At 38.3% G+C, this 57,671-nt stretch carries 53 protein-coding genes and 1 tRNA gene (1 of these 54 running past the window's edge); 26 read left to right on the top strand and 28 right to left on the bottom strand.

Features of this window, described 5'->3' with window-relative positions; translation table 11 throughout:
* A protein-coding gene (locus K8089_RS10780) for a metal-dependent hydrolase family protein (RefSeq protein WP_237603295.1) crosses the window boundary here: on the top strand, nt 1-60 show its end. 1,218 nt of this gene lie to the left of the window's left edge; the window shows 60 of its 1,278 coding nt (coding positions 1,219-1,278); the start codon falls outside the window, past its left edge; the stop codon is at nt 58-60.
* Between the two features lie 128 nt (nt 61-188).
* Complete coding sequence (locus tag K8089_RS10775; RefSeq protein ID WP_237603294.1) at nt 189-380, top strand: hypothetical protein; 192 nt, start codon at nt 189-191, stop codon at nt 378-380.
* A gap of 80 nt (nt 381-460) precedes the next feature.
* Here the strand turns inward: K8089_RS10775 and K8089_RS10770 are convergent, their stop codons facing one another.
* Nucleotides 461-937: a hemerythrin domain-containing protein gene (locus tag K8089_RS10770; RefSeq protein ID WP_237603293.1), complete on the bottom strand. Its 477-nt coding sequence runs from the start codon at nt 935-937 to the stop codon at nt 461-463.
* A 156-nt stretch (nt 938-1,093) separates the two neighbouring features.
* On the opposite strand from K8089_RS10770, the gene K8089_RS10765 reads away from it, so the two are divergent.
* The 3 genes from K8089_RS10765 (at nt 1,094) to K8089_RS10755 (ending at nt 3,659) form a co-directional block, all read left to right on the top strand.
* On the top strand, nt 1,094-1,438 hold the full coding sequence (locus tag K8089_RS10765) for a cupin domain-containing protein (RefSeq protein ID WP_237603292.1): 345 nt from the start codon (nt 1,094-1,096) through the stop codon (nt 1,436-1,438).
* 70 nt (nt 1,439-1,508) lie between these two features.
* Complete coding sequence (locus tag K8089_RS10760) at nt 1,509-2,843, top strand: D-serine ammonia-lyase (RefSeq protein WP_237603291.1); 1,335 nt, start codon at nt 1,509-1,511, stop codon at nt 2,841-2,843.
* 243 nt (nt 2,844-3,086) lie between these two features.
* The gene (locus tag K8089_RS10755) at nt 3,087-3,659 is read left to right on the top strand and encodes a hypothetical protein (RefSeq protein WP_237603290.1); all 573 of its coding nucleotides are present in this window, start codon (nt 3,087-3,089) and stop codon (nt 3,657-3,659) included.
* Nucleotides 3,660-3,743: 84 nt separating this feature from the next.
* On the opposite strand, the gene fabD is transcribed toward K8089_RS10755, so the two are convergent.
* From fabD to K8089_RS10730, 5 genes are all read right to left on the bottom strand, one after another.
* Nucleotides 3,744-4,625 (bottom strand): ACP S-malonyltransferase, encoded by an 882-nt coding sequence (gene fabD, locus K8089_RS10750; protein ID WP_237603289.1) that lies wholly within the window; start codon nt 4,623-4,625, stop codon nt 3,744-3,746.
* A gap of 18 nt (nt 4,626-4,643) precedes the next feature.
* Nucleotides 4,644-5,780, bottom strand: a complete 1,137-nt coding sequence (locus K8089_RS10745) for a DinB family protein (protein WP_237603288.1) — start codon at nt 5,778-5,780, stop codon at nt 4,644-4,646.
* Nucleotides 5,781-5,853: 73 nt separating this feature from the next.
* On the bottom strand, nt 5,854-6,699 hold the full coding sequence (locus K8089_RS10740) for a fructosamine kinase family protein (RefSeq protein WP_237603287.1): 846 nt from the start codon (nt 6,697-6,699) through the stop codon (nt 5,854-5,856).
* Nucleotides 6,700-6,748: 49 nt separating this feature from the next.
* Nucleotides 6,749-7,243 (bottom strand): dihydrofolate reductase, encoded by a 495-nt coding sequence (locus K8089_RS10735; RefSeq protein WP_237603286.1) that lies wholly within the window; start codon nt 7,241-7,243, stop codon nt 6,749-6,751.
* Nucleotides 7,240-7,677 (bottom strand): 2TM domain-containing protein, encoded by a 438-nt coding sequence (locus tag K8089_RS10730; protein ID WP_237603285.1) that lies wholly within the window; start codon nt 7,675-7,677, stop codon nt 7,240-7,242. Before K8089_RS10730 ends, K8089_RS10735 begins: the two co-directional genes overlap by 4 nt.
* A gap of 88 nt (nt 7,678-7,765) precedes the next feature.
* Between K8089_RS10730 and K8089_RS10725 the strand changes: the two genes are divergently transcribed.
* On the top strand, nt 7,766-8,842 hold the full coding sequence (locus K8089_RS10725) for an aminotransferase class V-fold PLP-dependent enzyme (RefSeq protein ID WP_237603284.1): 1,077 nt from the start codon (nt 7,766-7,768) through the stop codon (nt 8,840-8,842).
* Here K8089_RS10725 and K8089_RS10720 read toward each other — a convergent pair whose 3' ends face one another.
* The 10 genes from K8089_RS10720 to K8089_RS10675 form a co-directional block, all read right to left on the bottom strand.
* A complete protein-coding gene (locus K8089_RS10720) occupies nt 8,843-9,124 on the bottom strand; it encodes a DUF427 domain-containing protein (RefSeq protein ID WP_237603283.1) in 282 nt (93 codons plus the stop codon). It lies immediately after the preceding gene.
* Nucleotides 9,125-9,159: 35 nt separating this feature from the next.
* Nucleotides 9,160-10,131, bottom strand: coding sequence for an L-histidine N(alpha)-methyltransferase (locus K8089_RS10715; RefSeq protein ID WP_237603282.1), 972 nt, complete (start codon nt 10,129-10,131; stop codon nt 9,160-9,162).
* Between the two features lie 16 nt (nt 10,132-10,147).
* Nucleotides 10,148-11,332: an ergothioneine biosynthesis protein EgtB gene (gene egtB, locus K8089_RS10710; protein ID WP_237603281.1), complete on the bottom strand. Its 1,185-nt coding sequence runs from the start codon at nt 11,330-11,332 to the stop codon at nt 10,148-10,150.
* A 102-nt stretch (nt 11,333-11,434) separates the two neighbouring features.
* Nucleotides 11,435-11,944 carry an energy transducer TonB gene (locus K8089_RS10705; RefSeq protein WP_237603280.1) on the bottom strand — a complete coding sequence of 170 codons (510 nt, stop codon included), beginning with the start codon at nt 11,942-11,944 and terminating at the stop codon, nt 11,435-11,437.
* Between the two features lies 1 nt (nt 11,945).
* Nucleotides 11,946-12,380, bottom strand: a complete 435-nt coding sequence (locus K8089_RS10700) for an energy transducer TonB (RefSeq protein ID WP_237603279.1) — start codon at nt 12,378-12,380, stop codon at nt 11,946-11,948.
* A gap of 25 nt (nt 12,381-12,405) precedes the next feature.
* The gene (locus K8089_RS10695; RefSeq protein ID WP_237603278.1) at nt 12,406-13,230 is read right to left on the bottom strand and encodes a thymidylate synthase; all 825 of its coding nucleotides are present in this window, start codon (nt 13,228-13,230) and stop codon (nt 12,406-12,408) included.
* Nucleotides 13,231-13,388: 158 nt separating this feature from the next.
* Complete coding sequence (locus tag K8089_RS10690) at nt 13,389-15,098, bottom strand: NupC/NupG family nucleoside CNT transporter (protein WP_237603307.1); 1,710 nt, start codon at nt 15,096-15,098, stop codon at nt 13,389-13,391.
* A gap of 67 nt (nt 15,099-15,165) precedes the next feature.
* Nucleotides 15,166-15,789 (bottom strand): bifunctional nuclease family protein, encoded by a 624-nt coding sequence (locus K8089_RS10685; RefSeq protein ID WP_237603277.1) that lies wholly within the window; start codon nt 15,787-15,789, stop codon nt 15,166-15,168.
* A gap of 154 nt (nt 15,790-15,943) precedes the next feature.
* Nucleotides 15,944-16,912: an electron transfer flavoprotein subunit alpha/FixB family protein gene (locus K8089_RS10680; protein WP_237603276.1), complete on the bottom strand. Its 969-nt coding sequence runs from the start codon at nt 16,910-16,912 to the stop codon at nt 15,944-15,946.
* Between the two features lie 89 nt (nt 16,913-17,001).
* Nucleotides 17,002-17,742 carry an electron transfer flavoprotein subunit beta/FixA family protein gene (locus K8089_RS10675; protein WP_237603275.1) on the bottom strand — a complete coding sequence of 247 codons (741 nt, stop codon included), beginning with the start codon at nt 17,740-17,742 and terminating at the stop codon, nt 17,002-17,004.
* A gap of 319 nt (nt 17,743-18,061) precedes the next feature.
* Here K8089_RS10675 and K8089_RS10670 point away from each other — a divergent pair, with 319 nt between their 5' ends.
* Both K8089_RS10670 and K8089_RS10665 read left to right on the top strand, forming a co-directional pair.
* The gene (locus K8089_RS10670; protein ID WP_237603274.1) at nt 18,062-19,039 is read left to right on the top strand and encodes a pyruvate dehydrogenase complex E1 component subunit beta; all 978 of its coding nucleotides are present in this window, start codon (nt 18,062-18,064) and stop codon (nt 19,037-19,039) included.
* Between the two features lie 261 nt (nt 19,040-19,300).
* Nucleotides 19,301-21,793 (top strand): DUF5686 and carboxypeptidase-like regulatory domain-containing protein, encoded by a 2,493-nt coding sequence (locus tag K8089_RS10665; protein ID WP_237603272.1) that lies wholly within the window; start codon nt 19,301-19,303, stop codon nt 21,791-21,793.
* 581 nt (nt 21,794-22,374) lie between these two features.
* On the opposite strand, the gene K8089_RS10660 is transcribed toward K8089_RS10665, so the two are convergent.
* Genes K8089_RS10660 through K8089_RS10650 form a run of 3 tightly spaced genes read right to left on the bottom strand, consistent with a single transcriptional unit; the run spans nt 22,375 to nt 24,891 of the window.
* The gene (locus tag K8089_RS10660; protein ID WP_237603271.1) at nt 22,375-23,040 is read right to left on the bottom strand and encodes a response regulator transcription factor; all 666 of its coding nucleotides are present in this window, start codon (nt 23,038-23,040) and stop codon (nt 22,375-22,377) included.
* Nucleotides 23,041-23,043: 3 nt separating this feature from the next.
* Nucleotides 23,044-24,699: a tetratricopeptide repeat-containing sensor histidine kinase gene (locus K8089_RS10655; protein ID WP_237603270.1), complete on the bottom strand. Its 1,656-nt coding sequence runs from the start codon at nt 24,697-24,699 to the stop codon at nt 23,044-23,046.
* 30 nt (nt 24,700-24,729) lie between these two features.
* Nucleotides 24,730-24,891, bottom strand: a complete 162-nt coding sequence (locus K8089_RS10650; RefSeq protein WP_237603269.1) for a hypothetical protein — start codon at nt 24,889-24,891, stop codon at nt 24,730-24,732.
* Between the two features lie 353 nt (nt 24,892-25,244).
* Here K8089_RS10650 and K8089_RS10645 point away from each other — a divergent pair, with 353 nt between their 5' ends.
* Nucleotides 25,245-26,009 carry a hypothetical protein gene (locus K8089_RS10645; protein ID WP_237603268.1) on the top strand — a complete coding sequence of 255 codons (765 nt, stop codon included), beginning with the start codon at nt 25,245-25,247 and terminating at the stop codon, nt 26,007-26,009.
* A gap of 244 nt (nt 26,010-26,253) precedes the next feature.
* On the opposite strand, the gene K8089_RS10640 is transcribed toward K8089_RS10645, so the two are convergent.
* A complete protein-coding gene (locus K8089_RS10640) occupies nt 26,254-27,579 on the bottom strand; it encodes a hypothetical protein (protein WP_237603267.1) in 1,326 nt (441 codons plus the stop codon).
* A gap of 190 nt (nt 27,580-27,769) precedes the next feature.
* Between K8089_RS10640 and K8089_RS10635 the strand changes: the two genes are divergently transcribed.
* The 3 genes from K8089_RS10635 (at nt 27,770) to hemL (ending at nt 30,885) form a co-directional block, all read left to right on the top strand.
* A complete protein-coding gene (locus K8089_RS10635) occupies nt 27,770-28,693 on the top strand; it encodes a 1-aminocyclopropane-1-carboxylate deaminase/D-cysteine desulfhydrase (protein ID WP_237603266.1) in 924 nt (307 codons plus the stop codon).
* 1 nt (nt 28,694) lies between these two features.
* On the top strand, nt 28,695-29,531 hold the full coding sequence (locus tag K8089_RS10630) for a glucosaminidase domain-containing protein (protein WP_237603265.1): 837 nt from the start codon (nt 28,695-28,697) through the stop codon (nt 29,529-29,531).
* A 64-nt stretch (nt 29,532-29,595) separates the two neighbouring features.
* Nucleotides 29,596-30,885, top strand: coding sequence for a glutamate-1-semialdehyde 2,1-aminomutase (gene hemL, locus K8089_RS10625; RefSeq protein ID WP_237603264.1), 1,290 nt, complete (start codon nt 29,596-29,598; stop codon nt 30,883-30,885).
* Nucleotides 30,886-30,978: 93 nt separating this feature from the next.
* On the opposite strand, the gene K8089_RS10620 is transcribed toward hemL, so the two are convergent.
* The 4 genes from K8089_RS10620 to lysS form a co-directional block, all read right to left on the bottom strand.
* Nucleotides 30,979-31,326, bottom strand: coding sequence for a hypothetical protein (locus K8089_RS10620; RefSeq protein ID WP_237603263.1), 348 nt, complete (start codon nt 31,324-31,326; stop codon nt 30,979-30,981).
* A 92-nt stretch (nt 31,327-31,418) separates the two neighbouring features.
* Nucleotides 31,419-31,847 (bottom strand): hypothetical protein, encoded by a 429-nt coding sequence (locus K8089_RS10615; RefSeq protein WP_237603262.1) that lies wholly within the window; start codon nt 31,845-31,847, stop codon nt 31,419-31,421.
* 283 nt (nt 31,848-32,130) lie between these two features.
* A complete protein-coding gene (locus tag K8089_RS10610; RefSeq protein ID WP_237603261.1) occupies nt 32,131-34,248 on the bottom strand; it encodes a T9SS type A sorting domain-containing protein in 2,118 nt (705 codons plus the stop codon).
* Nucleotides 34,249-34,425: 177 nt separating this feature from the next.
* Nucleotides 34,426-36,117: a lysine--tRNA ligase gene (lysS, locus tag K8089_RS10605; RefSeq protein ID WP_237603260.1), complete on the bottom strand. Its 1,692-nt coding sequence runs from the start codon at nt 36,115-36,117 to the stop codon at nt 34,426-34,428.
* 189 nt (nt 36,118-36,306) lie between these two features.
* Here lysS and K8089_RS10600 point away from each other — a divergent pair, with 189 nt between their 5' ends.
* The 3 genes from K8089_RS10600 to K8089_RS10590 are packed head-to-tail and all read left to right on the top strand — an operon-like array spanning nt 36,307 to nt 37,804.
* Complete coding sequence (locus tag K8089_RS10600; protein WP_237603259.1) at nt 36,307-36,465, top strand: YqaE/Pmp3 family membrane protein; 159 nt, start codon at nt 36,307-36,309, stop codon at nt 36,463-36,465.
* A 4-nt stretch (nt 36,466-36,469) separates the two neighbouring features.
* Nucleotides 36,470-37,213: a hypothetical protein gene (locus K8089_RS10595; protein ID WP_237603258.1), complete on the top strand. Its 744-nt coding sequence runs from the start codon at nt 36,470-36,472 to the stop codon at nt 37,211-37,213.
* Nucleotides 37,214-37,267: 54 nt separating this feature from the next.
* Complete coding sequence (locus tag K8089_RS10590) at nt 37,268-37,804, top strand: hypothetical protein (protein WP_237603257.1); 537 nt, start codon at nt 37,268-37,270, stop codon at nt 37,802-37,804.
* A 142-nt stretch (nt 37,805-37,946) separates the two neighbouring features.
* Here K8089_RS10590 and K8089_RS10585 read toward each other — a convergent pair whose 3' ends face one another.
* Nucleotides 37,947-40,190 (bottom strand): zinc-dependent metalloprotease, encoded by a 2,244-nt coding sequence (locus K8089_RS10585; protein WP_237603256.1) that lies wholly within the window; start codon nt 40,188-40,190, stop codon nt 37,947-37,949.
* A gap of 169 nt (nt 40,191-40,359) precedes the next feature.
* On the opposite strand from K8089_RS10585, the gene lipB reads away from it, so the two are divergent.
* Nucleotides 40,360-41,085 carry a lipoyl(octanoyl) transferase LipB gene (lipB, locus tag K8089_RS10580; RefSeq protein WP_262913922.1) on the top strand — a complete coding sequence of 242 codons (726 nt, stop codon included), beginning with the start codon at nt 40,360-40,362 and terminating at the stop codon, nt 41,083-41,085.
* On the opposite strand, the gene K8089_RS10575 is transcribed toward lipB, so the two are convergent.
* Both K8089_RS10575 and K8089_RS10570 read right to left on the bottom strand, forming a co-directional pair.
* Entirely contained in the window at nt 41,082-43,529 is a 2,448-nt protein-coding gene (locus K8089_RS10575; protein WP_237603255.1) for a hypothetical protein, read from the bottom strand. The genes lipB and K8089_RS10575 overlap by 4 nt on opposite strands.
* 155 nt (nt 43,530-43,684) lie before the next feature.
* Entirely contained in the window at nt 43,685-44,266 is a 582-nt protein-coding gene (locus K8089_RS10570) for a ribonuclease HII (protein ID WP_237603254.1), read from the bottom strand.
* Between the two features lie 123 nt (nt 44,267-44,389).
* On the opposite strand from K8089_RS10570, the gene K8089_RS10565 reads away from it, so the two are divergent.
* Nucleotides 44,390-46,273 (top strand): putative porin, encoded by a 1,884-nt coding sequence (locus K8089_RS10565; protein ID WP_237603253.1) that lies wholly within the window; start codon nt 44,390-44,392, stop codon nt 46,271-46,273.
* Nucleotides 46,274-46,348: 75 nt separating this feature from the next.
* Here the strand turns inward: K8089_RS10565 and K8089_RS10560 are convergent, their stop codons facing one another.
* Nucleotides 46,349-47,491, bottom strand: coding sequence for an acyl-CoA dehydrogenase (locus K8089_RS10560; RefSeq protein ID WP_237603252.1), 1,143 nt, complete (start codon nt 47,489-47,491; stop codon nt 46,349-46,351).
* A gap of 227 nt (nt 47,492-47,718) precedes the next feature.
* On the opposite strand from K8089_RS10560, the gene K8089_RS10555 reads away from it, so the two are divergent.
* From K8089_RS10555 to K8089_RS10515, 9 genes are all read left to right on the top strand, one after another.
* A complete protein-coding gene (locus tag K8089_RS10555; RefSeq protein WP_237603251.1) occupies nt 47,719-48,780 on the top strand; it encodes an anhydro-N-acetylmuramic acid kinase in 1,062 nt (353 codons plus the stop codon).
* A gap of 128 nt (nt 48,781-48,908) precedes the next feature.
* A complete protein-coding gene (locus tag K8089_RS10550) occupies nt 48,909-50,135 on the top strand; it encodes a Glu/Leu/Phe/Val dehydrogenase dimerization domain-containing protein (RefSeq protein ID WP_237603250.1) in 1,227 nt (408 codons plus the stop codon).
* A 22-nt stretch (nt 50,136-50,157) separates the two neighbouring features.
* Nucleotides 50,158-51,537: a sodium:proton antiporter NhaD gene (nhaD, locus tag K8089_RS10545; protein WP_237603249.1), complete on the top strand. Its 1,380-nt coding sequence runs from the start codon at nt 50,158-50,160 to the stop codon at nt 51,535-51,537.
* Between the two features lie 48 nt (nt 51,538-51,585).
* Complete coding sequence (locus K8089_RS10540) at nt 51,586-52,284, top strand: MotA/TolQ/ExbB proton channel family protein (RefSeq protein WP_237603248.1); 699 nt, start codon at nt 51,586-51,588, stop codon at nt 52,282-52,284.
* Nucleotides 52,284-52,676 (top strand): ExbD/TolR family protein, encoded by a 393-nt coding sequence (locus K8089_RS10535; protein ID WP_237603247.1) that lies wholly within the window; start codon nt 52,284-52,286, stop codon nt 52,674-52,676. The genes K8089_RS10540 and K8089_RS10535 overlap by 1 nt, the downstream gene beginning before the upstream one ends.
* Nucleotides 52,677-52,788: 112 nt before the next feature.
* Nucleotides 52,789-53,571: an energy transducer TonB gene (locus tag K8089_RS10530; RefSeq protein WP_237603246.1), complete on the top strand. Its 783-nt coding sequence runs from the start codon at nt 52,789-52,791 to the stop codon at nt 53,569-53,571.
* Nucleotides 53,572-53,633: 62 nt separating this feature from the next.
* Nucleotides 53,634-56,135: a T9SS type A sorting domain-containing protein gene (locus K8089_RS10525; protein WP_237603245.1), complete on the top strand. Its 2,502-nt coding sequence runs from the start codon at nt 53,634-53,636 to the stop codon at nt 56,133-56,135.
* Between the two features lie 12 nt (nt 56,136-56,147).
* A complete protein-coding gene (locus K8089_RS10520) occupies nt 56,148-57,365 on the top strand; it encodes a bifunctional folylpolyglutamate synthase/dihydrofolate synthase (RefSeq protein ID WP_237603305.1) in 1,218 nt (405 codons plus the stop codon).
* A gap of 147 nt (nt 57,366-57,512) precedes the next feature.
* Nucleotides 57,513-57,590: transfer RNA gene (locus K8089_RS10515), tRNA-Val, on the top strand.
* Nucleotides 57,591-57,671: the final 81 nt, after the last annotated feature.

The following is a 57,671-nucleotide window of genomic DNA, read 5'->3' as shown; positions in this document are numbered from 1 at the left end:
ATTAAAACGCTCGAAAACGTAGTATTTGTAATGAAAAACGGTGTTATTGTTAAAGAATAATCATGGTTTAACCCATGTTTAACGATTATTTTTAGGAATTGGCAACGATCCTTTGTTTCTTTGCAGCTCAACAGCACTCTGTACTTTCGCTTTTAGTTTAAAGGCTAAAGGGAGTCAAAAAAACAAGGATGAAGTTAGTTTCAGTGAAACGACAAACAAAAACAGAAAAAAGATTTACAGAAAAAATGGGAATGTTCACCACGAGTGTGATTTACATCAAAAAAACATTTTTGAGCATTCCGTTTAAAACCTTACATAAATATCGCGAAACCTATTATGGGAAAACGAAAGATTGCGAAGATTGTAGGATAAGCGCTTAATTAAATTATGATTACAGAATAAAAAACACCGAATGAATCTAGGTTCATTCGGTGTTTTTTTATGGTATAAATTGAAGCTTTTAATTTAACGAACTAACCCAAAAGCGGTCTTTCCAAGCATCGTCAGTAAATGCTATTTCAGAGTCGATATTTTCAATTTCCTGCAATTGAAACTCACTGGCAACGGCTTGAATTTCTCTGTATAAAATACGTTCTTCAAAATGAATATAACTGCTCAACTCTTCTTCTATTTTGTGCAGCACCTTGTGCAGTTCAGCTGTTTCTTCAAATAAACGGTTCAAGCGTCTGTGATTTGCTAATGCCCTTTTCACGCGTACATTATTACTTCCCAAAATAGGGAAGATTTGCTTTTCCTCTATTTCAAAATGTGCATCTAAATAATTTGCTTTAAACCAATCAATGTATTTTTTAATTCGTTTGTTTTCAACTTTGTTTCGCAGGCCTTCTCGTATCCGTTCGCAAAGTAAAATAACTTCGTTGTGTTCTTCAATAATAGGGGTTAACGCTAAATTTTTTTTCTGGGTATGCTTTTTCATCTCTAAAATACTAATTGAAAAAACAAAATTCGGCAAAATGTTTCGTATTAATTATGAGTTTAATCATACGTAAAATTTCCAGTCAATTTTAAGGTTATGAAGTTATTATTTATTAATTTTGAATCATTCTAAATAAGAAATATTAATTCAATATATATGAAAGTAGCATCATTAGTAAACGGACTTCAATATCACGAAAGCCGCCCCACCATTCAAGTTTTAATGGAAACTGAAACCAGCAAGGAAATTAGAATTGCCTTTAAAGAAGGTCACGTTATGAAAGAACACAAAACCCCTTTTCCTATTGTGGTGGAAATTTTTGAAGGAGCCATAGATTTTGGGGTAAACGGCGTGCTTCATAAATTAGTAAAGGGTGATTTAGTAGCTCTTGAAGGGGGTGTGCCGCACGATTTAAAAGCTTTGGAAACAAGCACGGTTAGATTAAGTTTAAATAAAGCCGATTCTGCAAAACGCGTGAAAGATGTGGCTAAAAATTCGTAATGTGACAACGCGATCAGGAAAACTGTGCAATACGTAAAAGTTTGATTCGTCACATTTAAATTTAGAGGAAATGTATTCAAAAAATAAAATAGATTCATTTATAAAAGAATCGCCAATTTTAAAGGAAATTATAGATTTAAGTCCTGTTATATGGCTCAACCCAAATAGGAAAATAAAATCTGAAATGCCCGCTTTTCCTATTAAAAAGAAGGACATGGATGCAGCAGCGGAATTATGGGAACGGTTTGCGCCATTTTTTGTAAATGCCTTTCCTCAAACTGCTAAAACCAACGGTATTCTCGAATCACCATTAAAAGAACTCGAAAATATGAAGGCGCTTTTAAATCAAGAAAGCGCTAAAATTCAAGGACGATTCTTTTTGAAGTGCGACAATGCATTACCGATTGCCGGTTCAATAAAAGCACGCGGCGGTTTTTTTGAAGTTTTGCACTATGCCGAAGATTTAGCGCTTAATGCAGGTATTTTGAAAAAGTCTGATAGTTATGCCGCTTTTACTACTGATAAGTTTAAACAATTTTTTAGCAAGTATAAAATTGGAGTGGGCTCCACGGGAAACTTAGGGCTGAGCATCGGGATTATTAGTGCAAAATTGGGGTTTCAAGTAACGGTTTATGTTTCCGGAGATGCTAAAAAATGGAAGAAAGATTTATTGCGTGCAAATGGAGTGGAAGTAATTGAGTTTGCTGGCGATTTCAGTGAAGCTATTCTCGCTGGAAGACAAAAAACAAATGCCGATCCGATGGCGTATTTTGTAGATGATGAAAATTCGCACGAGTTATTTTTGGGCTACACTGTGGGCGCGCTCAGATTGGCAAAACAATTGGAGGAAGCCAATATCCGGGTTGATGCTGATAATCCCTTATTTGTATATTCTCCTTGTGGCGTTGGCGGCTCCCCGGGCGGTACTGCCTTTGGATTGAAACAAATCTACGGCGATAATGTGCATTGCTTTTTTGTGGAACCCACACATTCTCCAGCGGTTTTAGTGGGTTTGGTTACTGGCGAAATGAGCAATATTAGCGTGCAAGATATCGGGATAGACAATATAACCGAAGCTGATGGTTTGGCCGTTGGACGTCCTTCCAATTTTGCTACAAATGTAAGCGGACATTTGGTGAGCGGTATTTATACCATCGAGGATGATCGTCTTTTCACACTTTTAGTAAAACTAATGGACACCGAACAAATATTTTTGGAACCTTCAGCTACAGCCGGTTTGATTGGCCCACAAACGGTTGCAACAACAGATTACGCCACAAAAAACAACCTTAATATGGAAAATGCCACCCACGTTGTGTGGGCTACTGGTGGCGATTTAGTGCCAGATTTTGAGCGGAAGGAATTTTATGAACGCGGTAAAAATGAATTTGTTTCAATTAACTAGATTCAATAGTTCTTAAAATTTAATGCTTCGAATGATACCGTTTTATTCGGAGTTTCTTTTTATGAATTGATTGACTGATGTATATTAAATTTAATAAAGAGATTCGTAACTTAATATATTTTTAAGTGTGCATAATTTATTTAACAGACACGAGTTTATATAAGTAATAAAATTGCTAATATTGCCGCATTGTTGGAGAAGGAGATTCAACAAGAAGAAGTTAATCTAATACTTAAATTCGCTATGAAAAAAATATTGTTTTTAACGTTGATGGGAATCACCCTATCAGGCTTTTCTCAGGAATCAGAAAACTTTGAGGCTGGACCTCAGGGCAGACATGAATTACGACTAGACGCTTTTGAAGCTTTGGTTTTTAAAACCATCGAAATAAATTACGAATATGTAATTAGCAAGTACTCGGGAGCGGGGGCTGCTATTAATGTTAACTTAGATGATGAATCCATAGTGGATTACGGTGAAAAATTTGCTATTACTCCTTATTACAGACAGTATTTTTTAAATAAAAAGGAGTATGGAGCACGTGGACTTTTTGTTGAAGGAAATATGCAACTTGCCGGTGGGGAAAATGAAAATTATTTCTATAATTACAATCCAGAAACAGACTCATATATAGAAGGAACCACGAAAGATAGCTGGTTTGATGCAGGTCTTGGCTTGACCATTGGTCAAAAATGGGTGAGTAACAATGGTTTCACTTTTGAAATTAGCGCAGGAGGCGGAAGGTATTTTCTAGATGATGACGCTGCTCCCGGGGGTTATTTTAGAGGCGGAATATTGGTTGGTTATAGGTTTTAAAGAATTTGAAATCGGTTAAAAAAGGCCTTCGGTAGCTACCGAAGGCTTTTTTATACATTAAATTGTCCTAAATAAATTACAGGTTTACAATTCAGCTTTTTCTGTTTCGGCAGATCTATCAATTTTTTTAACCAATCCCTGTAAAACATTTCCGGGCCCAACTTCTATAAATTTCGTGGCACCATCCTTTATCATATTCTGAACGCTCTGCGTCCATTTAACTGGAGAGGTTAATTGAAAAATTAGGTTTTCCTTTATTTCCGAAGGATTGGTAACCGCAAAAGTTGTAACGTTTTGATAAATTGGACAGGCAGGTGCTGCAAACTGTGTGGCTTCAATTGCCGCAGCCAATTCTTCGCGAGCAGGCTCCATCAACGGGCTGTGAAAAGCGCCACCCACGGGTAAAATCAAAGCTCTGCGTGCGCCAGCTTCTTTCAGACTTACACAAGCTTTTTCTACGGCATCTATAGCTCCGGAAATTACTAATTGTCCGGGGCAGTTGTAATTTGCAGCAACTACAATTCCGGTAGTATTTGCACAAATCTCTTCAACTAAATGATCTTCCAATCCTAATACTGCAGCCATAGTTGAAGGTGTTTTTTCACAGGCCTTTTGCATTGCTAGTGCGCGTTTGTAAACCAATTGCAATCCGTCTTTAAAAGCGAGTGTTTTGTTGGCTACCAGTGCAGAAATTTCACCTAAAGAATGTCCTGCAACCATGTCTGGCTGAAACTTACTGCCCATTACTTCGGCCAAAATTGTGGAATGAAGAAAAATAGCGGGCTGTGTAACTTTGGTTTCTTTTAATTCGTCGGCGGTGCCTTCAAACATAATTTTAGTAATGTTGAAACCCAAAATTTCATTGGCTTGTTGAAACAATTCTTTCGCTGTTGAAGAATTTTCATAAAGATCTTTGCCCATTCCGGTAAATTGGGCACCCTGTCCGGGAAATATATATGCTTTCATATTTGTGTTTTTCTATATTTAATCAACTTTTTTATTGTCCTTTAATTCCAGTGAATTTGCTTTTGGAATTCGCTTTTTTAGCAGGAGTATTTGCCCCAAATGACTGGATTGGTGCTCCATAACGTGAAACCAAGAAAAGTGGTTATTTACGTATGATCCTTCGGGAATTTCAGCTAACCACGCATCGTCTTTCTCTTTTAGCAATTCTAAGGTTTTTTCTCTGGCTTTTTTAAAAATATCTAGATAATATGCGGCGTCGTGACCTCTAATATGCTGTCTGCCTTCATCGCCTAATTCCATAGCAATTCTTAATTCTTCCATTTCTTTTTCCGATAAATCACTCATGCCAAAAGTTGCTTCTTGGTAATATATTTCGGTTGCAGCAAGATGCAATACCAAAGCGCCAACAGAGTTAGATTTTTCATCGAGTTGGTAATCTAATTCGGCCTGTGTCATATTGCTCACGGAGTATTCTACGCGCTCGCTAAGGTTGTTTAACATTGTTACTAGCGTTCCAATTTGCGGAGTGTATCCGTCAATTGGGCCTATGTAATTTGGGGTGATACGAATAATATTTTTACCTTCAATTTTAAGGGAATTGTTTCCTTCCGAACTTTCTTCCGAATTATTCATTGAAAAACCGTCCGTATTTTCAAAAGCTTCTTTGCTGATGCCAATCCACCATTTCGGGATTTCGTTATTTGTAACTGGTTCTTCAAAACTAGCATTGTCTATTGCCACGTCTTCCATTTTTCCGGTTTTTGGATTTTCGATAGCTAGTTTAAAATCGTCAAAATAAAAACTGCCATTTCCAAAGCAAAGTCCGCCAAAAACCAACCTTCGCGCCTTTCTATCCAGCGTTCCCTTTATAGTATAGGTTTGCCAATTGGCGTCTTTAATTGGCCTGTCCATCATATTGTCAAAAAAACCTTTCCCATTATTTTTATTATCAACCCGAGCCCAAAGTCCAGCTTGACTATTAGACTCGCTGGCCACAACCTTAACCGAGGCAGTTAATTCAAAAGCGAGGTCTTTTTTAACCTCCAAATCCAAAATTTGTGAAAACGGAACCCAATCGCGCTGCTGCTCTTGAGCGAATGCAATTGAAACGGGGAAGAGAAGGAGAACGACAATTATATTTTTGAAGAAATTCATAGCGTTTCTTTTTATTGCTGGTGGAAATGTAAAAATAGGAATAAAAAATTCCTAAAAGAAAGTGCTTAACAATTTATGAATATTTTGAAATATTAGACTGAACTTGTTGCAAATAACCGGAACCAAAAAGGTTTAAATGAACCAGTAAATAATAAAGTTGCCAAAGCGGAATGCGCTGTTTCCAACCTTTACTTAAAGGGAAAACGGCATTATAATTTGAAAAAACTTCTTCTGAAAAGCCGCCGAAAAGATTCATCATGGCAATATCCATTTCGCGTGGCGCGAAGGCCACAGCGGGATCTATTAAAACTGCTTCGCCAATTTCAGAAATTATAGAATTGCCATTCCAAAGATCGCCGTGGATCAATGATGGCGGTTCATTTGGGATTTCTTCGGAAATATTTTTAAAGAACACGTCTAATTTCTTAAAGTGAAAACCTTTGTCTGCAGCCATTTTAAATTGTGGCTCCAACCTTTGGGTGATGTAAAATTCTGAAGCAGCATTACACCAATCGTTTTGCTGCGGAAGACTACCAATATAATTATCGTGATCTAACCCGAAATTGTCGTTTGTGGTTTTATGCAATGACGCTAGATTTTCAGCAAATACTTTCCAAAAATCTTTATTTGGTTGGCCGGTGGGCATGTATTCCATCAATAAATAGGAAGAATTTTCTATGGTTCCAATGCCAAGTATTTCGGGGATTTTAAAACTTTTTGAAGATTTTAAAAGCGACAATCCCTTTGCTTCAGCAGCAAACATTCCAGGAAATTTGGAAACATTATTAATCTTTGCAACAAAATTTCCTTCGGCGCACTTTAACAAAAAAACTTGGTTAATATCACCACCAAAAAGTGGCTTTTCTTCAATTAATTGGAAGTTGTGCTTGGAAGCTATTTTTTGTAAAAGTGAAAACATTATCGGTTTGTAAATAGCCTATTTTTTCACAAGGCCAGTTTGGTCTATTTTACACCCATTCTTTGCGAACCCAAGTTTCATAAGTAAATGAAAACTTATGTCTCTCGTCTTTGTCGTGTTCAACCTCAGAAATAAGTCGCCAATCTTCTTTTGAAAATTCAGGAAAAAAAGTATCGGCATCGTTAAAAGTACCGTGAACGCGTGTCAGTTCAATTTTATCGGCAATTGGGAGGCCCATTTTGTAAATTTCGCCACCGCCAATTATAAAGGGTTGCGAATCGTTTTCGGAGATTTGAAGTGCTTCCGCCATGCTGTGAACCACAACGGCGCCAGGTTTTGCGTACGTTTTATTTCGGGTAATTACGAGGTGCGTTCTATTGGGAAGCGGTTTTGGAAACGATTCAAAAGTTTTGCGACCCATAATAATATAGTGCGAGGTCGTCATTTCTTTAAAGCGCTTAAAATCATCGGGGAGATGCCAAAGCAAACCGTTGTCTTTTCCCAGTTCGTTTTTCTCGCCAGCGGCTGCTATCATTGTTATCATTCTACGTCTGGCGGTAAAGGGTTGTTGAGCGCGTTTTTTTTTGAAGTATCCTGTGGCGTGGTGGGCAATTGCAATTCGGTATCTACTTTTTTCTGAAGTTCGGCCATGCGTTCTGCTTGGCGTGCTTTCAGCTTTTCAAGTTGACGATCTTCCCACTCTTTGTCCATAAATTTATTCATCACAAATACGTTGAAAAGATGTACAAGAAATATAAAAGTCCAGATTAAGATGGCCCATACAAACCAATTTTGAAAGAGCGTTTCATTTCCATATCCCAATACGGGATTGATAATTATAAGTAAGACCGAACCCACCAAAAATAACACGAAATGGCGCATCAAGTTTTTTTTCTGTTTTATGCGTTGGCGTGCGTACTCGTACTGCTCGCGCTGTTCGGCATCAATTCTTTCGGTTTTTTTTGATTTTGAAAACATAGTTGGTTACTTTCGTTGAGATTGAACATTTACTGATGCATTCAGTATTGTAAAAATACCTAAAATTCGCCATTCTGGCCACGCACTTATGGAAGATTTAAAAAAACACTTTCCAGCTTTACAATCCTGCACTTATTTAAACACGGCTTCAAACGGCGTAATTCCAAAACCTATTATAGATTGGCGCCGCCAGCACGACTTGGATTTAATGAACCATGCCAGCGTTTTTCGCGATAAGCACAAACTTCATATTGAAGAAATTAGGAAAACCGTTTCCCGCTTTTTTGATGCTTCGGCTGCGGAAACGGCGCTAGTTCCAAACATATCATTTGCGTTAAATACCGTTTTGGAAGGTCTTCCGAAAGGACAGAAAATTCTACTTCTTAAAAATGATTACCCGTCTGTAAATTGGCCTGTGGAAACAAGAGATTTTGAAGTTTGCTATGCAGAAATTGATGAAAATTTGGAGCAGAATATTGAAGCTGCAATTGCAAAGCACAAGCCAGATGTTTTTATGTTTAGCGTGGTGCAATGGCTAAACGGAATTAAAATTGATTTTGAATTTTTAAAGCAGCTAAAAAGCTATCATCCCAATTTGCTTCTCATAGCCGATGGCACGCAATATATGGGCGCAGAAAAATTTAGTTTTGCAGACAACGCCATCGATGTTTTGGGTGCGAGTGCTTATAAATGGCTAACTGCGGGTTATGGCAACGGATTTATTACAGTGAAGGAATCTGCTCGCGAGCGAATATTTCCGAAGACAATTGGCTTTAATTCTGCCGAACGTTTTGAGAGTTTGCCTGCAGAAACTGCTTTTATGAAGCATTTTGAACCGGGCCATCAAGACACCTTAAATTACGGAAGTTTGGAGCAGGCTATTTTATTTCAGGAAAAACTGGGAACCGAAAATATATATAAAAAAATTGCTTCCCTTTCCACAAAAGCAAGAGCCAGTTTTGCGGCAATGGGTCTTTTAAAGAATGATACATTGCTTCGCGAAAAGCACGCTTCAATTTACAATTTGAAAGGCGATAAATCGCAATATAAAAAACTGATGGAAAACAATATTATCTGCTCACTTCGAGGCGGGGGAATTCGAGTGAGTTTTCATTATTACAACACGGAAGCAGATTTAGACAAATTGCTGTATTTTTTAAAATAGTTACTCCACTACTTTTACGCCTTTCCAAAATGCAACATGGTTTTTTATAGCTTTGGCAGCGTGTTTGGGCTCTGAATAGTACCAGGCGGCATCTTTATTTACTGCGCCGTCAACTTCGAGGGTGTAGTAGGAAGCGTCGCCTTTCCACGGGCAATGTGTTTGGGTATCACTTTTTTTGAAATATTCTGGTTTTATAGCGGTTTCCGGGAAATAGTGATTGTTTTCAATTACAATAGTTTCATTGGATTCTGCAACTGTTTTGTTGTTCCAAATAGCTTTCATTTAATTTACTTTTTAAAGGTTTTTATTTTGAGGTTTTAAGCTTTTCTAAAGACATAATTTTTATAAAATTCTTGTTCATCTGTATAAGAAGAGTCAATTTCTAATCCAGATTCCGCAGCGAGCCATTGTACTATTTTATCGTCGTATTTTTGCGAAATTTCGGTGTGTATTGTTTCCCACTGGTCAAATTGCACGGTTAGTTTCAGTTTTTCTATTGTTATTTCCATTGGTTCAGTAGCTACTAAAAAGCTTTTAGCGGTACCGGTTTCGGGGTCGTAAACTTCCCAATGTTTAAATTTATCTAAGTTAAAATTACCACCGAGCTCGCGGTTAATTCTGGTAAGGATATTTTTGTTGAAGGCTGCGGTTATTCCTTCGGCATCATTGTAAGCGTTTAAAATGGTTTGTGGTTCTTTTTTCTGATCGAAACCCATAAACAGCAAATCGTCGGGGAGCATGGCATCTTTCAGTTTTGTAAGGAATTCGATTGCTTTTGGGTGTTTTAGGTTGCCGATATTACTTCCCAAAACCATAATTACTTTTTTGCGTTTATTAAAACCTTTTAATCGTTCCAAAACCTCAAAATACTCGCCCACTTCGGCATCTACAGATAGTGTAGGCATTTCTGTGGCGAGATTATTAGTGAGTAATTCAACTGCATTTTCGCTTATATCAATGGGTTTATAAACAAAATTGAAGTTGTTTTCGGTCATATATTTTAGAAGAACCTTTGTTTTCTTTCCGTCGCCTGCGCCCAGTTCAATTAAATCTAAACCATTTTCACGGTCGCGGAAAAGTTCGCCAATAGTTTTGGTGTGGGAGGAAAGAATCTCAAATTCGCAACCCGTTAAATAGTACGTTGGCATAGCCATAATTTCCTGAAAAAGCTTATCGCCTTTTTGGTCGTAAAAATATTTGGAAGAAAGATGTTTCGGAAAATCGGAAAGTCCTTGAGTAACTTCTTTTTGAAAAGTTAGGTTTTGTTGCGGTTGCGTGTTTTTATCCATAAAGTTTTTGTCGTAATTATTTAGCTAACCTTATACCGGTAAATTGCCAACGTAAGTTAGTTTGAAAAAAATTGCGATAGGTAGCACGTGTGTGTTTTGGTGAAGTAGCTACCGAGCCACCGCGAAGTACTTTTTGGTTTACCATAAATTTACCGTTGTACTCGCCAATAGCACCGGGTGCTTTTGTGTAACCCGGATAGGGTAAATATGCGCTTTCTGTCCACTCCCAGCGGCTTCCCCACTCAAAGTTTTGTTGCGCGACTTCCCATTCAAATTCGGTGGGTAAGCGACATTCTTTCCACTGTGTAAAGGCGAAAGCTTCATAATATGATATATGCGAAACCGGAGCTTCCAAGTTTAGTTTTTGAAGTCCTTTTAATGTGTATTGGTGCCATTCACCTTCAATATTGTGCCAGTACATAGGCGCCGAAATATTGTTTTGCTTTACCCAATCTAATCCTTCGGCGTGCCATAGGTTAAAATCTTTGTAGCCGTTTGCATTTATAAATTCGAGATATTTGGCATTGGTGACAAGCTTGTTTGAAATTTTATAATCTTGAAGGTAAACTTTGTGACGGCCCAATTCATTGTCGTAACAGAATTCTTCTAAATTTTTGTGACCTATTTCATAAATGCCTTCCTTTATTTCAATCCATTTTTGTTGAGCATTTTGAAGCGGATTTTCATTGAAAGAATCGTCGTATTTTGGCAACAACGGATTGTTTCCTAAAATGTATTTTATATCGGTTGTGAGTAATTCTTGGTGTTGTTTTTCGTGATGGATTCCTATTAAAAGAACTTCTTTTATTTCTGGTGAAATATCCTCTTCCGAATTGGCGGAAAGGTTTAAAAGAAAATCTCGCATTTCGTTGGTAACGTATTGTCGGTAGTCGTACACTTTTGCGACGCCGGGTCTTGAGAGGTTTCCGCGATCATTGCGAACAACGCGTTTTCCTACATTTTCATAATAACTATTAAAAACAAATGCGAAGTCTTCGTGAAAGAGTTGGTAGTTGGGTTTGTGCGGCTTTAAAATGAATTCTTCAAAAAACCAAGTGGTGTGGCCTAAGTGCCATTTTGGAGGAGAAACGTCAACTATTGGCTGTACCACATAGTCTTCAATTTCGAGCGGTTTGCAAATATTTTCGGTGTGCTGGCGGGTTTCGAGAAAGAACGAAACCAATGTGTGGGTTGCAATCATAAAAAAAAGTGTCGCAATTTTTTTTGACGACACTTTAAATATAAATATTATAATTGTTTAGCACTATTTCATTCGCGTTAAACAGTTGTTAAACTAGGTTTCTCAGTTTCTTCTCTTTCGCTTTCTTTTCCTTTTTTCGGCTTTTGTAGGCGCTTCAATTTTAAACATAATTGGTAGCGAATACAATACGCCAACAGGTTCTCCTTTTTGTTTTCCGGGAATCATTTGCGGTAGACTGCTCACCACGCGAACGGCTTCGTTTTCAATTTCGGGATTTAGTGCACGGGCGCGTACATTGACTACTTTTCCTTCTTTGTCAATTTTAAACTGAACTGAAACTCTGTAAACGTTGGGCGGAAGATCTAGCGCCTCTATTTTTTTCATATTGAAATGTGCGCCGACAAATTCAGAAATTTTGGTGGACATGCATTTCTTCAATTCCACGTTTGTGTTGTCTTCGCAATCGGGATAGATAGGAACTTTTTCAATAACTGCAAAGGGCACATCGGCATCGGTCATTTCAGAATCTGATACTTCTGTTACGGTTTCGCTTTGCGCGAAAGAGAGCGTAGAAGTGGCGAAAATTGCAAAAAACAATAATTTTTTAAGCATCTTATTTTCCAGTTTTAAATGTAAACGGCACCGTAAATTTAATTGCACGCGGTTTGCCGCCCATCATTCCCGGTTTTGCCATTTTGGGAATTGCCAAAATATTGCGTTTGGCTTCTTCCTGTAATTCTTTAGAACCTCCAGAAACATTTTTAACTTCTACAAGTCCTTTTTCATTTATAACAAAGTCAACAATAACGCGTCCTTCTTCGTTCTTTTTGTAAGCAGCCGGTGGATATTTAAAGTTTTTTGCAATGTGGGCGTACAACTTGGTGTTAAAACAGTCGTCGCGTTGGGTAGCAGAGCCATTTTCGCAACCGGGCCATACGGGGCTTAATTCTTTTAGAGTAATATTGTTTTTACTTACATTCCCCCATTCCTGTTGGGCAAAAATGGTTGTGGAAAATAAAATGCACATTGCAATTAGTAGGTTTTTCATAAAGAAAGGGATTTTAAATTATTAATTAAATAGCAACTACACCTTTAATATGTGGGTGTGGGTTGTAGTCTACAAGTGTAAAGTCATCAAAAGTGAAGCCAAATATATCTTTTACATTTGGATTGAGCAACATTTTTGGTAGCGGTCTCAAATCGCGAGACAATTGAAGTTCAACCTGTTCAAAGTGGTTGCTGTAAATATGGGCATCGCCAAAGGTGTGCACAAAATCGCCAGCCTCGTATCCGCAAACCTGTGCCATCATCATAGTTAGTAGTGCATACGATGCAATATTGAAGGGTACGCCGAGAAAAATATCGGCACTTCGTTGGTATAATTGGCAGGATAATTTACCATCGGCAACATAAAACTGAAAAAAAGCGTGGCAGGGCGGAAGTGCGGCTTTGCCATTGGCAACATTTTCGGAAAATGGTTTTGAAGTATCTGGCAACACACTTGGATTCCATGCGCTCACAAGCATTCGTCTGCTGTCTGGATTAGTTTTAAGGGTTTTTATAATATCGGAAATTTGATCAATTTCCTCGCTATTCCAGTTGCGCCATTGGTGACCGTAAACGGGACCGAGGTCGCCATTTTCATCTGCCCATTCGTTCCAAATACGCACGCCGTTTTCTTGAAGATATTTAATATTTGTATCGCCGTTTAAAAACCACAAAAGTTCATAGATTATAGACTTTAAATGAAGTTTTTTTGTAGTAATCATCGGGAAACCTTCGTTGAGGTTAAAACGCATTTGGTAGCCAAAAACGCTTTTGGTGCCAGTACCAGTACGGTCTTGCTTAACAGAGCCGGTTTCCATTACGTGCTTTAAAAGGTCGTGATATTGTTTCATAATATAATCCTGCGCAGGCGGGAAAATTTTTGTGTGTGGAACATTTCTTTAGAAAACGAAAATAAAAAATAAAGCGGTATTTTGTTAGCGAACCATTTGTTGGATATTAAAAGTTACTAACAAGAGCCAGCTTGTGGTGCTGCGAAAGCTATTATTTGTTATCCAATTATCATTCCGGCAATAGTTGCCGAAATAAGGGAAGCAATCGTTCCGCCTAACAGTGCTTTCATCCCAAATTTTGAAAGTGTTTTACGTTGGCCAGGCGCTAAGGATCCAATACCGCCAATTTGAATTCCGATGGAAGCAAAATTTGCAAAACCGCAAAGCATATAGGTGGCCATAATAATGCTTTTTTCATAATTAAGATGAAGTGTATTCGATATGTTTTTTAGTTCGGCCAGCTGTATGTAACCTACAAATTCGCTCGCGGCGAGTTTAATTCCCAGCAATTGCCCCATCATTAGCATATCTTCTTTTGCGACGCCAATTAGCCACATTAGTGGAGCAAAAACAGTTCCTAAAATTGCTTCTAAAGAAAGACTGTTGTAGTCTGATTTTGAAGCTACCCATTCGTTTATTGAGGTAACCTCACCTATATATCCAAGTATGCCGTTGAGCATTGCTATAAATGCCACAAATACCAACAGCATGGCTCCTACGTTTACGGCTAATTTTAAACCTTCGGTGGTTCCATTGGCAATTGCATCTAAAAAGTTGGACCCTATTTTTTCTGAAGAAACTTTTACGTTTGTATTAATAGGTTCCGTTTGTGGGTATAATATTTTTGAAATTACAATTGCGCCGGGTGCTGCCATTACCGAAGCTGCCAATAAATGTTTTGCAAATGTTAATCGTAATGCGGGGTCGTCACCACCCAAAAAGCCAATATATGCTGCCAGAACGGCGCCGGCTACTGTGGCCATTCCGCCAATCATTACAAGTAGCATTTCAGACTTGTTCATTTTTTCTAAATAGGCTTTAATGAGCAATGGAGCTTCAGTTTGACCTAAAAAGATATTCCCTGCTACGCTCAAACTTTCGGCACCCGAAATATTTAAAAGCTTGGTGAGCAACCAGCCCATTGCTTTTACTATTATTTGAATTATTCCGAGGTAAAAAAGAACGGAAGTAAGTGCGGAGAAAAAGATAATTGTTGGTAGCACTTGAAAGGCAAATATAAATCCGTATGAATTTATATCGAGCATCCCACCGAGTAGAAATTCGCTACCGGCTTTTGTGTAATTTAACACGTTAACAAATAATTGACCCACGCCTTCAAAGATGCTTTTAATAAATGCTACTTTTAAAACGCCAATAGCAATTAACAATTGAAAGGCGAGACCTATACCTACGGTTTTCCAATTTATAGCTTTTCTATTAGAGCTGAAAATAACGGCAATGATTAAAAGTGAAATCATTCCTAAAACCCCGCGCCATAAACTCTGCATGGAAAAACCCTGACTTGGGATAATTTCGGATGTGTTGGCAACTGTAGCAAGTGCTGAAACACTTTTGGTGCTTGGAGTTTTAAGTTGGTATTTAAAGTTTCTTTCGGAGAGTGAAAGGGTACTATCGGTTAGTTGTTCAACGCGAAAACGTCTAATGCTATCGGGCGGATTGTTAAAAAAAAGGACCAAAAGATTATTCTGAAATAAATAATCGCCTTTGGCCAATAAACTATCATTGGCAAATTGATATTCAAAAGTTCCGTTTTCTAATTTTAGAAAGTCTGAATTGGAATTAATATTGACAATTGCGAGGCCATTTTCATCTTTAATTTCTGAAAACTTCCAAGTTTTTTCAATGCTTTGAGCAAAGGTATTTCCGAAGAAAAAAAGCGCAATGGCTAGAAGTATAAATTTCTGCATATTCTTATAAATTCCAGGTATGGCATTACAATTTTCAAAAAGTGTTTTCATAAATTATTTTCTGAAATTACTCTCTTTTTGAAATTTCATCACGAATGCTTGCAGCCTTTTCGTAGTTTTCGTTTTTAACCGCCTCTTCTAGCATTTTGTTTAAATCGCTAAGGCTGTATTTAGTGTAATTTTCGCCTGAAGGTTTAATAGATTCTTTATCCTCGCCAAGGATTAAATTTTCTATAACCGCTTCTTCTTTTTTTGATAATGTTTTTTTTGAAGTACTGGTTTTTAAGTGAATTCCAGCCTTATCTAAAATGTTTTTATAGGTAAAAATGGGTGCTTTAAACCGAAGTGCCAGAGCAATGGCATCGCTGGTACGGGCGTCTATTATTTCTTCAATTTTATCGCGTTCGCAAATAATGCTCGAATAAAACACACCGTCCACCAATTTGTGGATTATTACTTGTTTTATAACAATATCAAATCGGTCTGCGAAGTTTTTAAAAAGGTCGTGGGTAAGGGGGCGCGGAGGCGTAATATCTTTTTCGAGGGCGATTGCGATTGATTGTGCTTCAAAAGCTCCAATAACTATAGGAAGTTTTCGTTCGCCGTCAACTTCGTTTAAAATAAGGGCGTATGCACCATTTTGTGTTTGGCTGTACGATATTCCTTTGATTGTAAGTTTTACTAAACTCATTCTTCAAAAATCAGTGATAAATATTAATTACGCGTTGTTCAGTTAAACAATTGACTATAAAAGTAACGAATAATAAATCAATAAAAAAGGCTGTTTAAATTTGGATGCTTCCTTATCTAAACAGCCTTTTATCGAGGCACAAATTAATAAAAAATTATGCGTTTTGCGCCTTAAATTCCTTTAATTTTTCTGTGAGCTGTGGCACAATTTCGAAGGCATCGCCAACAATGCCGTAGTCTGCAGCCTTAAAAAATGGTGCTTCGGGGTCGTTGTTGATAACCACTTTAACTTTTGAAGCATTGATACCTGCCAAATGCTGTATAGCACCAGAAATACCAATGGCAATATACAGATTTGAAGCAACAGGTTTTCCTGTTTGCCCTACGTGTTCGCTATGTGGTCTCCAGCCCATATCGCTAACGGGTTTTGAACAAGCTGTAGCTGCTCCCAAAGTTTCGGCAAGGTCTTCAATCATTCCCCAATTTTCGGGGCCTTTCATTCCACGTCCTGCAGAAACAACTATTTCGGCATCGGCGATTGTAACGGTATCGGTTGCTTTGTCTACCGAAACAATTTCCATATCAAAGTCGTGTGCGTCAAGATTTGGCGAAAAGTCTTCCGTAGAAGCTGAAGTTTCGTTTTCTTTAAGTCCGTATGAGTTTTTTCCTAAACCAATTATCTTTATATCGGTTTTAAATTCGGTGGTTGCAAATGCTTTATTTGTAAAAACGCTGTGTTTTACTTTAAAAGGTGAAGTGCTTTCTGGCAATGCTACTACGTTTGGCACAAAGCCAGCCTCGAGGTTTACGGCCAAAGTGGGTGCTAAAAATTTGCTGTTTGCACTTGATGTTAACACAATAACTTTTGCGTCTTCGTTTTTTGCAGCTTGACCGATAGCATCTGCATAGGCTTCGCCATTAAATTTGCTTAATTTATCGTTGGTAATCTTCAAAACTTTTGAAGCTCCGTATTTTCCCAATTCGGAAGTGTCGGTAGCATTGATGCAAACTGCTGTAACCTGTGTATCTAGTTGGTCTGCAATTCCCTTTGCATATGCAACCGCTTCGAGGGCAATTTTTTTAAATTTTCCCTCTTCTGATTCTGTATATACTAAAACTGACATGTCTTTCTATTTTTATATTCTTAAATATCTTTTGCTTTGTGGCTCCTTCTTCCGCCGCGGCGCATTTTCAAAAAGGAGAAAAAAGCGTTTTAAATAACTTTTGCTTCGTTGTGCAAAAGGTTAACCAATTCGTCAACACTGTCTACTAATTTTACAGGGCCTTTTGGAGCTGGTTTTTCAAAACTAACGGTGTTTGTTTCGGAATTTGCATCAATAGCTTCTTTTACATTGAGCGGTTTTGTGCGGGCTTGCATAATGCCACGCATATTTGGAATGCGGAGATCGCTTTCTTCCACCAGACCTTTTTGACAGCCAATTACCAACGGGAGTGAAGTTTTTAAAGTTTCTTTTCCGCCATCTATTTCGCGAATTGCCGTTGCATTGTCGCCTTCTACTTCAAGACCGATGCAGGTGTTTACGAAATTTGCACCAATAAGTTTTGCAAGCATTCCGGGCACCATTCCACCGTTGTAATCGATAGACTCCCTGCCGCCAATTATTAAATTATAACCGCCTTCTTTTGCAATATTTGCAAGTTGTTTTGCAACTGAAAAACCATCGGTTGCTGGGGTGTTTATTCGGATTGCTTCATCAGCGCCAATAGCTAAAGCTTTGCGTAAGGTTGGTTCTGTTTCAGGGCCGCCAACGTTTATTACGTGCACCGTTGCACCTTGTTTTTCTTTAAACCACATAGCGCGGGTAAGGCCAAATTCATCATTCGGGTTGATTACAAATTGCACTCCGTTGGTGTCAAATTTTGTATCGCCTTCAGTAAAGTTAATTTTTGAAGTTGTGTCCGGTACGTGACTTATACAGACTAATATTTTCATCTTTAAATAATATTTGATAGATAGGAAGATGTAATGTCCCAAACTACATCTTCACAGAAATTATTGAATAATTATGGGACATTTCATCTTTAAAAGTGTTTTTGGATTGTAAAATTTGTGCAAATTTTAAGGTTTGTAAAATAACCAATTTGCTCGTGTGCGAAGTTAAGAATATATTTCTTTTTTTTGTTATGCACGCATAATAAATTTTGGTTAAAAGTGATGAATTAATACCTAAACAGATAGTATTTATAGTATTTTTGCTTCCCTATTCCGAAACCTATCGGAAAAATGGATTTTTATATTTCAAATTGAACACATGAAAACACTACAATTCAGAGAAGCTGTACAGGAAGCAATGAGCGAAGAAATGCGCCGTGACGAAACTATATATTTAATGGGTGAAGAAGTAGCCGAATACAACGGTGCTTACAAAGCCAGTAAAGGAATGCTGGACGAGTTTGGTGCCAAACGCATTATAGACACCCCCATTTCCGAAATGGGTTTTTCAGGAATAGGTGTAGGTTCGGCAATGAACGGCAACAGACCAATCATTGAGTTTATGACTTTTAACTTTTCGCTTGTAGCCATTGATCAAATTATAAACAATGCTGCCAAAATGCGCCAAATGAGCGGTGGGCAGTTTAATATTCCCATCGTTTTCCGTGGACCAACGGCTTCTGCAGGGCAACTTGCAGCGACGCACAGTCAAGCTTTTGAGAGCTGGTACGCCAACTGTCCGGGTTTAAAAGTGATTGTGCCGAGTAATCCTGCGGATGCAAAAGGATTGCTAAAAAGTGCCATCCGCGACAACGACCCTGTTATATTTATGGAAAGTGAGCAGATGTACGGCGATAAAGGGGAAGTGCCCGAAGGCGAATATTTAATCCCAATTGGAGTTGCAGATATTAAAAGAAAAGGAACAGATGTAACCATAGTTTCTTTTGGAAAAATTATAAAAGAAGCTTATGCAGCGGCCGAAAAATTAGCAAAGGAAGGTGTTGAATGCGAAATTATTGATTTGCGTACTGTACGTCCGTTGGATTACGAAGCAATTTACGAATCTGTAAAGAAAACCAATAGATTGGTAATTCTTGAAGAGGCGTGGCCTTTTGGTAATGTAGCTACGGAAATTACATATCAAGTTCAGAATAATGTTTTTGATTACTTAGATGCGCCAATTGTAAAAATAAATACAGCAGATACGCCAGCGCCGTATTCACCAGAATTATTAAAGGAATGGTTGCCAAATAGTGAAGATGTGGTTAAGGCTGTGAAGAAAGTTCTTTATAAGTAGAAATCACAAATCACAAATCACAAATCGCAAATAACGAGCATCGAGTAGCAAATAAATTTCAAAAAGCAAAAACTAAAAGTTAATAAATAATGTCTGCTTCAAATAACAAATTATTGGAGCTCGAAGCGCAGACTTTGTTATTTGCAAAGAACATTCGTATTTTCATTTTTGAACTTTCTTTTCTATTTGGAATTGGTTTTTTTTTTTGAGATTTCATCTTTTTCAATTAGCATTTCATTTTACTCGTAGTCCCATTTATATATGAAGCACCTCTTATTTTTTTCATTTTTAATTTTAAGTGCTTCGGTATATTCACAAACCAAGGTCAGCGGTGTAATAAAGGACGCTACAGATTACCCAGTTGCTTTTGCCAACGTTATTTTTAAAGATTCGCAGGAGGGAACAATTTCTGATGAAAACGGACGATTTTATTTGGAAAGCAATAAAACGTACAACACAGTTATCTTTTCATTTATAGGCTACACCACCAAAGAAGTGGAACTCACCTCGCGCACTACTTATAATATGGAAATTGTATTGGAAGAAAGTGCCGATGCATTGGACGAGGTGGTGGTTTACGCCGGAAAAACTTCAAAAAAGAACAACCCTGCCTTGGATATTCTTCGGAAAATTTGGGAAAATAGGCGGGAGAACGGCGTTAAAAAGTTTGACCAATATCAATACGATAAATATGAGAAACTTGAATTCGATTTAAACACTATAGACAGTGCACTAATTAAAAGCAAGATTTTTAAAGGGATGGAATTTATCTTCGACCAGACCGATACATCTAGCGTTACCGGAAATACATATCTGCCAATTTTTATAAATGAAGCGGCTTCAAAAGTGTATGGCGACAATCTATTAGCTCAGGAAAAGGAAGTTCTTCAAGGCAATAAAAATTCTGGATTTGATAATAATCAAGCGCTTATTGCCTTTGTAAAAGATCTTTACAGCGAATATGACGTTTACAATAATTACTTGAAGTTTTTCGATAAAGCTTTTACAAGTCCGCTATCTAAAACGGGTATCGACGTTTACAATTATGTGTTGCGCGACAGTGCGTATCGCGACAATAAATGGTGTTATAATATTGTGTATTATCCGCGCCGAAAGAATGAATTGACATTTAAAGGCGATTTTTGGGTAAACGATACAACTTGGGCCATTAAGGAAATTAATTTAAAAGCCAGTAAAAGTGCAAACCTAAACTGGGTGCGGGATGTGTATATTGAACAGGAGTTTGAGGTGCTAAACGATTCTACCTTCCTAATTACCCGTGATTATTTTATGAGCGATTTCAGCTTTAGAAAAAAGGAAGAGGCCCGAGGGGTCTATGGCAAGCGCACTACTTTGTATGATAATTATATTTTCGACATCCCGAAAGACAAAAAGTTTTACGCCCAACAAGTAGATCCGTACAACTATGAAGTTTACAATCGTCCCGATGATTTTTGGGACAAAAACCGAATGGAAAAACTAAGCAAAGACGAAACGGGAGTTTATAAAATGCTGGACACACTTAAAACCGTGGGGCGTTTTAAAGCGTTATATAATATAGGTGCCACTTTGGCCAGTGGTTATTATGAAATAAACAACTTTGACGTTGGTCCGGTATTTTCAATTTTTGGATTCAACGAAGCTGAAGGGATGCGTATTCGTTTGGGAGGAAGAACCTATTTTGGGCAAAATGACCCTTGGCGACTCGAAGGTTTTGGAGCCTACGGATTTAAAGACGACCGGTTTAAGTATGGTATCTCCGGAAAATGGTTATTGGATAGAAAATCGAGGCTTACTGTGTTTGGGGGTAATCGTCGCGATGTGGAACAAACAGGTGCTAGCCTAACTAATAGCAACGATGTTTTAGGAAGGAGTTTAGCATCGTCATCATTGCTTTCGGTAGGCTCAAACGATAGACTTTCGCGAATTAATTTAAGTACTATCGGTTTTGACATTGAACCTTGGAAGAATTTTATACTTCGTCTTACGGGCTCATACCGAACCTTAGAGTCGGCGACTGAAACTTTTAGTATTAATTATAAAGTACTGGAAGATGGCGTGTTTACTGGCGATGTAAAAAGTGAATTAAAACAGGCCGAGATACAAGTGGGGATTTTTTATACGCCTGGCAGAAAAACGTCGGGTTATGGAGTGGAACGCACCATAATTAACGAAGGCGATTTCCCATCTTTTTATGCAAGTTACAGTTATGGATTAAAAGATGTAATGGGTGGCGATTTTGAGTATAAAAAATTGCAAGCGCTTTACACACAACCATGGAACATTGGCGGAATTGGCCGTTTAATTTCTACTGTTGAAATTGGTACAACCATTGGTGCAGTACCATTAAGCCTAATAAATCCGATACCTGGAAACCAGACTTATTTCAGCCTTTACAATACTTTCACCCAGTTAGATTATTATGAATTTGTGAGCGATACGTATGCCTCGCTTCATTTACAACACAATTTTGGAGGGAGAATTTTTTCCAGAATTCCAGTGCTGCGGAATTTAGATTTGCGTGAAGTAGTTGGTTTTAGAGCGGTATATGGCACAATTTCGCAAGAAAATATAGACTTGAATGCTTCAAATATTGTTTACCAAGCGCCCGAAGATATCTACTGGGAATGGAGCGTTGGGGTGGGGAACATCTTCAGGGTATTTAGGCTCGACTTTAATTTCCGCGGTAATTATTTAGACAATATTGATGCCCGTGATTTTGGGGTTACGGGGGTTTTTGGATTTAGTTTCTAAGCTTTTCTACTTTTTTTATCTTTTAAATATGACGTACATTTTCTAAGCGAATGTTATTGGGGAATTATGTTTTTGGCACCTATTTTCTATATATTATATTTACTATAAAGATACTATAGATATACTATAAACATACTATATAGTTACTGTAGATATACTATATATAAATTGCGACTTCCTGTTTTATTGGGTTTTTATATTATTTGGATTATGGCAAGACAAAAAAAGGTTCATTAAAATAGAAGGTATTGTTGGAATAGGAATTTTCTGAAAGGATAATTAGATAACTGGCGCGTGAGTTTGGTAGAGGGCGTTGTGTGAGTGCGACTTGGGAAGGGTGCGACCTGTTCGTGCTTTATGTTTAGTAAAATGATTGAAAGTTGTAAAAAAAAACATCCCTCACAGCTTTCCGCAAGGGATGGTAACTAACCAAACTCTATTCTCCCCAGAACAAATGGCGTGGTTAATTCTCTGCTAAATTAATGAGAGTAGTTGGGTTTGTTTTACGGGAAACCGTAATATGGGGTATTTTTTAAAAGAATTATTCGGGAGTTATTTTTTAAGAAGAAATTGATGGTCTTTTAAATAAGTCCGAGGTCTTTGGCTGTTGAAATAAGGTGGGTTGTGTTTTTGGCATTGAATTGATTTCTAAGCTTAACTATCTTTTTTTCAATGGCACTCAAGCTATTTGGCTTAATGTTTTTGCCTTTAAAATCTAAACTGATTTCTTCTTGCGATTGTCCGTTGGCGAGGAGTTTCATAATTTCAATATCGTAATCTTCTATTTCGGATGTTGAGGTTTCCCGTAATGCGTTGCCAATTTGTGGAGATAGATAGGTTTTGTTTTGCAATACCGCCGCAATGGCTTCATCTAGTTCTTTTAATCCGTTTCGGCCTTTGCAAACGAAGGCATTGGACATGCAGTCTAACATAACTGTTCGTACTTTTTGTGGGCGATCCTCGATGGAATAGGTAATTATTTTAATATTAGGATATTCCTGCTTTATCGCTTTAATAAGTACTTCTCCCGATGGATATTTTTGATGGCGGTGGTCTGCTTTATACGAAAGATCTGTAATCAACAAATCGAAAGGGCGCTCGTCTAGGCTTGCTCGTTTAATTTTTAGGTAAGCATCGTCGCAATATTGCACTTGATGAATATTGTCTATGTGCAAGGATTCTAGCACCGAAACGACGCCGTTACTAATGCTGCCCAAGTCTTCGGAAATTAAAACCTTTTTGAACATAACTTATAAAGTAATTTTAGCTTTGAACCCTTTAGTGGGTTGTGAATCAAAAATAATAGTTCCATTCAATGTTTTTATACGGTTTTCCGCATTTTGGAGACCATTTTTATCTTTTAGTGTGCAGCCTACACCGTTATCGGAATATTCAATGTTTAATTTTTTTCCGTTTTGTTGAAAGGCGAGTACTACTGCAGAGGCTTTACTGTGTTTTTTCATATTAGTCATTAACTCCTGCAGGACTCTATAAAGAGTTATTTTTTTAATTTCTGAAATACTTTCCCATTTCAGTTTAGAAATGTTACGGGTTACAATGGATACAGATTGGGTTTGATAGTTTAACAACAAATCGTTGAGTTGTTCACTAAAGTTTTCTTCTATTTCTATAGCGCTGTTTTCGTTTGAAATATCGCGGGTTTTGTTATAAATTTTTTCGAGGTCGTCTAATACCGCTTCATCGTCGTTGGTGTTTCCTTGAATTTTCGCCATTAATTGGTAAACATCATTCGCTACTTCATCGTGCACTTTTTTGGAGATTCGGCTCTCGGTATTGTGTACTTGTTCTATTCTTTCCTTTTTATGTTTTATTCGTAATGCGAAGAAGATATAAATAGAAGTTAGTAAAATGATGACCCCTAGAATTAGGAAAATGAGTTTTTGATTTTTTTCTTTTTCTCTTGCCAAGAGTGCTTCCGAGGTTTTCTTTTTCTCGTTTGCTACATTGTATTTAAAAAAGGCATTTTTGTTTTCTGCTAACTGTTTCTTTTTGGCAATACTGTCTGAAATTTGTTTGAATTGAACAATTTTTGGGTCTTCGTTCATTATTGCAAAAAGCGAAAGTGCGTCTTTTAAGTAAGTGATGCTTTCTAGTGTTTTTGCAACTTCGTAAGCTTTATTGGCATAATTCGTAGCTAGGTTTTTGTTATTTCTATCAAAATAGTACAGGGCAAAATTCTTATTGCTAGCGTAGATTCCTTCCATATTGTTTTTGGCTTCTCTAACTGCTAGGGCTTTCTTTAAATTAATTATAGCGTCTGGGTTTCCCAATTTGGACTGTATATGTCCTAAATTGTCTAGCACCATTGCAAACTGAAGTGAATTGGAATCTTTTTCAACTTTTTTACGGGCGAGTTCGAGTTGTTCGGCCGCTTTTTCATATTTGTCTTGCGCTCGATAGATTAGCGCTATATTGTTTAATAGCGTTATGCTATCTTTTTTTGTTTTTGAAAAGCTAAGTGACCGGTTATACGCTTCGATGGCTTTCGTATAATTCTTTAATTCTCCGTAGTTGTTTCCCAATTGATTATAGAGTCCTTTTCTACCATCTATTAAAGTGTCTTTATGAGGATAACTATCAATTAATGTTAGTGCTTCGACAACTGCAATTTCACTATCGGTGAAATTACCTACGCTATATTGTCCCTGTGCAATCAACCTTAAATCTTGAATAGTACTTATGGTGTCATGGCGATTACTATCTTTTTCTTTTTTTTGGGTGAAAAAGTTAATGCCTTCCGAAATGGTTGTTTCGCCATTTGGGAATACTATTGCATTGTAGTATTTGTAAATAGTGTCACGAGGTGCTTGTGCATGCAGTGTAGTTGGGCTTCCCAGTGAAAATAGAAGGCAAAAAAAGAGGAGTGAAAAGAGTAGGTTTTTCATTCCTCTAAAGTACTAACAAAATTGGAAATTTTATCCTCCTTGGTCGGGTGGTGGGGGTGGGGGTGGAAAATTACCCACATCGCCACAACAGGCTTGTGTGCTCTTCACTTCCTCTGAAATTGTTTGGGGCGTACAAGAAAAAATACTCATGTATAGAAAAACGGTGAGTGATATAAAAGCTATTTTTTTCATTTTGTTTGATTTAAAAGTTGTTAAAAGTGTGGCTGTCCAGGAACTCGCCCAGATAAGTTTTCAGTAACACGTTAAGGGGAAGACTACTCTTCCAAATTGAGAAGTGTGGAGCACAGCGGTAAGGCAAGAGGTTACTTCTCAAAATGGCCAATTACATTACACTGTAGCTCCAGTAGTTGTATAGAAATGTTTTGTAAACCTTGTTACACCCAAGGTGGCATTTCAATACTGACGCAAATGAAGGATAATTGCACTAGGAAGGCTGGAAAGTGAATGGAAAGGTTTTGGAAAAGATTTTCCAAGTATTTTCCAACTCAATTTTGTAGATTTAAAAGCGTTGAAAAATCGCGAGTATGCATAAAGATTTATTAATAAGGGCATTTGAAACAGCTCGAAAGGAATTAATTGCGGAAGGAAATATTGCACCATCAGATTCGCGATGTGCAATGCGTTTATCGGAGGTTATTTCGGAAACATTTCCTTATGGGGAAAAAAGTTTGAGAAAATTCTATAAAAAAGCGATGGCAGAAGATTCGGGAGATGATATACAACAATCAAGACCTGAAGTTTTGAATGCAATGGCCAAATATTTGGGATATTCAGATTACAAAGCGTACTTAATTGAAATAAGGGAAGGAAAGGCACCTGAATTGAAAAAGGAAGAAGCTTCAATTTCAGGTTATGGAACGGAGGATAAAAGTGTTGAAGCAAAAGCAGCTAATAGCACGCCAATTACAAAAGGAAGAAATAAGGTATTGTTAATTGCTTCTATTTTGTCTGTTTTGTTATTTATTGGTTTTTTTGGGTATAGTTATGTTACCAAACAAAGATGGATGGAATGGCAGGAAACGCACTATATAGAAACATCGTTTGATGCTGAAAAATTGAAAGCTGGCGTTTTAAAAGTATATAAAGAGGAACGTATTGAGAGTTTTAGGAAGTTATTTCCAAATTGCGCGACTCAATTTTTTAATGAAGACGACAGCGTTCGTCTTTGGTATGGTAAAAATAGGGAGGGAAAAATAGAATATTTTTCGAGTTATGGTCTTCATCCGGAAACCAATAAAACCCTCCGGCCAATTACCAAATATATTATTGAAAAGTATGTTTGCAATTAGATTTTATTAAAGCCGAGGTAGCGCATTTTTGTGCTGTGGAAAACTTTTTGATGATAAATACTTGTGGCTTGTATGGTTTTGAGACAAATTTTAGCTGTTATTTGTGTCAATTTTTAAAGTTTACGAAGTACTCAAAATAAATCTATTGCGAACGCAGTTTTGAGAGGGAAGCATCTCTCTTTACCCAACTAATACCCGAAATTTTTTTAAATACTTATGTTTGAGTAAACATAAAATCTTGATTTTAGCGATGCACAACCACTTGAAAGTTTTCGATATCCGTTTCGCCAAAGACCATTCGGTACCCAAAATTTCCGCCGAAGCCCAATACCGATAAGTTAATGGAATGCGAGCCCGCAGGGAGTTGAATATAGCCACTACCAGATAAATAATAATAGCCCGAAGCATAGGTTCCACCCCCGGAAGATGTGGGGTTGTTTGTATAGGTTCCAGTAGCTATGGCAATTTGATTTGAACTTCCATTTACGGTAACATAAGATCTATATAATCGGGAAGCGCCATCTACCACTGGGGTTGTTCCATCGGGCATGGTGATTTGAACGCTAAATTGATAGTTTACATGCACCAGAGATTCTTGTGTAAGGTTAATTGTTGAGTTTAGCAGCGAGCGCGTAACACCCGATCCACTATTAGAGCTAATAGCTACTCCATTGCCTAAAAAGTTGAGGTTATTTACAGGCATAAAAGTTTGTATTAATGGTGGTTGTAGCGTGAGGTCTCCTTCATTGTTTACATAAACTGGTGCGGGATCTGCGGAAACGTTATTGGAGTTATTTGTTGAATTTAGTTCGTCAATTCTAACGGTTGCAGCAGTTCCTGCTAAATGAAACTCGGTTTGTGGATCGTTGGTGTTTATCCCAATTCTGTTATTAGTGCCATTTACAAAAAACATATTTGGTTGATTGTCACTTTCAATTCTAAAATTAAAATTGTTACCGGGATCATTAAATACAGCTTCCGAAGCACTAAGCCGTAATCTTTCAATTTTATTTGTGGAAAAACCAAAATTATCTGTACCAATTCTAAACATTCCCATGTCGGAATCACTATTCCACGAATAAAAAGGAAGGGTGCTGGAACCATTTTGCATTGCTAGTAGCTGATTGCCATTTGCCACTCTAATTCGCTCAATATTATTAGTTCTAAAAGTAAGGCCTTGGGCATCAGTAGTTCCAATAAAATTATTGCTTTGATTTGTTCCTGAGTTTCCAAGTAAATCCCATTTTTCGGAAGCTATTAATGCCACCCAACTAGTTCCACTCCAGTAATAATAGCCCGGATAAACTCTATGTGGGTCAATTCCAGCTGTGGCAGTATTATAAACTAATAAACTTACAGCGGGTTGGGGATCTATTGGAGTGCTTTCATTTATAGCTGTAAGAGCTACTCTCGGTATGAGCAATCCTTTACTTCCTGTTGGATCGCTTATGTCTAATATCGAAGAAGAATCAGGGCTAGTGGTTCCAATCCCCACTTGTGCAACGGTAGTAAACACTATTAAAAACAGGGGAGAAAAAACAAGTGATCGTAGGTTAAAATGTATTTTCATGATTTGAGTAATTTGAAATACGTATGCAATGATACAACATAAAATCGATAAAGTGCATAAAAAATAAGTTAAAAGCACTGTTTTTTAACGTTTTAACAATAAAATGTTAAAATTGTATCATTTGTATCTTCTAAATTTATCTCGTAATTATTTTTTTACAACTCAGCTATTTTGTCAATATCTTTGTGCTATGGAAAACCTTTTGTTGGCAAAACCCATTCCTGTCACTGAAATAGATCTTTCTCTTTTTAGCATAACGAGGTATAGGTTATTCGTGAAACGTGAAGATTTAATTCATCCTTTTGTTTCGGGAAATAAATTCAGAAAGTTAAAATACAATTTACAGGCTGCACAAAAACTGAGTTGTGAAACGCTACTTACTTTTGGCGGGGCGTTTTCCAATCATATTGCAGCCGTTGCCGCTGCGGGTAAAGAAATGGGTTTTAAAACCATTGGTATAATTCGCGGGGAGGAGCTTGAAAGTAAAATAGCCAAAAATCCTACGCTTACTTTTGCAAAGGATTGCGGAATGCAATTTCATTTTATTTCGCGGCAAGCATATAGATTGAAAGAAGAAAATGAATTTATTGAAGAATTAAAAAATCAATTTGGGGATTTCTATTTGCTACCCGAGGGCGGAACAAATGCGTTGGCTATAAAAGGATGCGAAGAAATTTTAGGTGAAGTGGCTTTTTCGGCAGATAGTATTTGTGTTCCGGTAGGCACAGGAGGGACAATGGCTGGGCTGGTAAAGGCTTCAAATGATGGGCAGCAAGTTTTAGGTTTTTCAGCTTTAAAAGGCATTTTTCAATCTTCTGAAATAGCGAAATACACTTCCAAAGCCAATTTTAAAATCACCGATTCGTATTGTTTTGGCGGATATGGCAAAATAGATATTGAATTGGTTCGTTTTATAAATGAATTCAAAGAAAAAACAAATATTCTTCTTGATCCTGTTTATACTGGAAAAATGATGTACGGTATCATGGATCTACTAAAAAAGGGGTATTTCAAAGAAAATAGCTGTATTTTTGCCGTTCATACGGGCGGTTTGCAGGGCATAGCTGGTATGAATCAAAAATTGAAAAAGAAAAACCTACCTTTAATTGAATAATATGATTGGCAGAATTATTTCCCTACTTCTTGTATGTATTATCTGTTTTAGCAGTTGTAAATCGAAAAAAACGGCTTCAAAATATAAAAAGAAGCAACGCACCGAACGCGTAGTGCGGGTAAACCAAAACGTAAATGAAAAGGACACAAAGGCTGAAGAGCCTGCCGTAGTTTCGGTGCCAGTAAATATTTCGTACAGTGAACGCGTTGCTAATTACATCAATGAATTTAGTGCTATAGCCATGGAAGAAATGCTGCAGTACGGAATACCCGCTAGTATCACACTCGCACAAGGCATTTTAGAGAGCGGTGCTGGTGCAGGCGAACTTACAATGAAAGCAAACAATCATTTCGGCATAAAATGCCATAGAGGTTGGGAGGGCGAAAGTGTGTATCACGACGATGACGAGCGCGGTGAATGTTTTAGAAAATATAAGGACCCAAAGTATTCATACAGAGACCACTCCTTGTTTTTAACGCAACGTAGCCGGTATCAAGATTTATTTAAACTTCGCAAAGACGATTACAAAGGATGGGCTAAAGGCTTGCGTAAAGCTGGTTACGCAACAGATCCAAAATACCCAGATAAACTTATAAGCATCGTTGAACGTTATAGATTAGATCAATATGACGACCAAGTTTTGGGTAAACGCGTACGTACAGCACAACCAGATGACGCTAAAATAAGCACGTATTCCGTTAAGCCAGGCGATACCCTTTATAGCATTTCCAGACGATTTAATCTCACCGTTGAAAATTTAAAACAATACAATGGTTTAAGAAATAACGATCTGGCTATTGGTCAAGTTTTGTATCTACATCCGGTGAAAAATCGATAGGGAGTTTCGTTTCATTTAAAGTTTTAAAATGAAATATTCTTCAAAAGCATAAATTATAATTACAATGAAATACCAAAGAAGTAGTGCTCTTTTTAGAGAGGCACAAAAAGTTATTCCGGGCGGTGTTAATTCGCCAGTTAGGGCCTTTAAATCTGTTGGCGGTGACCCTGTTTTTGTTGCAAAAGCGAAGGGCGCTTATATCTATGATGTTGATGGCAATAAATTAATTGACTATATTAATTCTTGGGGACCAATGATTTTGGGTCACGCCCACGAACCAGTTGTAAACGCAGTTGTGGAAAAAGCTCAAAAAGGAACGTCATTCGGGATGCCCACAGAAATTGAAACTGAAATTGCAGCACTTGCGGTTTCTATGGTTCCTAATATTGATAAAATCCGTTTTGTAAATAGTGGGACCGAAGCTTGTATGAGTGCGGTACGTTTGGCGCGCGGATTTACCGGAAAAGATAAAATTATAAAGTTTGCAGGATGTTATCACGGGCATAGCGATTCTTTTTTAATCCAAGCAGGAAGTGGTGCGATTACTTTTGGAGCACCTAATAGTCCTGGCGTTACAGCGGGCACGGCAAAAGATACCTTGCTTGCCACCTACAACGATTTGGGTCATGTGAAAGCGGTTATTGAAGCTAATAAAAATGAAATAGCCTGTATAATTTTAGAGCCTGTGGCAGGAAACATGGGGTGTATACCACCAGCCGAAGGATTTTTGGAAGGCTTAAGAGAACTATGCGATAAAAATGATATCCTCTTAATTTTTGACGAAGTAATGACTGGGTTTAGACTCGCTCCTGGTGGTGCGCAAGAGTTATTTGGAGTTGATGCAGATATCGTTACGTTTGGAAAAGTGATAGGTGGTGGATTACCCGTTGGCGCATTTGCCGCGCGAGAAGAAATAATGAATTATTTAGCCCCAATAGGCCCCGTGTACCAAGCGGGAACATTAAGTGGGAATCCATTGGCAATGGCAGCCGGACTGGCAATGCTAAAAGAACTGAATGAAAATCGAGCGGTTTTTAATTCAATTAATAAAAAGACTGAATATTTGCATAACGGTTTGCAAGCGGCGCTTACTGCTGAAAATGTTAAATTTACTATTAATAGGGTGGGTTCAATGATTTCGGTACATTTTTCTGAAGAATCTGTTACAGATTTTACTTCTGCGGTGCATGCGAACAATGAAAATTTTAAAACCTTTTTCCACGGGTTGCTCGATGAAGGGGTTTATATTGCGCCAAGCGCTTTTGAAACTTGGTTTATTTGCGATGCGTTAAGTTATGAAGATTTAGATGCCACTATTGCAGCTTGCAAAAAAGTTGCTTCAACTTTAAATTAAAAGCTGCTTCAAAATATAGCATTCAGAAATGTATGCAAAAAAAAGACCCTTTCTAGAATTGGAAAGGGTCTTACTTTTACTAATAATCAATCACTAATTATTCATTTTTACCCATTGGGCATATTGTTCGGCAGATAAGGTTTTTTTCATCGCTTCATTTAAGGAAGCATCAAATTTTTCCTTATTCGCTTTAACCGTAGCATCGCTTGCGTTTTTTCCGTTAACGTGCTTTTGATAATTTACTTCTTTTGCAACCAAGGCTCTAAAAATAGCGCGACTTTGATCACCGTTTAAATTAAGTGCCTCTGTTATTTTGGCAGTTTCAGTTTTGGCAATTACCTCTGGTCTATCATTGTCTTGAGACAGTTGCTGTGCGGTGGTTGTTTGAACACCCAAAAGCATTGTTACTGCAAAGGCAAATACTGTTAGTAGGTTTTTCATTTTAGTTGTTTTTAAATTTGAAGTTACTAATGTAACTAATTTGAATCTATCTGAAACAATAATTACGCCAAAAATTATATTTCAAGTTTCAATTATTTTTCTCCACGTTTCTCAGATCTTTTTTTATTGCCAAATCGGCGCGGTCTGTGCTGCTGCTTTTTTTCCCACTTTGCGAATTGTTCCTCGGTAAGAATTTCCTTCATCGCTTTTTTCATTGCAATACGTCTATCTAACATTGCGGATTTTGCTTCAAATTTTTGAGCGTCTGTCATTTCTTTTCTGCTTTCTGTTCGCTTAGGTTTGTCCTTCTGCAAATCGAGCAGCGTTTGGTTCACCTTTATTTGTTGCGCTTCGTTTAAATTTAAATCTAGCGTCATTTTTTTGGTGTGCAATTCGGCTCTTTGTTCAGGGGTTAAATTTTCCTGTAACTGCTTGCGATGTTCTTTTCTATCGTTGTTTTTATTTTGTGCGCTAATGGCGAAAGTGGTAAGTGCCATAAAAATTATCATTGCTTTTTTCATCTGTAATTATTTTATAGTTTATAGTATTATGACGTTCAATTTTTAGATTGGTTTAATTAGGAGGTGTTAATTCAATCTTAACTCACTGAAAAGCCAGGTTCCCTAAAAGTGCTTTTTTTAGGTTTTTAAAAAACAATATTTTTAAATTATTAATACTGCCAGCCGCGATTCTTGCAACGATGCGAGACCACTTATGCCAAAAAGGAGGACAATTTGCGGAGGGTATTTTAATAAAAAAGAGCCGCGACAATGCGGCTCTTTTCAAATTAAAAATTAATAGAATTTATTTTACAACGAAGCGTAACACCTTGTTGTAATCATTAAACTTCAACACATATACTCCAAAAGAAAGATCTTGGATATTGATGCTGTTATTTGTTGCATCTACACCTTGTTCTTTAACTTTCTGGCCAAGCATATTGTAAATAGCTACGGTATATTGTTGTGTGAGGTTAGACAATGAAATAGTCTGATCGGCTGGGTTCGGGTATAGCGATACTCCGAAAAATTCGTTGTCATTAACTCCTGCAGTTACGCAAGGTGTGGGGGCTGTTCCGGCGTTCGTATTCTCTAAATTGCAATCTGCAGAATCAGAAAAGGCCGCGGTAAGTTCAATTGCGCTACCGTCAGCTGCAAAAACCACACCTACAAATGTATGCGAAGTGGTTAAGCCAGCTGTTGCTACTGAAGCCGTTCCGTCGCCCGTTAAATCTAAGGTTCCAGTTGCTGGAGGATTGACGAAAGTTACAGTAACATCTGCTGTAAAGAAATCGTCACTACCATCGGTGGGAGTGCCATTATCGTTACACGGAGAAAGGTTTGAAGTTTCTATTTCAGATATATCACAAGCAGTTGGATCGCAAACGTAATTTGGCAACACGTAGCCACGAGCTGTAAACCTATCTGTGAAAGCATCAATTTCTGCACAACTGTAGTTCATGTCTATAGCAGCTTGTCTTACGGCAATGGCGGCATTTTGTTGGTTGGTATTGCTGTTGGTCATGGCGAGGCCTTCCCAAACTGCGGCATCCATTTTTTCTCTTCCAATTATTTCCCAGATTTCAAGCAATACGGAAGCCCAGATTTGCCCATCGGTATGGATTGAACCGGTTAGCCCGCCTGGATACATAGCCCCGTAATTGGTAACGCGGCCACCCCAAAATGGATTGTGTCCGTCCCAACCAAATACCCAGAAATACTGTGGGTCTGTAATATCCCAAAAACCGGTACTTCTTTTATATGAATTAGCCCAATAATCGCCAGTTCCTTCACTCAAGCCATTTACTTGACTTAGGTTTCCGTTGGTAGCAAAGTCGTGAAGTCCGTGACCTAATTCGTGAAGCACTACGTCCATGTCTTCGGCATCGTCAATACCACCTTCACCAAACTGAAGGCTTCCAGCGCTGTAAAATGAATTGTCTGCGCCATTGGCACCGTGTGGGTCATAACGAACTACACCACCGTTATAAATTGAAACTAAAGGAATTCCTAAGTCATCGTTGATGTATCGGAAACTCTTATCGATATGGTGATAGCAGTTTGCGGCTTCAAAACCTTGTTGGTCTCTTGTAAAGCTGAAATCTGAAGTTGGTTGTAAAAATAAACCAGTAGATGGGGAGCCTAATTCTGCAATTTCGGTATAAGGACCTTTTAGTCTGTAGTTTGTGCCGTCAAATTGAATGTCCAGCAAAGTTACTGCGGTTCTTGCAGCATCGAGATCTGGGTTTGTTGCGTCGCCATTGTCTTGATAGTTTCCGCCATACACATTGCCTGTTTTGGTAAGCGGATCTGGATCAAAAACCATCGCAGTACCGGTAGCAAGCGTTGTAGTTGAAGTTGGAGTGTGTGCGTTATGCCCACCATTTTTTTTATGGTAAATAGCAATGTCCTTTGTGCTTAAAACAGCACCCGTTGTGGCGTCTACAATGGTTTCCCAATTTCCCATTCGGAATTCAGACATTGTAGTTACTCTGTAAACTAACTTGCTGCCACCTAACTTATTATAGACGTAAAGCTTTACTTCTTTTTGGGAAATATATCCCTCGATATTTAAGGCGGCTTTTGCTGCATTTAAAGCGTCTGTTTCAGAAATAGCAGGAGTTGTGGCTATGGTAGCCACCGCACTGTTATAAGTGCTGGCGTGATAGGTAACCTGATTTTTATTTGAAACGTGAACCGCAACTGAAGAGTCAAATACCTCCACACCGTTTACAGTATGTTGATATCTAAACGTGGCACCCGAAGGTCCGTTGTGTGTGTTTTTTAAAGCAAAACTTTGGTTTGTTTTGTTGATGGGCATGTTGTTGTCCATCCATGACTGGGCGACACTTTCTTTACTGCTTTGTGCAAAGAAAACTTGTGAAGCTACTAAAATTAGCGAAGTGAATAGAAGTCTTTTCATATAAAAGTTTAAGTTAGAAATGTGTGAATAGATAGTCAAAAGTAGTTGTAAAGATTTATAATTCAAAGGGTTTTGAAATAAAGTAATTGAAAAAATATTTAGAGATATGCTATTCTAAACAAAAAAAAAGAAACTACATTGCTGTAATTTCTTTTTTAAATAATTGTAAAACAGGCTTTATAAAATGGAAACCATTAAATTTTCTTCAATTTTTTCAACCTTCGCCACTTTTGAGGCTGTTAAACCTTTTATGGCTTTATCCCACTTTTTATTGCTTAAGCCACTTTGGGTCTTTAGCGTATCCAAAGCGATGGGGGAGTTTCCTTTTAAAAGAGTAAAAACCGTTTTTTCGTCTTCACTCATTTCTACTTTTTTCTTTTCGGGGCGCATTTGTGGAAAGAAAAGCACCTCTTGAATAGAGGCATTGTTAGTTAAAAACATAATTAATCTATCCATTCCAATACCCATGCCGCTTGTTGGGGGCATACCGTATTCCAATGCGCGCAGAAAGTCGTAATCAATAAAGGCAGTTGCTTCGTCATCGCCGCGGTCTGCTAGTTTTAATTGTGCTTCAAAACGTTCGCGTTGGTCAATTGGGTCGTTTAATTCGCTGTATGCATTTGCAATTTCCTTGCCGCAAACCATCAATTCAAAACGTTCGGTAAGATCTGGATTGTCGCGGTGTTCTTTACATAATGGACTCATTTCCTTTGGGTAATCTGTAATAAAAGTGGGCTGAATGTAGTTGCCTTCGCACTTTTCGCCGAAAATTTCATCAATCAGCTTCCCTTTTCCCATGGTTTCATCCACAGGAATTTTCATCTCAATTGCAGCCTTTCTAATTTCAGCTTCGGTTTTTCCGGTTATGTCAAAACCTGTGAAATTTTTAATCGATTCTGCCATAGTTACCCTTGGGTATGGCGCTTTAAAATCTATATCGTATTTTCCAAAGGTTGCCTTGGTTGTACCATTTACCTGCATAGCACAGAATTCCAGCAATTGCTCGCAGAAATCCATCATCCAATTGTAATCTTTATAGGAAACGTAAATTTCCATCGCGGTAAATTCTGGGTTGTGTGTGCGGTCCATCCCTTCGTTTCGGAAGTTTTTTGAGAATTCGTACACGCCATCAAAACCACCAACGATTAATCGTTTTAGGTACAACTCATTCGCAATACGCATATAAAGCGGAATGTCTAATGAATTATGATGGGTTACAAACGGTCGTGCAGCGGCACCTCCGGGAATTGGTTGTAAAATAGGAGTTTCCACTTCAAAATAACCACGATCGTTAAAAAACGTTCGCATAGCATTGTAAAGTTTGGTGCGCTTTACAAAAATTTCCTTTACGTGTGGGTTGACCACCAAATCTGCATAACGTTGACGGTAGCGTTGTTCGGGGTCGGTAAAGGCATCGTGCACTTTTCCATCGGCATCAACACGGGGTTGGGGCAATGGTTTTAGGGCTTTACTCAGCAGGGTGAAATTTTTTACCAACACGGTTTTTTCGCCGACTTGTGTTTTAAAAAGTTCGCCTTCAATTCCTATAAAATCGCCAATATCGAGCAGTTTTTTATAAACTTCGTTGTAAAGCGATTTGTCTTCGCCGGTACAAATTTCGTCGCGATTAAAATATACTTGAATACGGCCATCGGCATCTTGAAGTTCGGCAAACGACGCTTTTCCTTGAATTCTTCGAGACATCAACCTTCCGGCAATCACAACTTTTTTGCCTTCTTCAAAATTTTCTTTTAGCTTTTTTGAAGTATCGCTAACAGGGTAAAGGTCTGCGGGGTAAGGATTAATGCCTAGATTGCGCAGTTGTTGTAATTTTTCTCTTCGGATGATTTCCAGTTCAGACAGTTGCATATATTTCGATATAAAAATAAGTTTGCAAAGATAGGTAATTGAAGAGTGAAATGTGAAGTTAGAATTGCGGTTTATAGAAAAAAGAGGAAAGAAGAAATAAGAAAGAAGAAAGAGGAAAGAGGGAATGACTTGTGATTAACAAATTGCCGAAGCCATAAATAAAAAATAATAGTCGTAGTTTTGTTTGCTATGAGCATATGGAGAGTTTTATTGTCGATTCTTTTTCCGCCGTTAGCCGTTATAGACAAAGGTTGTGGCTCTGTAATAATTGTTTTTATCCTAACGGTTTGCGGGTGGATTCCGGGTGTAATTGCTGCACTTATTATAATTAATAACCCTAATAGATAATATTATGAAACTAAAATTACTATTTTTTTTCGCCTTGGCTTTTACGTTTGTAAGCTGTCAATTTTCTGAAACCATGGTTATGAATGCAGACGGATCGGGCACCATGACGGTTGAGGTAAATCTAAACGAAATGATGGCTTTTGGCGGGGATGCACTAACCGATTCGGCAAAAGTTAAAATTGATACGATAATAAATATAAAGCAGTTTTTAGAAGAAAAACGCGACAGTATTTCAAAACTTTCGGCAGGGGAACAACAGAAACTAAAGAAGTTGGAGAATTTTGATATTCGTATAAAAATGGATTCAGAATCTTCTGAAATGACTTATGCTATTTCAAGCAATTTTAAAAACGTAGCAGAAGCAAATGATATGCTAAACGGGTTGCAGCAAGCCGGAAATATGATGCCCGGAGACAATACCGAAATGATGAAACCAAGTACAAAGGAAGACTCTAAAGAATTGGTGGGAGTAAGGTACACTTTTGAAAACGGGGTTTTTAATCGCGATGCGTATATAAAAGATAAAGAAATGCACCAACAGCAAGTAGATAGTTTAAAGCAGGCCGAAGCTTTTATGGGCGGCGCTAAGTATACTTTAAAATACACTTTTCCGAAGCGAATAAAAAAGACGTCTAATCCAGAAGCAAGCTATTCTGAAGATAGAAAAACGGTGATTGTGCGACAGTCATTCATTGAATATTTTAAGAATCCTGATATTCTGGATTTAAAGGTAGAGTTAGAAAACTAACAATTTTCGGCAACGTATTTGTATATTACATACTTAACACTAAACTTAAAAAAAATGAAAGCATTATATTTTTTAATTCCACTTTTTATGGTTAATGCCTGCAAAACGCAGACTGGCAACGTAATTTCATCAGAAAACACAAATATGGAACAAGTAGAAAACAGTAATTCTGGCTGTCCAGAAGTTGGGAATTGCATTGTTGTGTTACACAAAAACAAAAATCTTGTTGTTAAGGAAGATGGCACGGGTGCTATGTATCCTGAAATGACGGCTGGCAAAAATATTGTGGTAGAATACACTTACTTAAAAGAAGGGCCCGAAGGCACTGCAGATGGCAACTATTCTGAAACTATCCATTTTGAAATTCCTGCTGCCACAACCAACCTGCGTAAGGAAAATGCAACGCTAAGCGATGTGAATTTACTTTACGGAAAACATTGTTTTTGCAAAGGCGAAGCAGGTTATTATCCTATTACCGATGGAAATTTGTCGGTAGAGAAAAATAATGAAACTATAACTTTCGATTTAAAATTTAAGGTAGGAAAAACTTCTCAAGTTGTTTCGCATATTGTGGAAACGGTTAAACTTTAGGGTTTGGAAGAAAGAGGAAAGAATAAAGAAGAAAGAGGCTAATTGTGAAATAGCTTCTTCAAAATTGTTAAAAAAAGAAAGAGAAAAGAACAGGAAACAAATCCTGTCTTTTCTCTTTTTTAATGGTTGAATTAACTGCTAATTAGTTTTTCACAATTTTCTTAGTAGTTACTTTGTTGCCGTTTTTCACAACAAGGAAATACATTCCACTTTCAATATAGCTATACTCCAACTGCTTGTTGAATGTACTTGAAGCAGATACATCATCAAAAGTGTATTGGTTAATTGCTCTACCTCTTAAATCGTATAGCGATATTTCAATTTTATCGTTTGATGCTGGTTTAAAAGTAAGGTTAAAAGTTCCATTTGAAGGGTTTGGATAAACCGAGAAATTATCAAATGTAAAGTCTTCAACACCTACAACGCCATCTACAGTAATAACAGCATCGTTAAGATCGAAGAAAATGTTGTTAGACGACATCACCATCAATCTACCAGTTGTTGTGTTAACGTTAGGAACGTTTACCACAGCACTTCCGTTGTTTGGCACATTCAACGCTACTGAAATTGGGTACGTTTGTCCGTTATCGGTAGAGAACCAAATATCTACATTTGGACTGTCAACAGGAGCAACATCAGTTCCGGCAACATCCCAAGTTACGGTTTCGGTATTGCCGATAGTCCAAGTAGTAGCTGTATTTTGTGAAGTAACTTCAAACGGGCCAGAAGCGTTGTCAAAAGTTAAAATCATATTATCGCTAGCAGAAGATGCACCGCCGGCAACGTTATCGCGAACTGTGTATCTAAAATTCATTATTCTGCCTACAGAAGGAACAACTTCCCACGTATTTTGCGTGTTTCCAGAAAGTACTGTACCAATTGCTGGCATATAGCGCTCTGGCGAATCAGATGGGTCTTTGGTTCTAAATGCAGGTCCAGCGGTAGAAGTATTTTGAGGTGGCATAGGCGCAACCTGTGGATTCATTTGTTCCCAGCAATGAGATAATACATCGCCATCAGGATCTGTTGCAATACCTTTTAATCTAAAAGGAGTGGACTTAGGAACAGTGTAATTAGGACCAGCATCTGCTACTGGAGGTAAATTATTTGTTGGTGTTTGTGCACCACATTGTCCTTGACCATTTTTAATGTAATTCCAAATTTCTTGAATACTAATAGCAGTAAAGTAATCGTCGCTATTACTCTGCACGTTTGGAGGGCAAATACCTGCATACCCCATAATAGAAGAAGCACTTCCCGGCTCTACAGCTGTAGCAGCGTTTCTGTTATTTCCACAAGAATTATTAAATGTGTGGTTTGCACCAAATTGGTGCCCCATTTCGTGCGCCACAAAATCAATAAAGAAAACGTCGCCAATAGGAGAAGGTAAACCTGTAACACCTCTTGCTTTTTGACCCGTACGGCAAGGTACGCGAAGTCCAGCAATTCCACCGCCACCAGTACTAAATACGTGACCAATATCGTAATTGGCATTTCCAATTATAGCATCGCAAGTGGTTTGGTTTTGACCGAGCATTGCTCCACCACTGTTGTTGGTATAAGGGTCGGATGCTGCATTAAGGAATATAATATCTTCATTGTCTGCAACAATAACCATAGTTAGAGAAGCATCTCTCTCATAAACGCCGTTTACACGGGTCATGGCTACGTTCATGGCTGAAAGGACAGCAGCCTTTTTAACCGCATCTGAAGCTCCATTAGGAATACCCTGCTGGGTTAAATGATACTGTGAATATTCGCCAGTAGAAGCTAATGCCAGTCTAAAGGTTCTTAAAATACCATCATCTGCATTTAAATTGTTGGTAGGCAAATCCATAATTTCGGTCTCTTCTGTTAAACACACAGCGCTATTAGGATTGGCAGGAACCTGATTAATGTTATAAGCTATGTAGTAATTTCTATCTTGTGTGTACGGATCAATATAGATTGTTGAATAGTTTACAGACGAAATCATTACGTGTACTCCTACATTCGAAACACTAAAACGAGCAATGGCCGAACCATCATCTATACCCTGTGCGGTATATGAACGAATGCCTGGGTGTTGTGCCTGTAATGCTGGTTCCATTACAGAAGCTTCATAAACACGGAAGCGTTGTAATTCACCATTATTTGTTGGAAGCTCAATTATTACATTTGAAAGCCCAGTAAATCTTTCGGGCGCTCTTTGCAATTGGCTTTTTAATGCGGTTGTGTTAAGGGAAAATAGATTAAAGTCTTGCGGCATTGCATTGCGGAAGGCTTTCTGTCGGGTCTGCGTCTCGGAGTTAGTTGCCTTGCTCCATAACGCACTCTGCGCTTGTAGTCCAAAGCTTAAAAGCAAAAGACATACAATCAGGAATGGCTTAAAAGTACTTTTTTTCATTTTTAATGTATTTTATATGAATGTTTAGAGCGGTAAATATAGCAACCTTTGACGAATTTAATAAATATTTAAGAACTTAACTTTCGGAATTTTTACAATTAATTACATAAAAAAGTGAAATTAAAAGAGGGAGAAAATATTAATTGATAATTTTGTCTGGCCAAATAAAATGAGCAACCTCGTGAACAAGCTTATACAAATAAACGACCTGGGACTTAAAGATTATAAAGAAACCTGGGAATTTCAAGAAGATTTATTTCAAGGTATTTTACAACTAAAAAGCACAAACAAAAAAGAAACATTACGGCTGGAAACCCCTAACTATTTTTTATTTGTTGAGCATCCACACGTTTATACGCTTGGTAAAAGCGGACATATTGAAAATTTGCTAATTTCAGAAGAAAAGTTAAAAGCCTTAAACGCCACTTTTTATAAAATAAATCGGGGTGGTGATATAACCTATCACGGACCGGGGCAAATTGTGGGCTATCCTATTTTAGACTTGGAAAACTTCTTTACCGATATTCACAAATACCTGCGTTTTTTAGAAGAAATGATTATTCTAACCCTTGCCGAATACGGCTTAAAAGCTGAAAGAAGCAAAGGCGAAACGGGTGTCTGGTTAGATGTGGGAACTCCCTTCGCCAGAAAAATTTGCGCCATGGGTGTGCGTGCAAGTCGCTGGGTAACCATGCACGGTTTTGCGTTTAATGTGAATACAGATTTGGGTTATTTTGATTATATGATTCCCTGTGGAATAAAAGACAAAGCAGTAACCTCGTTAAATGTGGAATTAGGAAAGGCTGAAATCCCGTTACAGGAAGTAAAGGAAAAACTACTGAAACATTTTCTCAAACTTTTTCAAGCCGAGGTAATGTTAAAAGCCGAAGTTTAATTTACACTGTAAAAAACAACACTATTAGCTTCACCTTTTACAACTAGTCCTGTGGCACTACCTTCTGCCATTGATGCTGCCGAGGTTCCGTAAACCGGAAAACCGTTTAAGAGTTTCCCATTCTTATCAAAAACGTAAACTTTTTTCTCTTGGGTTTCGGTTATTGTAATATAGATATTTCTATTTATTTTAAATAGTTGCGGATGCGTGTAAAGTCCTAAAGGCAACTCGATCAATTTGCCATCTATGCGCAGCAAATTGTCGTCTTTGGTTACTTTTGTACGGTTCAATATAGTAAACCAATAATTGCTGCTCACGTCCAGTTTTTGCGATGAAATTTTCCCGTCCTGCGAAATGCGTTCTTTGGTGTTTTCCGTAGTAATAACCACAAAATAATTATCTTCTTCAACAATAGGAATTTCAGAAAATTTAAAGTTTTTTGAAACCGAAACACGTGTCTTACCAACACGACTTAAAATGTTGAGTTTTCCGTTTTCTTCGGCAATTACAATATAATCCTTATTGCTCATTCGTATATGTACCGGCGATTGTACAATTTCACTCTTCGTTTTGCTGAAGCCAAAACCCTTTACAATTTTTCCGTTTTTGTCGTACATCAGTACTTCTTTCCCTTGCACCACCACAAACCGGTAATTTCGGTTGTTGTCGTAATCAAAAACGGAGAGTGGTTGCGTTATTTTGTCTTTAAATTTTATGGGAAAACCTTTTACATCCTTGCCATTTCTGTCTATTATATAAAATCCGTCTTGGGTAACAAAGGCTATTTGTTTGCCGCCAGAAATTTCAACTTCTTCAACTTTTCCTAAAATGCCGGTACCCAGATTTTTAGTCCAAAGAATTTTTCCGTTTTCCGAAATAAAATAGAGCTTATTACCAATATCCTGCACCACCACATTATTGCTGCCGTTTTTACCTTCAACCAATTGTGGGTTTCCGAGAATCGGACTCTCAAGTTTTATATTGAATTTTTCCGAAACACCTCCCGAAACACTTTTTGCCGAGGCACCGGCTTCTCTGCAACTAAGTGTTAGGTGCGCAAAATTTCGGTCAAAACTAAATTGAAGTGCTGCCAACGGGAATTTATCAAAAGAAATATTTTTAATTCCCGCCCTGCTTTTTGAATTGAAGAAGCTTGCGATTGGTTCCGAAAATTCGCCCTGCATTTTAAAAATTAATAGCGACGAAGCGGTGCTTAAATCTTGTGCCGTGTTTTCAAAATAGGAGGTGTTTTTTAACGTTGCATTGTTTTGAAACGAACTGATTAATTGTTCGGCGGTGCTTTCACTTTCGGTAAAGACAAAAAAGTTTTCAAGCTGAAAAACATAGTTTGCTTTTTCAGAATTTATAAAAGGCGAAAAGGTTTTTTGAAATAATTGCGGCTCGCTAAAACTGCTTATTTCAATTTCGCGAAACATACTTTTTGCAGATACAAAGCGCGCCAAGGCATCGTCTGTTAAAGAAGCATCGATACTTTTAATAAAAATGGCGGTTTCGTTTTTTAGCTGAATGCTTCCCACTTCGCTCACCGAACCAAAAATTCCAGTTGTTTTTGTCGTGTTTTTTTCACCTCTAAAAAGACGTAATTTATTCTGAAAGGTTTCCGCGTCGTTAAAGGTGAAACTTAGAGCGCCTAAAGCGTCGGTTGGCACAATGGCTGCGAGGTGGTTGTACTGTGGGGATTGTCTCTCAAAAACGTTTAGCAATTGCGGAATGCTATCTGTGGCCAATGTAATTCCGGTGGCGCTAAAAGACTCGGGCGCAATGGCTACGTCCAGCGCGCTCCACGAAGTAAAATCTATTTTAATAGCATCGGTTGCCGCAATTTTATTGCCGCGCACCAAAGCAGTAAACCCGTTTGAAGACGGAAGATTAAACACCTTTTTAAAAGTGGCGTCGCGTTCGGTTTTTCCTTTTAAAATGTCCTGCAGAATTTGTTGCGAAGAAGAAACCACAAATACGCTATCGATAATTGCCGAATAAGCAATTTGTTTATCGATGGTTATCCGCTGAAAGGCTTGTTTGTCAATTTGCAGGGTTTCAACGGTTTTATTTTTTATGGAATCTAATTGAAATAAGTTTTTTGAATGCTTCGAAATAAAGGTAAATGCCGAAACCGAATCGTTCATTTCATTAATGCACAAAAGGCTTTGCGAAGTGGGTTGCAGGTTTTTAAACAGGGCTGTCTTTTCGGTAAAAAAAGAATAAGGCGCAGTTTTTTCGAATTTGGAAAGCAAGGAGCTGGCTTCAATATCGGCCTGCAAATTTTCGAGTTTTGAAATCTTAAAAACCAAGGAAGCGTTTTCTGGAACAAAATCCATTAAAGTACCTGTTTTTGAGGGTGTTTTATCGCAGCTGCCAAAAATCCCTAAAAACATTGGAGCTAAAAGTAAAAGCGCAAATAATTTCCTGTGAATTTTTCCCATAACACAAAAATAGCATGGATTAATGATGGTTCAATGCGAAGTAGAAAATGTTTATTGACGGGTTGTCAACAGTCCCTTGAACCCGCAAAGGGGGAATAGGCCCGCCCAGCCTACGTAAAGGGGAGGAGTTTGCTCAAGGGTTCCCCCATTAGGGGTTAAGAGGCCAAGAGTTTAAAACTTTTTCGATGAAAAATAGTTCTTCCGTACTGGCGAATTGCTTCGCGATGCGCTTTGGTTGGGTAACCTTTATTTTGTTTCCAATTGTATTCCGGAAATTTTTCGTGAAGCGCTGTCATATATTCATCGCGATAGGTTTTAGCCAAAATTGAGGCAGCAGCAATATGCAGAAATTTGCCGTCGCCTTTTACCACACATTCGAAAGGCGTTTTTCCGAACGGTTTAAAACGGTTGCCGTCAACCGCAATAAAATGCGGCGTGGAAGCAAGACCTTTTATGGCACGGTGCATCCCTAAAATGGAGGCGTTTAAAATATTTATTTTGTCAATTTCGTCCATCATTACGTGCACAACTTTAAAGCAAATGGCTTCGCGCTCAATAATATCTTTCAGTTCCAATCGTTTTTTTTCTGAAAGTTGTTTGCTATCGTTTAAAAAGGGATGTTGAAAATCATCGGGAAGAATTACCGCGGCAGCAGTAACGGGTCCGGCCAAACAACCGCGACCGGCTTCGTCTGTGCCGCATTCAATAAGGTTGAGGTTAATTTTTAGCTGAAGCATGCGACAAAGTTAAAAAGATATTCAGTTATTGAAACTAGTTGGTAAAATGAATTTAATAACCTAATACTGCAATAACTCTTTCAGCCAAAAAAAATATACCTTTGCCCGAAAGTAATACTCAGGATGAAAAAAACACTTTTGCTATTTCTTCTTTTTTGTGCTTCGGCAACTGTGTTTTCGCAAACTCCTGCAAAGCTTGAGAAGCCACCGATTGATTATTACAAAATTATTTCGACAGCCCGAGATACTACTTTTGTGGATACTACACTTTCAATTGCGAAAAAATACAAATTCAATTATTTACGGAAGGACAATTTTGAATTGCTGCAGTTTTCGAACGTAGGACAAACTTATAATTCGCTCGCATATACATTTGACCAACGGAATTTAAAACCACTTTTTGTGGCGCAGTCGCATCACTTTAACTACAAAGAAATTGAAGATGTAAATTATTTTAATGTACCCACACCTTTAACCGAATTGTATTTTAAAACGGCCTACCAGCAAGGACAACAATTAGATGCGTTTTTTACGGTAAATACTTCGCCTCAATTTAACTTTTCGGTGGGGTATAAAGGGGTTCGCTCGCTTGGGAAATACCAGCATATTTTAACCAGTACGGGTAATTTTCTTTTCACCTCAAATTATCACACAAAAAGCAATCGTTATGTGGTGCGCGCCCATTTGGCTGCACAGGATATTTTGAATCAGGAAAACGGTGGGTTGACAGCTAATTCGCTACAACTTTTTATGAATGCAGACCCAGAATTTAGCGACCGCGGAAGATTGGATGTAAATTTTGAAGATGCCGAAAACAAGCTGGAAGGGCTTCGTTTTTATGGCGATCATTATTACGAATTGCTCAGCAATCGCGACAGCACGGGATATTCGGTATTAACCATTGGAAATGTTTTGAGTTACGAAGACAAGTTTTTTAGATACAATCAAACCAGCCCATACAAGGGTTTTGGGTCTTCGTACGAAACAGCAGATTTATTTACAAAAACAAAACTGGAAGATTTTAATGTAAAAGCATACGCAGATTTCAACAATTCAATTATCGGAAAAATTACAGCTTGGACGGGTTATAACGATTATAATTACGGTTATAATTCGGTTTTGGTATTAGATGAAGAAAGAATCCCCAACCGAATAAAAGGAAATATTATTGAAGCTGGAGCAGCTTACGAAAAGGAATATCGCGGCTTTAAACTTTCCGGAAAAGGTGCAATAAACGTAGCTGGCGATTTTGACGGCAATTATTTTGAAGGCGCGGCTTCGTATAATTTAAATGAAGAATACAATGCGAAAGCTTCAATCAATATTCATTCAGTAGCACCCAACTTCAACTTTTTATTGTACCAAAGCGATTACCTAAACTACAATTGGAAAACCAATTTAAACAACGTAAAAACCCAGCAACTCAACTTTCAAATTAACACAAAGCGATTTGGAAATGCTTCGGTAAGTTATACTGGCATTGACGATTATGCCTATTTTGGTATAAAGGAAAACGACAGTACGCCTTCGCCAAATCAAGCTTCGGAAAGAGTTGATTATTTAAGAATTAAAGCTGAAAAGGAATTTAAGTTTGGCAATTTCGGTCTTGAAAACACCGTGATGTATCAGCAAGTTTTAAGTGGCGAAAATATTTTAAACGTGCCACAACTCATTACCCGAAACACGCTATATTTTGAAAACCATTTGTTTAAACGTGCTTTGTTTTTGCAGACTGGCGCTACTTTTAAGTACTTCACCAAATACAATATGAACGGCTACGATCCGGTGTTGGCTGAGTTTTATGTGCAAAACGATCAGGAATTGGGAGGTTTTCCGTTGGTAGATATTTTCTTTAATGCAAAAATACGGCAGACGCGTATTTTCTTTGTTTATGAAAATTTCACTAATTTATTTAGCAGTGGAAAAAACGACCATTTTGCGGCACCGGGTTACCCGTATCGCGATGCAGTGCTGCGTTTTGGATTGGTTTGGAATTTCTTCCTATAAAAAAACCCTCCAGCATTTTAAATACTGGAAGAGTTGTTTAATGGCTAATGACAAATGTTTAGCGTCTATTGGCTATCAATCTCTCAAAAGTCCTCTAGAAATTACAATTTTCTGTATTTCTGAAGTTCCTTCGTAAATCTGTGTAATTTTCGCATCGCGCATAAAGCGTTCTACGTGGTATTCTTTTACAAAGCCATTTCCGCCGTGAACTTGAACTGCTTCAACAGAAACATCCATTGCAACTTGGCTGGCGTATAATTTTGCCATTGCGCCGCTCATATCGTAATTATTGCCTTGGTCTTTATCCCACGCGGCTTTCATCACTAAATGACGCGCAGCTTCAATGCTGGTGTGCATATCGGCAAGTTTAAAAGCAATAGCTTGGTGGTTTGAAATTTCGGTTCCAAAAGCTTTTCTAACCTTTGAGTATTCACGCGCAAGATCGTATGCGCCAGCGGCAATTCCCAAAGCTTGGGCGGCAATACCAATACGGCCACCAGCAAGGGTTTTCATCGCGAATTTAAAACCAAAGCCGTCTTCGCCTATTCTGTTTTCTTTCGGAACTTTTACATCATTAAAAATCAAGGAATGGGTATCGCTTCCGCGAATTCCCAGTTTGTCTTCTTTTGGTCCAACTTCAAAGCCTTCCCAACCTTTTTCAACTATAAAAGCGTTGATGCCTTTGTGTTTTTTTTCTTTATCGGTTTGCGCAATTACCAAATAGAAATCTGCCGTTCCACCGTTTGTAATCCAGTTTTTTGTACCGTTTAAAACGTAGTGATCGCCTTTATCTATAGCCGTAGTTTTTTGTGAAGTGGCATCGCTACCTGCTTCAGGCTCACTTAAGCAAAATGCACCAAGCTTTTCGCCCGTTGCTAATTTGGTGAGATATTTTTGTTTTTGGTCTTCGCTGCCGTATGCTTCAAGGCCGTAACATACCAAAGAGTTGTTTACGGAAACTATTACAGAACAAGAAGCGTCTACTTTGCTTAGCTCTTCCATCACCAAAACGTAGCTAATAGTATCCATTCCGCCACCGCCGTATTTGGGATCTACCATCATTCCTAAAAAACCGAGCTCGCCCATTTTTTTAACTTGTTCGGTTGGAAATTTTTGAAGGTTGTCTCTTTCAATTACGCCCGGTAATAATTCGGTGCGTGCAAAATCGCGAGCGGCGTCGCGAATCATTAAATGTTCTTCGGATAGACTGAAATCCATATGCTTTATATAAGTGAGAGTTATTTTTTATTGGGAAGTGCAAAGGTACTTATAAAAAGCAAATTCTAAAAAGACAATTTTTAAATTAAAAAACTTAGCGAACTTTAAGCGTGATAGTTCTTCTAAATTGGTGCTTGCTATTTGGATCTCGTTTAAAATTTGATGCTTAGATGGTGTTGTTTTTAATTTCATCTGTGCTATCTTTAAAATTCAAATAGCATTCAAAATTGAAAAACAACAGTTATCATATTATTGGAGTAATGAGCGGCACATCGCTGGACGGAATAGATTTGGTGGAAATTTCTTTTACTTATGCTGAAGATATCTGGCGTTTTAAGATCCTGGCTGCCGAAACGGTGCCGTATTCTACTTTTTGGAAGGACGAACTGCGCGAAGCAATTAATTATTCAAAAGAAAAACTGGAACGACTCGATTTTAAATACACCGAAAAACTTTCCGAAGAAATTTCAAAATTTATTAAAAAGCACAAGGTGCAAGAAATTGATGCAATTTGCAGTCACGGGCACACCGTTTTACATCAGCCCGAAAAAGGGTTTACGTACCAAATTGGCAATCTGCCGCGAATAGCAAAAATGCTGGGGCAAACGGTGGTTTGCGATTTTCGGGTGCAGGATGTGGAACTTGGCGGACAGGGCGCGCCTTTAGTGCCAGTTGGCGATCGGTTACTTTTTTCGGAATTTGATTATTGTTTGAATTTGGGTGGTTTCGCGAATTGTTCTTTTGAAAAGAATGAGGAACGAATCGCTTTTGATATTTGTCCCGCAAACATTGTTTTAAACAAATATGCCGAAAAACTTGGGTGCGATTTTGACGAAAGCGGGAAGCTGGCTGCTTCGGGAAAAGTGAATAATGCATTGCTTCAAAAATTAAACGCGCTTTCATTTTATATTGAAAAACCACCAAAATCGCTGGGTTTGGAGTGGGTGAAGGAAAATGTGTTTCCGCTTTTGGAAACTTTCGATATTTCTTCCGAAGACATTTTGAGGACTTTTACAGAGCATATTGCGGTGCAACTGGCCAATCCGTTTCCTGCAGATGCTTCTGTTTTAATAACGGGTGGCGGAGTTTACAATTCATTTTTAATTGAAAGGTTGAAAAGCCTTGCTACAGTTGAAGTAATTATTCCGTCGCCTGAAATTGTAGAATACAAAGAAGCATTGATATTTGGGTTGTTGGGCGTTTTAAAATTGCGCGACGAAATTAATTGTTTAGCGAGTGTTACTGGGGCTTCGAAGAATCATTCCAGCGGGAAAATATTCACGCCGTAATTTTTATTCAAAAAAAAACTAAACCCCTCACAAGTTTTTTATATTTGCTTTGTTAATCCGAAGTTTTAATAGCGGATACAAATACAATCCATAGCCTTGCCTAAGGGCATTCTAACATACCTCACTTAATGAAAGAATTACTTAAAAAGTACGAAGAAAAAGAACCCGAAATTGTTTTTCATTGGAAAGATCCCGAAACCGAAGCCGAGGGCTGGACGGTCATTAACTCCTTGCGTGGTGGGGCTGCCGGTGGCGGAACCCGCATGCGAAAAGGACTTGATATGAATGAAGTGCTTTCACTTGCAAAAACGATGGAGGTGAAGTTTTCAGTTTCCGGTCCTGCCATTGGCGGCGCAAAATCTGGAATTAATTTTGACCCTGCCGATCCACGAAAAAAAGGTGTTTTAGAACGTTGGTTTAAAGCTGTTTCACCTTTATTGAAAGGCTATTACGGCACCGGTGGCGATATGAATGTTGATGAAATACACGAAGTAATTCCATTTACCGAACAATGTGGTATTTGGCACCCGCAAGAAGGCGTATTTAACGGACATTTTATTCCTACAGAAGCAGATAAAATCAACCGAATTGGCCAATTGCGCCACGGTGTAATTAAAGCTTTGGAAAGCTCAGAATATTCTCCAGACGTTACGCGAAGTTACAAAGTGGCCGATATGGTTACTGGTTTTGGCGTGGCCGAAGCGGTTAAGCATTATTACGATATTTATGGCGGCAATGTAAAAGGAAAACGCGCCATAATTCAAGGATTTGGAAACGTGGGTTCTGCAGCGGCTTATTACCTCTCGCAAATGGGAGCCAAAATAGTTGGTATAATTGATCGCGATGGAGGCGTCATCAATAAAGATGGTTTTTCTTTTGAAGAGATAAAGCACTTATTTCTCAATAAAGATGGCAACACATTAGTTGCAGAGAATATGATTCCTTTTAATGAAATAAATGAGAAAATCTGGCAACTTGAGGCAGAGATTTTTGCTCCGTGTGCGGCTTCAAGATTAGTAACGCAGCAGCAGATTTCAGAAATGATAAACAGTGGATTGGAAGTTATAAGCTGCGGTGCGAATGTGCCGTTTGCAGATAAGGAAATTTTCTTCGGTCCTATAATGGAATACACCGATGAGCGCGTGAGTTTAATTCCAGATTTTATTAGCAATTGTGGGATGGCGCGCGTGTTCGCATATTTTATGGAGCGCAAGGTGCAAATGACAGATGAGGCTATATTTAATGACACGTCTATTACTATTAAAAACGCTATTCAGAATACTTTTGATAATAATAGTACCAAAACAAACATCAGCAAAACAGCCTTTGAAATAGCATTGAAACAACTGTTATAATTTTCAACAATAAGCACTTACTATGGAATCAATTATCATTTTAATTTTCGTAATTGGGTATCTTTCAATCACACTCGAGCATCCTTTAAAACTAGACAAGACAGTACCTGCTCTTATTATGGCTTCACTTATATGGGCTGTTTTGGCAATAGGTTTTGTCAACGGATGGTTTGATGTAATCAACACTGAAGAACAGGCGTTTAGTTTTCTTACTGGAGGCGAGCTCGCCATGGAAGGATTTGAGGGCACGCTGCTTCACCATTTAGGAAAAACCGCCGAGATATTAATTTTTCTTATTGGGGCGATGACAATTGTGGAGATTATCGATCTTCACCGTGGTTTCGAAGTGTTAAAAAGTGCTGTTAAAACAAAGAGCAAACGAAAGCTTTTGTGGATTATAGGGATACTTGCGTTTATTCTTTCTGCAATTATAGATAACCTTACCGCTACCATTGTACTCATTACGCTTTTAAGAAAATTAATTCACAGAAGAGAAGACAGGATTTGGTATGCTGCAATGGTTGTGATAGCCGCAAATGCCGGTGGAGCGTGGTCTCCCATTGGCGATGTAACCACGACTATGTTATGGATTGCTAAAAAAGTATCTGCTGCTGGTTTAATTGAATACGTAGTTATACCTTCTATTGTAAGTTTTGCACTGCCATTTATTGTGGCTAGTTATCTGCCAGTTTTTCGTGGAAACGTTCACGTGGAAGTGCGCGAAGACAAAGAAGAAGGAGCTATATTAAGCAGTAGAACCATGCTGTTTTTAGGATTGGGAATGATAGTTTCGGTCCCTGTATTTAAAACATTAACGCATTTGCCACCTTATATGGGAATGATGCTTGCTTTGGGCGTGGTGTGGCTGGTTTCAGAATACATTCATCCCGAAGAAGATTTCAGCAGAGAAAGAAGGCATTTGTATTCGGCCCACAAAGCTTTATCGCGAATTGAAATTTCTAGTATTCTTTTCTTCCTCGGCATTTTAATGGCAGTGGCTGGCCTCGAAAGCTTAGTATATGGAGTTGTTAATGGCGAAGAAGTGGGAACACTTAGATATTTAGCCGAAGTGTTGCAAAGCGCCATCCCCAATCAAGATGTGGTGGTTATACTGCTAGGTATAATTTCGGCAATTATAGATAATGTTCCGCTGGTAGCGGCCTCTATTGGAATGTACGATTTGCCAATAGATTCTGTATTGTGGCACTTTATTGCCTATTCTGCTGGAACCGGGGGAAGCATGCTTATTATTGGTTCTGCCGCAGGTGTGGCAGCAATGGGAATGGAGCGAATAGACTTTATCTGGTATCTTAAAAAGATTACTTGGCTTGCATTTCTTGGATTTATTTCCGGAGCAGGAACCTTTTTATTAATTGAAAGAGTGTTATTTCACAATGCATAACAATTTCTGAAATCTATTACCGTTATTCACTAAAACAAAACCTATTTTATGTTGAACTTCTTTTTTCAAGAGGGTGCTGATTTGGCACAAGACCTTGAACCTATTTCTGAAGAAAAGACCCTCTCTATTATGGACCTTCTTTTAACAGGAGGTGTTGCTGGGCAGATAATAATACTCGTCCTTTTTGTACTGCTATTTGTAGCTGTTTATATTTATTTTGAACGACTATTTGCCATAAAAGCGGCATCCAAGATGGATGGTAATTTTATGAATCAAATTCGCGATCATGTAGCCAAAGGCAATATTCAAGGTGCAAAAGTGCTGTGCGCACAGAACAACACGCCAGTTTCTCATTTAACCGAAAAAGGAATTTCCAGAATTGGAAGTCCTTTGGAAGACATTAATACCGCAATTGAAAACGCGGGTCGTCTTGAAGTTTATAAACTCGAAAAAAACGTTAGCGTACTTGCCACCATTGCAGGCGCCGCCCCTATGATAGGGTTTTTAGGAACAGTTATCGGGATGGTTTTGGCGTTTCACGAACTTGCTACCAGTAGTGGCCAGGCCGAAATGGGTAACCTCGCCGAAGGTATTTATACAGCTATGACCACCACCGTAGCCGGTTTAATCGTAGGTATTATTGCATATATGGGCTACAATCACTTGGTTGTAAGAACAGATAAAGTTGTGCATCAAATGGAAGCCACAGCGGTAGATTTTCTAGACATGTTAAACGAGCCAACTTAATGAATTTAAGAGGAAGAAATAAAATAAGTGCCGACTTTAGCATGAGCTCCATGACAGATATTGTGTTTCTGTTGTTGGTGTTTTTCCTGCTTACTTCGCCTGCAATAACACCCGATGCTTTGGATTTAATCCTTCCAAAGGCAAAAGGGAAAACTTCGAACGTGCAAAAAGCTTCGGTAAGCATTACCAAGGACGGAGCGTACTATGTAAACAAAGAACGCGTAAGCGAATACAGCATTGAAAATCAGTTAAAAGAAGTTTTGGCCGGGCAAGAAGAGCCCACTATTATTTTACGTGCCGAGGAAGGCGTGCCCATTGAAGATGCCGTTTTTGTGATGGATATTGCTAACCGAAATAGTTTTAAAGTCGTTCTCGCCGTTAGACCCAATTAAAGTCGCAGTTGGCAGTTGCTTTTGGTAACAATGGCACTGAATTTGCGAAAATCTTTAATATCAAAAATCATAAATCTTGAGTTTTTTAAACACAAAACATAAACGAAAAAGTATGATCATCACGGTAATCGTGCATGTTATCATTCTTATTTTGTTGTTTTATGTGGGTATGAAATATATGGATCCGCCATTGGAGCAGGGAATAGCGATTAATTTTGGAACTACTGAAACTGGTAGTGGCGCTATTCAGCCAACCGAAAAAATACAATCTGCGCCTCAAAAAACGCCTTCGGAACCTATTGCACAACCAAAAACAGATATAAAGGAAGAAGTTGTTACACAGGAAAACGTAGATGCTCCCGTTATAAAAAAAGAGCAGCCTAAAAAAGAACAAACTGTAACCCCAGTAAAAGAGCAACCCAAAAAAGAAGTAAAAAAGCCAGACCCCAAACCAGATAAATCTACGACAGATGCGCTTTCTAGTATTTTGAACGGTCCAAAGAGCGATGGTACTGCAAAAGGTGGCGAAGGCGATGACAAAGCCCCAGGCGATAAAGGCAGCCCCGATGGCGACCCAAATGCGAGTGCCTATTATGGAACTGGGAAAGGTTTAGATGGCGATGGCAATTATTTATTAGGCGGAAGAAAAGCATTAAACAAGGAAAAGTTTGTGCAAGATTGTAACGAAGCAGGAACTGTTGTAGTGAGCATAGAAGTAGATCGCAAAGGAAATGTAATTAGTGCTATGCCAGGGGTGAGAGGTTCTACAAATACTTCTCCCTGTTTAACTGAACCCGCAAAACGTGCTGCAATGGCAACAAAATTCAATGCAGACGATAAGGCGCCAGCAAAACAGATTGGCAAAATTATCTATAGATTTAGTCTTTCTCAATAGCCATTTCACTCCAAAAAATACCTTGATTTTTTCCGTATCTTTAAACTTCAAAAAAAGATACTATGCTTCGAATTTTTACTTTTCTCTTTCTTATAAGTTGTTTAACAGGATGTAAAAATGCTTCCGAAGAAAATAATGACTTTGCTTTTGAAGAAAATTTGGATGAAAAGTATCCGCACGATTTTATGTTTATGCAACGGGCCTATCCGAGCGGGGAATTGAACACTGCTGCATATTCCGAAGCAATTCGTTGGAAACGACAAGCCGCACACAAAAGTAATACGGTTGAGGTTTGGCAGTTTAGCGGCCCGTTAAATATTGGAGGAAGAATTACAGACATAGAAATTCCCTCTACCCAGCCCCAAGTCTATTATGTAGGTGCCGCGTCTGGTGGAATTTTTAAAACCAGCAACGGGGGAGATGATTGGGTTCCAATTTTTGACGAACAGGAAATGTTGTCCATTGGCGATATAGAAATTTCAAAAAGTGACAATAATCTTATTTGGGTTGGTACAGGCGAAGTAAATGCCGGCGGAGGCTCCTTAGTTTACGATGGCGATGGGATTTACAAAAGTACTGACGGCGGCACCACATGGCAGTCTAAAGGCTTACCGGATATTGGAAGTGTTGGCAAAATTGTTTTAGACCCAAATAATGATAATACCGCTTTTGTTGGTGCAATGGGTCCGTTGTTTAGAAAGAGCGCTAATCGCGGCGTTTATAAAACGACAAACGGTGGCGATAGTTGGCAGCAGGTGCTGTTTGTTAGTGATTCTACGGGCGTAGTGGATATGGCTATTCATCCCGCAAATGGAGATATTGTTTACGCCGCAAGTTGGGAACGCATTAGAAGGCCTAACAACAGGCAATACGGTGGAATAACCTCAGGAATTTACAGAACAACAGATGGTGGTTCCAATTGGACGGAGCTTACAAATGGCTTGCCAAGCACTGCTTCTCAAAAAGGAAGAATTAGTATAGCTATTTCTGCTTCAAACCCCAATGTGCTTTATACGCGATACGCAGATGCTTCGGGAAATATCCAGGGAGTTTATAAAACCATCAATGGTGGAGATTCTTGGACTGCCGTTAATTCTAATCAGCTTACCAATGTTGGATTTCATTGGTGGTTTGGAGGAATTTATGTAGATCCCACAGATGAAAATACAATTTACAACGTAGATTTTGAAGTTCAAAAATCTACAAATGGTGGCAATAGCTGGGGCAGTTCTTTTTCAAACGTACACGTAGATCAGCATGCGCTGGCGTTTAATGCTTCGGTGCCGGGAGAGGTGCTTCTCGGGAATGACGGGGGGCTTTATTACAGCAGTAACGACGGGGCTTCTTCGGTAAAAGATATGAAACTTCCTATTACGCAATTCTATAGAATGCACGTAGATGCGCAGAATGAAAATAAAATTTACGGCGGCGCCCAAGACAACAGTACCAGCCGCACCCAAACGGGTGGGTTAACAGATTGGAATATAATTTACGGTGGCGATGGCTTTCAACCGCTAGTTGATCCAACAAATACAAATGTAATTTACGCGCTTTATCAATACGGGGCACTGGGGAAATCTACCAATAATGGCGGATCATTTTCCAATGCTACCAATGGAATTTCTGGTGGCGATCGCAAGAATTGGGACACCCCAATTACTTTTGACCCTTCAAATTCGCAGACGCTTTATTACGGAACAAATAAACTGTACAAAACCACGAATGCTGCGGGCAATTGGTCGGCAATAAGTCCAGACCTCACGGATGGGCCTCATACTGGCAATCTTACATTTGGCACCATAACAACCATAAGTGTTTCGCCATTAGACAATGAAATTATTTTTGTTGGCACAGACGATGGCAAGGCTTGGGTTACGCAGGACGGCGGTTCGAATTGGACTGATGTATCGACGGGTGTTCCCAACAGATGGGTTACCAAAGTTTTGGCTTCTCGGGAAGACCCAAATACTGTTTATTTAACGCTTTCGGGATATCGGTTTGGCGAAGGCGTTGGTCACGTGTATAAAAGCAACGATTTGGGAAACAACTGGTTCGATATTTCTTCGACATTGCCCGATATTCCTGTGAACGACTTGGAACAAGACAGTTTTGGCAATCTATTTGTAGCAACTGATGTGGGTGTTTTGGCGACCAATGACGAAGGTGTAAATTGGACTGTTTTGGGTGAAAATTTACCTTCGGTTGTAGTGACGGACTTGTTTATTCACGAAGGATCACAATTTTTATTTGCCGCTACCTTTGGTAGGTCGAGTTATAAAATTGACATTTCAGATGACATTCTAAATTTGAATGAAAATAGTTTTTCTTCGGAAGTAAAAGTTTTTCCAAATCCCGCTACGGAAATAGTGACGGTTTCCCTTAAAAATACTTCAGAAAAAGCTTCATTAATAGTTTATGACGTTATGGGAAGAACTGTAAAACAACAGGATTTTAAGGGCGAAAAAGAAGTTCGCCTTTCTGTTGAAAACCTTCAACCCGGCATTTATTATTTGAAAATTTATGAAGGAAAAAAGCAGACCACAAAAAAACTAATTGTAAAATAAAACCTTTCAATCATCAACTATTCAGAAACCATCGCCTGGCTTTTTGCGCAACTCCCAATGTACCAACGGGTGGGGCAAAGTGCGTATAAAGCCGATTTGGCGGCGACTATCAACCTTGCCAAACATTTAAACAATCCCGAGAAAAAGTTTAAAAGCGTACACGTTGCGGGCACCAATGGTAAGGGCAGCACGAGCCATATGTTAGCTTCGGTTTTTCAGGAAGCGGGTTATAAAACGGGGCTGTACACTTCGCCACATTTAATGGATTTTCGGGAGCGAATTAAAATTGATGGCGAAATGATTCCGAAACAATACGTTTTAGAATTTGTTGAAAATCATAAATCTTTTTTTGAAGAAAATAAACTCTCCTTTTTTGAAATGACCGTGGGTTTGGCGTTTGATTATTTCCGAAGTGAAAAGGTAGCTATCGCGATTATTGAAGTGGGAATGGGCGGCAGGTTAGACAGTACAAATATTATTACTCCCGAAGTTTCGGTAATTACTAATATTGGGTTAGACCACACGCAGTTTTTGGGAAACACTTTAGAAAAAGTGGCAGGGGAAAAAGCTGGAATTATAAAACCGAATGTTCCCGTTGTCATTGGCGAAACAGTGCCTGAAACCCAACGCGTTTTTAAAACGATTGCTTCGGGAAAAAATGCGCCAATAAAGTTTGCTGAAGGTTTAAATACGCCAGATTTTACTTCAGATTTAAAAGGAATCTATCAAGAAAAGAATATTAAAACAGTGCTAACCACATTGAAAATTCTACAGGAAAAGGGTTGGAATATTTCAGAAGAAAACATAAAAAAAGGATTGTTGAATACCGTTAAAAACACTGGATTAATGGGCCGTTGGCAGGTTTTGGGAAACAACCCGAAAGTAGTTTGCGACACGGGGCATAACAAAGAAGGTTTGCAATTGGTGACCGCCCAGCTTGCAAAAGAAAGCTATAAAAAGCTTCACATCGTCTTGGGTGTTGTAAGCGACAAGGATTTAGCTTCTGTATTGCCGCTCTTTCCGCAAAACGCCACCTATTATTTTTGTAAACCGAATATTCCCCGCGGGATGGATGCTTCGTTATTATTGTCCAGTGCTCGAGGTTTCGGACTAATTGGGGAGGAGTATATTTCAGTATCAAATGCCTACAAAGCTGCGCTCCGAGCTGCTTCAGAGCAAGATTTAATTTTTATTGGCGGCAGTACTTTTGTGGTTGCAGAAGTTTTATAATTTTTTTCAAATAAATGTTTGCGGGAATTAAAAACTAGCTTATATTTGCAACCTCTAAACAATGAGGGCGATTAGCTCAGCTGGTTCAGAGCATCCCGAATTAACTTCGGGAGGGTCGGGGAAAAGTTTAAAATTATTGTTTTATGAGGGCGATTAGCTCAGCTGGTTCAGAGCACCTCGTTTACACCGAGGGGGTCGGGGGTTCGAACCCCTCATCGCCCACCAGATTTAAAACCGGAGTTTTCGCTTCGGTTTTTTTTATGATTTATTTTATCTACATATTATATTCTGAAAGTTTAGATAGAT

Source organism: Aequorivita vitellina (assembly GCF_022008365.1).
GTDB lineage: Bacteria > Bacteroidota > Bacteroidia > Flavobacteriales > Flavobacteriaceae > Aequorivita > Aequorivita vitellina.
Note: the sequence above shows the minus strand (reverse complement) of the source record. Positions and strands in the feature narration are given on the sequence as shown.

Bases quoted from the DNA above. Each gene is read 5' to 3' on its own strand.
- K8089_RS10775 (WP_237603294.1), top strand. From the start codon at position 189: ATGAAGTTAGTTTCAGTGAAACGACAAACAAAAACAGAAAAAAGATTT.
- K8089_RS10770 (WP_237603293.1), bottom strand. From the start codon at position 937: ATGAAAAAGCATACCCAGAAAAAAAATTTAGCGTTAACCCCTATTATT.
- K8089_RS10765 (WP_237603292.1), top strand. From the start codon at position 1,094: ATGAAAGTAGCATCATTAGTAAACGGACTTCAATATCACGAAAGCCGC.
- K8089_RS10760 (WP_237603291.1), top strand. From the start codon at position 1,509: ATGTATTCAAAAAATAAAATAGATTCATTTATAAAAGAATCGCCAATT.
- K8089_RS10755 (WP_237603290.1), top strand. From the start codon at position 3,087: ATGAAAAAAATATTGTTTTTAACGTTGATGGGAATCACCCTATCAGGC.
- fabD (WP_237603289.1), bottom strand. From the start codon at position 4,625: ATGAAAGCATATATATTTCCCGGACAGGGTGCCCAATTTACCGGAATG.
- K8089_RS10745 (WP_237603288.1), bottom strand. From the start codon at position 5,780: ATGAATTTCTTCAAAAATATAATTGTCGTTCTCCTTCTCTTCCCCGTT.
- K8089_RS10740 (WP_237603287.1), bottom strand. From the start codon at position 6,699: ATGTTTTCACTTTTACAAAAAATAGCTTCCAAGCACAACTTCCAATTA.
- K8089_RS10735 (WP_237603286.1), bottom strand. From the start codon at position 7,243: ATGATAACAATGATAGCAGCCGCTGGCGAGAAAAACGAACTGGGAAAA.
- K8089_RS10730 (WP_237603285.1), bottom strand. From the start codon at position 7,677: ATGTTTTCAAAATCAAAAAAAACCGAAAGAATTGATGCCGAACAGCGC.
- K8089_RS10725 (WP_237603284.1), top strand. From the start codon at position 7,766: ATGGAAGATTTAAAAAAACACTTTCCAGCTTTACAATCCTGCACTTAT.
- K8089_RS10720 (WP_237603283.1), bottom strand. From the start codon at position 9,124: ATGAAAGCTATTTGGAACAACAAAACAGTTGCAGAATCCAATGAAACT.
- K8089_RS10715 (WP_237603282.1), bottom strand. From the start codon at position 10,131: ATGGATAAAAACACGCAACCGCAACAAAACCTAACTTTTCAAAAAGAA.
- egtB (WP_237603281.1), bottom strand. From the start codon at position 11,332: ATGATTGCAACCCACACATTGGTTTCGTTCTTTCTCGAAACCCGCCAG.
- K8089_RS10705 (WP_237603280.1), bottom strand. From the start codon at position 11,944: ATGCTTAAAAAATTATTGTTTTTTGCAATTTTCGCCACTTCTACGCTC.
- K8089_RS10700 (WP_237603279.1), bottom strand. From the start codon at position 12,380: ATGAAAAACCTACTAATTGCAATGTGCATTTTATTTTCCACAACCATT.
- K8089_RS10695 (WP_237603278.1), bottom strand. From the start codon at position 13,230: ATGAAACAATATCACGACCTTTTAAAGCACGTAATGGAAACCGGCTCT.
- K8089_RS10690 (WP_237603307.1), bottom strand. From the start codon at position 15,098: ATGCAGAAATTTATACTTCTAGCCATTGCGCTTTTTTTCTTCGGAAAT.
- K8089_RS10685 (WP_237603277.1), bottom strand. From the start codon at position 15,789: ATGAGTTTAGTAAAACTTACAATCAAAGGAATATCGTACAGCCAAACA.
- K8089_RS10680 (WP_237603276.1), bottom strand. From the start codon at position 16,912: ATGTCAGTTTTAGTATATACAGAATCAGAAGAGGGAAAATTTAAAAAA.
- K8089_RS10675 (WP_237603275.1), bottom strand. From the start codon at position 17,742: ATGAAAATATTAGTCTGTATAAGTCACGTACCGGACACAACTTCAAAA.
- K8089_RS10670 (WP_237603274.1), top strand. From the start codon at position 18,062: ATGAAAACACTACAATTCAGAGAAGCTGTACAGGAAGCAATGAGCGAA.
- K8089_RS10665 (WP_237603272.1), top strand. From the start codon at position 19,301: ATGAAGCACCTCTTATTTTTTTCATTTTTAATTTTAAGTGCTTCGGTA.
- K8089_RS10660 (WP_237603271.1), bottom strand. From the start codon at position 23,040: ATGTTCAAAAAGGTTTTAATTTCCGAAGACTTGGGCAGCATTAGTAAC.
- K8089_RS10655 (WP_237603270.1), bottom strand. From the start codon at position 24,699: ATGAAAAACCTACTCTTTTCACTCCTCTTTTTTTGCCTTCTATTTTCA.
- K8089_RS10650 (WP_237603269.1), bottom strand. From the start codon at position 24,891: ATGAAAAAAATAGCTTTTATATCACTCACCGTTTTTCTATACATGAGT.
- K8089_RS10645 (WP_237603268.1), top strand. From the start codon at position 25,245: ATGCATAAAGATTTATTAATAAGGGCATTTGAAACAGCTCGAAAGGAA.
- K8089_RS10640 (WP_237603267.1), bottom strand. From the start codon at position 27,579: ATGAAAATACATTTTAACCTACGATCACTTGTTTTTTCTCCCCTGTTT.
- K8089_RS10635 (WP_237603266.1), top strand. From the start codon at position 27,770: ATGGAAAACCTTTTGTTGGCAAAACCCATTCCTGTCACTGAAATAGAT.
- K8089_RS10630 (WP_237603265.1), top strand. From the start codon at position 28,695: ATGATTGGCAGAATTATTTCCCTACTTCTTGTATGTATTATCTGTTTT.
- hemL (WP_237603264.1), top strand. From the start codon at position 29,596: ATGAAATACCAAAGAAGTAGTGCTCTTTTTAGAGAGGCACAAAAAGTT.
- K8089_RS10620 (WP_237603263.1), bottom strand. From the start codon at position 31,326: ATGAAAAACCTACTAACAGTATTTGCCTTTGCAGTAACAATGCTTTTG.
- K8089_RS10615 (WP_237603262.1), bottom strand. From the start codon at position 31,847: ATGAAAAAAGCAATGATAATTTTTATGGCACTTACCACTTTCGCCATT.
- K8089_RS10610 (WP_237603261.1), bottom strand. From the start codon at position 34,248: ATGAAAAGACTTCTATTCACTTCGCTAATTTTAGTAGCTTCACAAGTT.
- lysS (WP_237603260.1), bottom strand. From the start codon at position 36,117: ATGCAACTGTCTGAACTGGAAATCATCCGAAGAGAAAAATTACAACAA.
- K8089_RS10600 (WP_237603259.1), top strand. From the start codon at position 36,307: ATGAGCATATGGAGAGTTTTATTGTCGATTCTTTTTCCGCCGTTAGCC.
- K8089_RS10595 (WP_237603258.1), top strand. From the start codon at position 36,470: ATGAAACTAAAATTACTATTTTTTTTCGCCTTGGCTTTTACGTTTGTA.
- K8089_RS10590 (WP_237603257.1), top strand. From the start codon at position 37,268: ATGAAAGCATTATATTTTTTAATTCCACTTTTTATGGTTAATGCCTGC.
- K8089_RS10585 (WP_237603256.1), bottom strand. From the start codon at position 40,190: ATGAAAAAAAGTACTTTTAAGCCATTCCTGATTGTATGTCTTTTGCTT.
- lipB (WP_262913922.1), top strand. From the start codon at position 40,360: ATGAGCAACCTCGTGAACAAGCTTATACAAATAAACGACCTGGGACTT.
- K8089_RS10575 (WP_237603255.1), bottom strand. From the start codon at position 43,529: ATGGGAAAAATTCACAGGAAATTATTTGCGCTTTTACTTTTAGCTCCA.
- K8089_RS10570 (WP_237603254.1), bottom strand. From the start codon at position 44,266: ATGCTTCAGCTAAAAATTAACCTCAACCTTATTGAATGCGGCACAGAC.
- K8089_RS10565 (WP_237603253.1), top strand. From the start codon at position 44,390: ATGAAAAAAACACTTTTGCTATTTCTTCTTTTTTGTGCTTCGGCAACT.
- K8089_RS10560 (WP_237603252.1), bottom strand. From the start codon at position 47,491: ATGGATTTCAGTCTATCCGAAGAACATTTAATGATTCGCGACGCCGCT.
- K8089_RS10550 (WP_237603250.1), top strand. From the start codon at position 48,909: ATGAAAGAATTACTTAAAAAGTACGAAGAAAAAGAACCCGAAATTGTT.
- nhaD (WP_237603249.1), top strand. From the start codon at position 50,158: ATGGAATCAATTATCATTTTAATTTTCGTAATTGGGTATCTTTCAATC.
- K8089_RS10540 (WP_237603248.1), top strand. From the start codon at position 51,586: ATGTTGAACTTCTTTTTTCAAGAGGGTGCTGATTTGGCACAAGACCTT.
- K8089_RS10535 (WP_237603247.1), top strand. From the start codon at position 52,284: ATGAATTTAAGAGGAAGAAATAAAATAAGTGCCGACTTTAGCATGAGC.
- K8089_RS10530 (WP_237603246.1), top strand. From the start codon at position 52,789: ATGATCATCACGGTAATCGTGCATGTTATCATTCTTATTTTGTTGTTT.
- K8089_RS10525 (WP_237603245.1), top strand. From the start codon at position 53,634: ATGCTTCGAATTTTTACTTTTCTCTTTCTTATAAGTTGTTTAACAGGA.